At 65.8% G+C, this 55,245-nt stretch carries 52 protein-coding genes; 11 read left to right on the top strand and 41 right to left on the bottom strand.

Annotation, left to right across the window (positions count from 1 at the left end; genetic code table 11):
* Window positions 1-189: 189 nt before the first annotated feature.
* The 7 genes from AC1DR7_RS09015 to AC1DR7_RS09045 form a co-directional block, all read right to left on the bottom strand.
* On the bottom strand, window positions 190-405 hold the full coding sequence (locus AC1DR7_RS09015; protein WP_256777219.1) for a hypothetical protein: 216 nt from the start codon (window positions 403-405) through the stop codon (window positions 190-192).
* A gap of 145 nt (window positions 406-550) precedes the next feature.
* Window positions 551-1,003 carry a hypothetical protein gene (locus tag AC1DR7_RS09020; protein ID WP_256777220.1) on the bottom strand — a complete coding sequence of 151 codons (453 nt, stop codon included), beginning with the start codon at window positions 1,001-1,003 and terminating at the stop codon, window positions 551-553.
* Window positions 1,000-1,203, bottom strand: coding sequence for a PspC domain-containing protein (locus AC1DR7_RS09025; protein ID WP_256777221.1), 204 nt, complete (start codon window positions 1,201-1,203; stop codon window positions 1,000-1,002). Before AC1DR7_RS09025 ends, AC1DR7_RS09020 begins: the two co-directional genes overlap by 4 nt.
* Window positions 1,204-1,250: 47 nt before the next feature.
* On the bottom strand, window positions 1,251-1,622 hold the full coding sequence (locus AC1DR7_RS09030) for a YfeK family protein (RefSeq protein WP_256777222.1): 372 nt from the start codon (window positions 1,620-1,622) through the stop codon (window positions 1,251-1,253).
* Entirely contained in the window at window positions 1,619-2,686 is a 1,068-nt protein-coding gene (gene phaC, locus AC1DR7_RS09035) for a class III poly(R)-hydroxyalkanoic acid synthase subunit PhaC (RefSeq protein ID WP_457320113.1), read from the bottom strand. Before phaC ends, AC1DR7_RS09030 begins: the two co-directional genes overlap by 4 nt.
* Complete coding sequence (phaE, locus tag AC1DR7_RS09040; RefSeq protein ID WP_478051942.1) at window positions 2,683-3,822, bottom strand: class III poly(R)-hydroxyalkanoic acid synthase subunit PhaE; 1,140 nt, start codon at window positions 3,820-3,822, stop codon at window positions 2,683-2,685. The genes phaC and phaE overlap by 4 nt, the downstream gene beginning before the upstream one ends.
* Before the next feature lie 49 nt (window positions 3,823-3,871).
* Window positions 3,872-4,486 (bottom strand): CDP-alcohol phosphatidyltransferase family protein, encoded by a 615-nt coding sequence (locus AC1DR7_RS09045; protein WP_256777225.1) that lies wholly within the window; start codon window positions 4,484-4,486, stop codon window positions 3,872-3,874.
* A 392-nt stretch (window positions 4,487-4,878) separates the two neighbouring features.
* Between AC1DR7_RS09045 and AC1DR7_RS09050 the strand changes: the two genes are divergently transcribed.
* A complete protein-coding gene (locus tag AC1DR7_RS09050) occupies window positions 4,879-5,529 on the top strand; it encodes a class I SAM-dependent methyltransferase (RefSeq protein ID WP_478051944.1) in 651 nt (216 codons plus the stop codon).
* 67 nt (window positions 5,530-5,596) lie between these two features.
* On the opposite strand, the gene AC1DR7_RS09055 is transcribed toward AC1DR7_RS09050, so the two are convergent.
* From AC1DR7_RS09055 to ppsR, 3 genes are all read right to left on the bottom strand, one after another.
* Window positions 5,597-6,085, bottom strand: a complete 489-nt coding sequence (locus tag AC1DR7_RS09055) for an NUDIX hydrolase (protein WP_256777247.1) — start codon at window positions 6,083-6,085, stop codon at window positions 5,597-5,599.
* 59 nt (window positions 6,086-6,144) lie between these two features.
* Window positions 6,145-6,657, bottom strand: coding sequence for a DUF1249 domain-containing protein (locus AC1DR7_RS09060; RefSeq protein ID WP_256777227.1), 513 nt, complete (start codon window positions 6,655-6,657; stop codon window positions 6,145-6,147).
* A gap of 117 nt (window positions 6,658-6,774) precedes the next feature.
* Window positions 6,775-7,596: a posphoenolpyruvate synthetase regulatory kinase/phosphorylase PpsR gene (gene ppsR / locus AC1DR7_RS09065; protein WP_256777228.1), complete on the bottom strand. Its 822-nt coding sequence runs from the start codon at window positions 7,594-7,596 to the stop codon at window positions 6,775-6,777.
* Between the two features lie 143 nt (window positions 7,597-7,739).
* Here ppsR and ppsA point away from each other — a divergent pair, with 143 nt between their 5' ends.
* Both ppsA and AC1DR7_RS09075 read left to right on the top strand, forming a co-directional pair.
* Window positions 7,740-10,118, top strand: coding sequence for a phosphoenolpyruvate synthase (gene ppsA / locus AC1DR7_RS09070; RefSeq protein WP_457320507.1), 2,379 nt, complete (start codon window positions 7,740-7,742; stop codon window positions 10,116-10,118).
* A gap of 271 nt (window positions 10,119-10,389) precedes the next feature.
* The gene (locus AC1DR7_RS09075; protein ID WP_457322499.1) at window positions 10,390-10,872 is read left to right on the top strand and encodes an REP-associated tyrosine transposase; all 483 of its coding nucleotides are present in this window, start codon (window positions 10,390-10,392) and stop codon (window positions 10,870-10,872) included.
* A 796-nt stretch (window positions 10,873-11,668) separates the two neighbouring features.
* Here the strand turns inward: AC1DR7_RS09075 and AC1DR7_RS09080 are convergent.
* From AC1DR7_RS09080 to AC1DR7_RS09120, 9 genes are all read right to left on the bottom strand, one after another.
* The gene (locus tag AC1DR7_RS09080; protein ID WP_478051722.1) at window positions 11,669-12,790 is read right to left on the bottom strand and encodes an alkene reductase; all 1,122 of its coding nucleotides are present in this window, start codon (window positions 12,788-12,790) and stop codon (window positions 11,669-11,671) included.
* Window positions 12,791-12,922: 132 nt separating this feature from the next.
* Window positions 12,923-13,792 carry an EcsC family protein gene (locus AC1DR7_RS09085; RefSeq protein WP_478052606.1) on the bottom strand — a complete coding sequence of 290 codons (870 nt, stop codon included), beginning with the start codon at window positions 13,790-13,792 and terminating at the stop codon, window positions 12,923-12,925.
* A gap of 70 nt (window positions 13,793-13,862) precedes the next feature.
* The gene (orn, locus tag AC1DR7_RS09090) at window positions 13,863-14,432 is read right to left on the bottom strand and encodes an oligoribonuclease (RefSeq protein ID WP_457320300.1); all 570 of its coding nucleotides are present in this window, start codon (window positions 14,430-14,432) and stop codon (window positions 13,863-13,865) included.
* Window positions 14,433-14,532: 100 nt separating this feature from the next.
* Window positions 14,533-15,057, bottom strand: a complete 525-nt coding sequence (gene tadA, locus AC1DR7_RS09095; protein WP_457320302.1) for a tRNA adenosine(34) deaminase TadA — start codon at window positions 15,055-15,057, stop codon at window positions 14,533-14,535.
* Window positions 15,050-15,505 (bottom strand): manganese-binding transcriptional regulator MntR, encoded by a 456-nt coding sequence (gene mntR, locus AC1DR7_RS09100; RefSeq protein WP_256777235.1) that lies wholly within the window; start codon window positions 15,503-15,505, stop codon window positions 15,050-15,052. Before mntR ends, tadA begins: the two co-directional genes overlap by 8 nt.
* 156 nt (window positions 15,506-15,661) lie before the next feature.
* Entirely contained in the window at window positions 15,662-16,777 is a 1,116-nt protein-coding gene (locus AC1DR7_RS09105; RefSeq protein ID WP_256777236.1) for a hybrid sensor histidine kinase/response regulator, read from the bottom strand.
* Window positions 16,774-17,358: a chemotaxis protein CheB gene (locus tag AC1DR7_RS09110; protein WP_457320305.1), complete on the bottom strand. Its 585-nt coding sequence runs from the start codon at window positions 17,356-17,358 to the stop codon at window positions 16,774-16,776. Before AC1DR7_RS09110 ends, AC1DR7_RS09105 begins: the two co-directional genes overlap by 4 nt.
* Complete coding sequence (locus AC1DR7_RS09115) at window positions 17,358-18,206, bottom strand: CheR family methyltransferase (protein ID WP_478051725.1); 849 nt, start codon at window positions 18,204-18,206, stop codon at window positions 17,358-17,360. The genes AC1DR7_RS09110 and AC1DR7_RS09115 overlap by 1 nt, the downstream gene beginning before the upstream one ends.
* Window positions 18,179-21,286 (bottom strand): hybrid sensor histidine kinase/response regulator, encoded by a 3,108-nt coding sequence (locus AC1DR7_RS09120; protein WP_478076453.1) that lies wholly within the window; start codon window positions 21,284-21,286, stop codon window positions 18,179-18,181. Before AC1DR7_RS09120 ends, AC1DR7_RS09115 begins: the two co-directional genes overlap by 28 nt.
* A 152-nt stretch (window positions 21,287-21,438) precedes the next feature.
* Between AC1DR7_RS09120 and AC1DR7_RS09125 the strand changes: the two genes are divergently transcribed.
* From AC1DR7_RS09125 to AC1DR7_RS09135, 3 genes are read left to right on the top strand one after another with little or no spacing between them, the layout of a single operon-like run.
* Complete coding sequence (locus AC1DR7_RS09125; RefSeq protein ID WP_256777240.1) at window positions 21,439-22,596, top strand: PAS domain S-box protein; 1,158 nt, start codon at window positions 21,439-21,441, stop codon at window positions 22,594-22,596.
* Window positions 22,589-22,957, top strand: coding sequence for a response regulator (locus tag AC1DR7_RS09130; protein WP_256777241.1), 369 nt, complete (start codon window positions 22,589-22,591; stop codon window positions 22,955-22,957). Before AC1DR7_RS09125 ends, AC1DR7_RS09130 begins: the two co-directional genes overlap by 8 nt.
* Window position 22,958: 1 nt before the next feature.
* Window positions 22,959-23,192 carry a DUF1653 domain-containing protein gene (locus AC1DR7_RS09135; protein WP_256777242.1) on the top strand — a complete coding sequence of 78 codons (234 nt, stop codon included), beginning with the start codon at window positions 22,959-22,961 and terminating at the stop codon, window positions 23,190-23,192.
* 47 nt (window positions 23,193-23,239) lie between these two features.
* Here the strand turns inward: AC1DR7_RS09135 and AC1DR7_RS09140 are convergent, their stop codons facing one another.
* From AC1DR7_RS09140 to AC1DR7_RS09235, 20 genes are all read right to left on the bottom strand, one after another.
* Window positions 23,240-24,229: a GAF domain-containing protein gene (locus AC1DR7_RS09140; protein WP_478076454.1), complete on the bottom strand. Its 990-nt coding sequence runs from the start codon at window positions 24,227-24,229 to the stop codon at window positions 23,240-23,242.
* 189 nt (window positions 24,230-24,418) lie between these two features.
* Entirely contained in the window at window positions 24,419-26,227 is a 1,809-nt protein-coding gene (locus tag AC1DR7_RS09145) for a hypothetical protein (RefSeq protein ID WP_478051634.1), read from the bottom strand.
* Between the two features lie 208 nt (window positions 26,228-26,435).
* On the bottom strand, window positions 26,436-27,758 hold the full coding sequence (locus AC1DR7_RS09150; RefSeq protein WP_478052608.1) for an XVIPCD domain-containing protein: 1,323 nt from the start codon (window positions 27,756-27,758) through the stop codon (window positions 26,436-26,438).
* The gene (locus tag AC1DR7_RS09155) at window positions 27,755-28,411 is read right to left on the bottom strand and encodes a hypothetical protein (protein ID WP_478051632.1); all 657 of its coding nucleotides are present in this window, start codon (window positions 28,409-28,411) and stop codon (window positions 27,755-27,757) included. The genes AC1DR7_RS09150 and AC1DR7_RS09155 overlap by 4 nt, the downstream gene beginning before the upstream one ends.
* Before the next feature lie 153 nt (window positions 28,412-28,564).
* Window positions 28,565-29,155 carry a DUF4189 domain-containing protein gene (locus tag AC1DR7_RS09160; RefSeq protein ID WP_478052609.1) on the bottom strand — a complete coding sequence of 197 codons (591 nt, stop codon included), beginning with the start codon at window positions 29,153-29,155 and terminating at the stop codon, window positions 28,565-28,567.
* Complete coding sequence (locus AC1DR7_RS09165; protein WP_478076455.1) at window positions 29,136-30,278, bottom strand: TrbL/VirB6 family protein; 1,143 nt, start codon at window positions 30,276-30,278, stop codon at window positions 29,136-29,138. Before AC1DR7_RS09165 ends, AC1DR7_RS09160 begins: the two co-directional genes overlap by 20 nt.
* An 83-nt stretch (window positions 30,279-30,361) precedes the next feature.
* Window positions 30,362-31,138 (bottom strand): TrbJ/VirB5 family protein, encoded by a 777-nt coding sequence (locus AC1DR7_RS09170; protein ID WP_457321953.1) that lies wholly within the window; start codon window positions 31,136-31,138, stop codon window positions 30,362-30,364.
* Between the two features lie 49 nt (window positions 31,139-31,187).
* Window positions 31,188-33,632, bottom strand: coding sequence for a VirB4 family type IV secretion/conjugal transfer ATPase (locus AC1DR7_RS09175; protein ID WP_478052611.1), 2,445 nt, complete (start codon window positions 33,630-33,632; stop codon window positions 31,188-31,190).
* Window positions 33,633-33,724: 92 nt separating this feature from the next.
* Complete coding sequence (locus AC1DR7_RS09180) at window positions 33,725-34,033, bottom strand: VirB3 family type IV secretion system protein (RefSeq protein ID WP_457321726.1); 309 nt, start codon at window positions 34,031-34,033, stop codon at window positions 33,725-33,727.
* A complete protein-coding gene (locus AC1DR7_RS09185) occupies window positions 34,026-34,427 on the bottom strand; it encodes a TrbC/VirB2 family protein (RefSeq protein ID WP_478051028.1) in 402 nt (133 codons plus the stop codon). The genes AC1DR7_RS09180 and AC1DR7_RS09185 overlap by 8 nt, the downstream gene beginning before the upstream one ends.
* Before the next feature lie 73 nt (window positions 34,428-34,500).
* On the bottom strand, window positions 34,501-35,436 hold the full coding sequence (locus AC1DR7_RS09190; RefSeq protein WP_478051027.1) for a lytic transglycosylase domain-containing protein: 936 nt from the start codon (window positions 35,434-35,436) through the stop codon (window positions 34,501-34,503).
* Between the two features lie 114 nt (window positions 35,437-35,550).
* A complete protein-coding gene (gene virB11, locus AC1DR7_RS09195) occupies window positions 35,551-36,594 on the bottom strand; it encodes a P-type DNA transfer ATPase VirB11 (RefSeq protein ID WP_256774387.1) in 1,044 nt (347 codons plus the stop codon).
* 15 nt (window positions 36,595-36,609) lie between these two features.
* Window positions 36,610-37,872 (bottom strand): TrbI/VirB10 family protein, encoded by a 1,263-nt coding sequence (locus tag AC1DR7_RS09200; RefSeq protein WP_478051026.1) that lies wholly within the window; start codon window positions 37,870-37,872, stop codon window positions 36,610-36,612.
* On the bottom strand, window positions 37,869-38,645 hold the full coding sequence (locus AC1DR7_RS09205) for a TrbG/VirB9 family P-type conjugative transfer protein (RefSeq protein WP_478051025.1): 777 nt from the start codon (window positions 38,643-38,645) through the stop codon (window positions 37,869-37,871). The genes AC1DR7_RS09200 and AC1DR7_RS09205 overlap by 4 nt, the downstream gene beginning before the upstream one ends.
* Window positions 38,642-39,715 (bottom strand): VirB8 family type IV secretion system protein, encoded by a 1,074-nt coding sequence (locus AC1DR7_RS09210; RefSeq protein ID WP_457321415.1) that lies wholly within the window; start codon window positions 39,713-39,715, stop codon window positions 38,642-38,644. Before AC1DR7_RS09210 ends, AC1DR7_RS09205 begins: the two co-directional genes overlap by 4 nt.
* Window positions 39,716-39,804: 89 nt before the next feature.
* Window positions 39,805-40,245 (bottom strand): toxin co-regulated pilus biosynthesis Q family protein, encoded by a 441-nt coding sequence (locus AC1DR7_RS09215; RefSeq protein ID WP_256774391.1) that lies wholly within the window; start codon window positions 40,243-40,245, stop codon window positions 39,805-39,807.
* A gap of 455 nt (window positions 40,246-40,700) precedes the next feature.
* The gene (locus AC1DR7_RS09220; protein WP_478052613.1) at window positions 40,701-42,389 is read right to left on the bottom strand and encodes a type IV secretory system conjugative DNA transfer family protein; all 1,689 of its coding nucleotides are present in this window, start codon (window positions 42,387-42,389) and stop codon (window positions 40,701-40,703) included.
* Window positions 42,390-42,414: 25 nt separating this feature from the next.
* Window positions 42,415-42,705, bottom strand: a complete 291-nt coding sequence (locus tag AC1DR7_RS09225; RefSeq protein WP_256774393.1) for a hypothetical protein — start codon at window positions 42,703-42,705, stop codon at window positions 42,415-42,417.
* A 100-nt stretch (window positions 42,706-42,805) separates the two neighbouring features.
* Window positions 42,806-44,311 (bottom strand): phospholipase effector Tle1 domain-containing protein, encoded by a 1,506-nt coding sequence (locus AC1DR7_RS09230; protein ID WP_457321118.1) that lies wholly within the window; start codon window positions 44,309-44,311, stop codon window positions 42,806-42,808.
* A 16-nt stretch (window positions 44,312-44,327) separates the two neighbouring features.
* Window positions 44,328-44,855 carry a hypothetical protein gene (locus tag AC1DR7_RS09235; protein WP_457321116.1) on the bottom strand — a complete coding sequence of 176 codons (528 nt, stop codon included), beginning with the start codon at window positions 44,853-44,855 and terminating at the stop codon, window positions 44,328-44,330.
* Window positions 44,856-45,141: 286 nt separating this feature from the next.
* Here AC1DR7_RS09235 and AC1DR7_RS09240 point away from each other — a divergent pair, with 286 nt between their 5' ends.
* The 4 genes from AC1DR7_RS09240 to AC1DR7_RS09255 all read left to right on the top strand — a co-directional run bounded on the left by AC1DR7_RS09240 (window position 45,142) and on the right by AC1DR7_RS09255 (window position 50,626).
* Window positions 45,142-45,357: a hypothetical protein gene (locus tag AC1DR7_RS09240; protein ID WP_256774396.1), complete on the top strand. Its 216-nt coding sequence runs from the start codon at window positions 45,142-45,144 to the stop codon at window positions 45,355-45,357.
* Between the two features lie 167 nt (window positions 45,358-45,524).
* Window positions 45,525-46,745, top strand: coding sequence for an MFS transporter (locus tag AC1DR7_RS09245; protein WP_478051023.1), 1,221 nt, complete (start codon window positions 45,525-45,527; stop codon window positions 46,743-46,745).
* A 146-nt stretch (window positions 46,746-46,891) separates the two neighbouring features.
* Window positions 46,892-49,630, top strand: a complete 2,739-nt coding sequence (locus AC1DR7_RS09250) for a UvrD-helicase domain-containing protein (protein WP_478051022.1) — start codon at window positions 46,892-46,894, stop codon at window positions 49,628-49,630.
* Between the two features lie 81 nt (window positions 49,631-49,711).
* Window positions 49,712-50,626, top strand: coding sequence for a hypothetical protein (locus AC1DR7_RS09255; protein ID WP_478051021.1), 915 nt, complete (start codon window positions 49,712-49,714; stop codon window positions 50,624-50,626).
* Window positions 50,627-50,639: 13 nt separating this feature from the next.
* Here the strand turns inward: AC1DR7_RS09255 and AC1DR7_RS09260 are convergent, their stop codons facing one another.
* On the bottom strand, window positions 50,640-51,278 hold the full coding sequence (locus tag AC1DR7_RS09260) for a TetR/AcrR family transcriptional regulator (protein ID WP_457318209.1): 639 nt from the start codon (window positions 51,276-51,278) through the stop codon (window positions 50,640-50,642).
* A gap of 82 nt (window positions 51,279-51,360) precedes the next feature.
* Between AC1DR7_RS09260 and AC1DR7_RS09265 the strand changes: the two genes are divergently transcribed.
* Complete coding sequence (locus AC1DR7_RS09265; protein WP_457318208.1) at window positions 51,361-52,869, top strand: FAD-dependent monooxygenase; 1,509 nt, start codon at window positions 51,361-51,363, stop codon at window positions 52,867-52,869.
* A 33-nt stretch (window positions 52,870-52,902) separates the two neighbouring features.
* Here AC1DR7_RS09265 and AC1DR7_RS09270 read toward each other — a convergent pair.
* Window positions 52,903-55,245 (bottom strand): DNA glycosylase AlkZ-like family protein (locus tag AC1DR7_RS09270; RefSeq protein ID WP_478076456.1); only part of this gene is annotated, 2,343 nt, incomplete at its 5' end.

The following is a 55,245-nucleotide window of genomic DNA, read 5'->3' on the forward strand; positions in this document are numbered from 1 at the left end:
ACGCGTGGTCGGGTATTGCCTGGAGCCGGCCAGCGGCCGGCATTACGTATGGTCGGGTATTGCCTGGAGCCGGCCAGCGGCCGGCATTACGTATGGTCGGGTATTGCCTGGAGCCGGCCAGCGGCCGGCACTACGTATGGTCGCGTATCGCCTGGAGCCGGCCAGCGGCCGGCATCACCGATATCAGGTTCAGCGATACAGCTGCGACGTACGTTGATGGACGATGTCGTCGCGCATCGACTCCAGCGCCATCACCCGGATCCGGCCGATCCCCTGCAGTTCCATGAACCGTTCGGTATAGATCTCCGGGCCCTGGTCGGTCTCGGCCCGCGACTTGCTGAAACCGTGCGGTACCAAACCTTTGTCGCCATCCTTGCTACCACCGACATAAAGAACGATTGCCATGTGATGTGTTCCTCCAATAGAGCATCGTGCAGATACAACAACCATCAGCTTACCGCGCCGAACCTGACTGATTCGTCATTTAGCCTAATAACCATTGTTTGCATGCAGATGACGTCGCATTGCACGACGTTTTATTTACGCCGATTTAACGCGTGGATAACGGCCACCAGCCGCGTCCAGTGAGCGCATATACATCGGCCGCGCGTTCGAACGGATTGCGCGCGCTCACCCCGCCGCAGAGCAGGTACACCGGCAGATACAACGGGCCCAGCACCAGGTATTGGTAAACGTGGGCACGCTCATGGTCGTGCAGGCCGATCACCGGTTCGCTGCAGTGGCCGGCCTGGTGGGCGTAGGTGCGACAGGGCACGTCCAGCACCGGGCCGGTGTGCAGGATCACGTTGCCCAGGGTGATCGCCCCGCCCGGCCCCCACGGCCAGTCACGGAACACAACGGCAAGGTCCCTGCCGTTCCACGACGGGCGCGCGCCGGCCACCATCCCGGCCAGGCCGCCGATCAGTCCGATCAGGGTATTGGGCGCGGTCCACAGCGCGCCCAGCCCCTGCAGGACGCGCAGCGCCACTGGCGGCAGGCTCAATCGGCCTCGTTGGGAATCAACAGCCACAGGATCAGGTAGACCAGGATGCCGGGGAAGGCCGCCGACAGCACCGAGACCAGCACGAACAGCACCCGCACCAGGGTGGAGCTCCACCCGAAACGGTGTGCGATGCCGCCCATCACCCCGGCGATCATGCGGTCGTTGAGCGAGCGCGACAGCGGGCGTGGGGTGGCATTCATGGCAGCGGTCTCCGGCAGGCGATGGCGGACTGTAGCGCGGACGATGTCTACGGGGTGCGTTGACGCAGGGCCTTCAATTTTGCCCCGAACCACACCGCCGCGGTCTGCTCGGGCTGGCCCGGGCAGGCGATGCGGTAGGGGGTGCCACTCATGCTGCTCTGGCTGGCGGCCCGTTCGATGAACTGCTCGGCGGTGTCCACCTTGTCCTTCTTCAACAGGTAGTCGTACTTGCGCTGCAGGTGCGCGCGCGCCTCGGCGGCGTCGTGCCAGCTGCCGTTGCGCTGGAAGCGGCAACTGGAGCCATCCAGTGCGCCGATCAGCCCGGCGATCTCGCGGCGGGCGCTGTCACTGGGGGCGGCCTGGGCGATGCCCGGCGCGAGCAGCGCCAGTGCCAGCCACGGCAGGGAAGTCAACTTCATCGGGAACGTTCCTTCAACCAATCGGTGATGGTACCGGGCACTTCGCGCTGGGCGCGCCCGGACACATAAATGCCGATGTGGCCGCCCCGGAAACTGCTTTCGGTGTAGTCCGCACTGCCGATCCGCCCGCGCATCGCACGTGACGCATCCGGCGGCACCAGGTGGTCCTGTTCGGCGTAGATGTTCAGCACCGGCAGGGTCACCTGGGACAACTGGACGGTTTCCTCGCCGATGCGCACACCCTCGTGCATCAGCCCGTTGCCTTGGTAGAACTGCTTGATGAAGTCGCGGAAGGTCTCCCCGGCCAGGTCGGGCGAATCGAAGATCCACTTTTCCATGCGCAGGAAATCTTCCAGCGCAGCCTTGTCATCGAGGATGTCGAGCAGGCCCACGTACTTCTGCACGTTCAGCCGGAACGGCTTGAGCATCAGGTAACTGGCGTTCATCAGGTCGGCCGGGATGTTGCCCAGCGTGTCCACCAGCAGGTCCACATCCACCTGCCGGGCCCAGTGCGACAGCATGTTGTCCGGGGTCTGGAAATCGACCGGGGTGACCATGGTGATCAGGTTGGCCAGCTTGTGCTGGCGCAGCGCGGCATAGCACAGCGCAAATACCCCGCCCTGGCAGATGCCGAGCATGTTGATTGGCGCACCCGACTGCGCCTGCAGGTGATCCACCGCGCCATCGAGAAAGCGCAGCAGGTAGTCCTCCAGGGTCTGGTAGCGCTCGGAGCGGTCCGGGTAGCCCCAGTCCAGCACATACACGTCGTGGCCCAGCGCCAGCAGGCGCTGCACCAGCGAGCGGTCGGCCTGCAGGTCAACCATGTACGGGCGGTTGACCAGCGCGTAGACGATCAGCAACGGGGTGGCGTGCACCGGCGTGTCGGTGCCGACGAAGCGGTACAGCGCCACCTTGCCGTCGCGCCAGATTTCCTCGCGCGCGGTGGCCCCATAGTCCACGTCATCCACCGACGGCAGCAGGGTGAGCCCGTCCAGCAGCTTGCGCTGCATGGCCAGGGTCTCCTGCAGCAGGTCTTCGGCGTTGAATCCCAGCGGCCCTTTCATGGCGCGCGCGTCCTCTTCGACCTGGACGACGCGGATGTTGCGGCTGCGGGCTTGGCTGCGGGCTTGGTCGCGGACTTGCGGACAGCTTTCTTCGCAGGAGCCTTCGGCGCCTTGGCCGACGCTGCAGGTGCAGCCGCCGGCGAGGCGGCGGAAGCGGCGCGCCTGCGACCCGGTGGCGGCGTTGTCGGCGCGGGTGTTTTCGGGACTGGCGGGTCGCTGCGATGCGCGGATGACGCCTTCGGCGCACCACCTGCCGCCATGCGCCGGACCAGCCGCTCCAGCTCGGTGATGCGGCGATGCGCGGCGTCCATCTCGGTGCGGGTCGGCATGCCGATCGCCTCGCAGACCCGCTCGATCTCCTGCTGGGTGGCCGCGCGCAGACGCATCTGCGCATTGCCGAGCGAGGCGTAGACCTTCTGGAACGGTTCGGACAAAGCGACCTTGGCATAGGCCTCTTCAGCCGCCTCGATCCACAGGTCGAACATTGCCCGTGCGCTGGTCAGCTGGTTGCCCGGCTGCTCGTGTTCGGCCAGGCGCTGCTCGAACAGCTTGAACGCCTCATCGAGCGCCTGCTTGATCTGATCGACGTAGTCGCTGGAGTGCGCCTGGTACTCCTGCTGGGCGCGCAACAAGGCCTGCCAGCGCGCCTGATGCTCTCGGCCGGGGCCGAATGCCGGGCTCTGCAGCCACGGGCCCAGGTCGCGCTGCAGCGCTTCCAGCAGCTTCAGCAGATCCGGGCCACCGGCCTGCGTCTGCCCGCGCGCGCCCTGCAGCATCCACTGCAGCAGCCCGTCGCCCTGGCCTTCCACCGCCTGCTTCCAGGCCTGGGCTACATCAGCGCTGCTGGCATCGCGGCCGGCGAACTGCGCGGCCACCTGCTGCATCGTGCCGTACCAGCCGCCGGCCTGCTCGCGGAAGCGGTGCACCGCCGCATCGGCCGGGCTGCTGGTGGCAGTGGGCATCATCTGCGCCCACCAGTCGATTGCCTGCTGCCAGCTGCCCTGCCCCGACGCGCCGGGACCGGCTTGGCCAGGGGGCACCGCGGCATGTCGCAGAGCGTCACCCCAGGCGCTGAAGTACTGCCGCGCCAGGGCTTCGACGTCGCCCGCGTTGCTGCCGCTGCCGGCGGTGCTCATGACACGGTTCCCCGCAGGATCGAATCGAACGACATGGGCGTGTTCGGGCTCACGGCTTGGGGATGCGCAGGGTCTTGCTGATCATCAGCGACCCGGACAGTGCGAACAACAGCACCATCGGGTGCAGCTGCCACGGGCCCAGCTGCCAGCGGCCCAGCCACAGGTCATGCCCGATCGCGCCCATGCTGGCGGCCACCGCCAGCACCACCACCAGCGCCAGGCTGGTCGGAATCGGCGTGCCCTCGAAATACGGCACCTTGTCACCCTCCCCGGCCAGGGCCTCGGCGGTCACGTTGTAACGCGCCAGCCGGCTGACCCCGCAGCACACGAAATAGCTCAGCACCAGCCAGTCCCAGCCCCCCTGCATACCGCAGGCATAGGCCAGCGCGGCCGGGGCCACGCCGAAGGAAATCACGTCCGACAGCGAATCCAGCTCGCGGCCCAGGGTGGAACTGGACTTGCGCCAGCGCGCGATGCGCCCGTCCAGCGCATCGAAGATGAAGGCCAGCGGGATCAGCGCCATGCCGAACAGCAGGTAGCCACGCTGCCCGTCCTGCAGGAAGCGCATCGCGGCGAACACCGCGCCGGTGCCGCAAAAGGCGTTGGCCAGGGTGAACCAGTCGGCCAGGTGGAACTCGCGCAGCATCGAGAAGTGACGTTTCATGGAAGATCTGTAGACGGCAGTGGCAAGAGAGTACCGCGAGCGGCCCGAACCGTGACAGAGCGGCGCCCCGTTCGCGGGGTGCGGATCGGACTGATCGCGTTACCTCGGCCTTCACGTGGCCACGACCGGCGGTGAATTTTTGGCCACCCATCTTGACAGCGAGAACCGGCGGGGGCTGCCGGGGCTTATCCACAAAGTTGCGCACCAGTCATCCACACCCCCTGTGGACAACTCAATCTCAATAGACGCGACGGTGGTGATTTTTTGATCACCGCTGTCATCGCCACGCGGGTCCGGTGGCGAAAAAGACCGCCCCGGATCGCCACCGCTCGGCTAAGCTGGTCAGTGGACCCGCCGCCGCCACGTCCTGCCCGCCCACCGCGACAGGAGCCTTGTGCGTGCTTTCCGATGAATCCCTGGCGGCCCAGCTGCGCCGCCCACATGGCGACCACGCCCTGCCCGTGGCCGAATCGATGAACCGCAGCAACGGCGCCCTCAACCACGCGGCGATCGCCCTGCTGGCGGTGGCCGCCAATGAACAGGTGCTGGAAATCGGCCCGGGCAACGCCGCCTTCGCCGGTGAACTGCTGCGCGCGCCCGGCAGCCGCTATCTGGGCGTCGAGGTGTCGGCGGAGATGGTCATTGCGGCCCGCGACCGGCTTGGCGCGGCGGGCCTGGAAGGGCGCGCCAGCGTCGCCTTCGGCGATGTGCATGCACTGGAACTCGACGATGCCTGCATCGATGCCGCGCTCGCGGTGAACACGCTCTACTTCTGGGAGGATCCGGCCGTGCCGCTGGCCGAACTGGCGCGGGTGCTGCGCCCCGGCGGCCGGCTGTGCGTCGCCTTCGGCGATGCGGCCTTCATGCGCACCCTGCCCTTCACCGCCTACGGATTCCACCTGCATGCCCTGGCCGAGGTGGAACGTGCGCTGCGCAGCAGCGGGTTGCGCGTGTGCGGTTGGCGCAGCCACCGCGAACAGGGCGCCAGCAACGACGGGCGCGTGGTCGACAAGCACTTCCACCTGCTGCTCGCCCGTCGGTAGCGCCGGCCGCGGGCCGGCAATCCCGCACCACCMGCAACGTTCCCGGGTTGCCGGCCAGCGGCCGCCATTACAGGCGGGTGTAGCTCCAGGACTGCATGGCACCGTCGCGGTACGGCATCACCCCGTGGAACGCGCGCGGCTCGGCGTCGAACACCAGCGGCAGGAAGCTGCGATCGCCTTCCCACAGTGGCAGGGTCTCCAGCTTGTCCAGGTCCACCCACTCCAGCGTGCCCTCCGGGTTGGAGGTGAGCGGTGTGCCGGTGAAATCGTCGATGACGAACACGAACCCGAACCAGTCTTCGCCATTCTTGCCGAACCCCGGCCAGCTGATGGTGCCGCGCAGGCGCATGGTGCCGCATTCGATGCCGGCTTCCTCGCGGATTTCGCGGCGCATGCAGGCGGCGGCGTCTTCGTCGCGCTCCATCTTGCCGCCCAGCCCGTTGTACTTGCCCAGGTGCAGGTCGCCGGGTCGGGCATTACGGTGGATCATCAGCGCTTGCTTGCCATCGGGCGACAGCACGTAGCCGAGGGTGGCCACGATCGGGGTATAGGGCATGATGCGGGGGCTCACGGACACAAACCCCGATTATGCGCGATCCGCGCGCGGCGGTCGGCTCAGCCGGTCACGCGGGTGCGGCGGGCGTCGGCCGGGGCCGGCAAGGCGTCCCCATCGCGGTGCAGGGTGGCCACGCCGTGGCCGCGCTCGGCCAGGTATTCCAGCCACTTGCCGAGAAACGTGTTCATCCGCATGCGATGGCTGATCAGTTCGGCCGGCGGCGGGTACATGCCCACCACGTCCTGCCAGCGACGGCCGACATAGCAGTGCGTGGTCTCGGCCTGGCGCGCGTCACGGTACAGGCGCACGTAGGCCGACGGGTCCGGCTGCCCGGTCACCGGGTCGGCGAAATCATAGGTCAGCCGCAGTTCGACCGTGTAGCGGTGGCACTCGATGACATCCAGGCGCACGTCCAGCCCGTCGCCGACCGAGGACACGTAGCTGCCGGGCACCAGCTCGGCCGGCGCGAACAGCCGCACCAGATGCTGGTAGTTTTCCGCGTACAGCCCCATCAGCCAGCTCAGGCGGCTGAGCCTGGGGATGCGTTCGATACGGGGGGATGCCTGGGCCATACGTCGATCCTACACGTTGATCCTTCAACGTGGGGGCGGCGACGCCCCGGCCAAAGGGCCGCGCCCGAACAGGTTCATCCGGACCTTGCGGCCGCTGGCCGGCCCCCTCGCCCGGCCTCAGTAGAGCTCGCGCTGCAGTCCCAACGTGGTCAGCACCTTGCTGGAGATCTCCTCGATCGAGGTATGGGTGGTGCTCAGCGTCGCGATGCGCTCCATCCGGAACATGGTCTCGGCTGCGGCCACCTCGCGCTTGCAGGTGTCCAGGTTGGCGTAGCGCGAGTTGGGCCGGCGCTCCTGGCGGATCTGCTGCAGGCGGTCCGGGTCGATGGTCAGGCCGAACAGCTTCTTGCGGTAGGGCCGCAGCCGCGGCGGCAGGCGGTCGTGCTCCAGGTCCTCGTCGGTGAGCGGGTAATTGGCCGCGCGCACCCCGTAATGCAGGGCCAGGTAGATGCAGGTCGGGGTCTTGCCGGCGCGCGACACTGCCACCAGGATCACGTCGGCATCGTCGTAATTGATCGCGATGCCGTCGTCATGGGTCAGCGCGAAGTTCATCGCGTTGATGCGCCGATGGTAGGTCTCGAAGTCGACCATGCCGTGGGCCTGGCCCACCCGGGAATGGCGGTTGACCGCCAGTTCGCGCTCCAGCGGCTCGATGAAGGGAGCGAACACGTCCAGCATCAGCCCGCCGCTTTCGGCCAGGATCACACTCAGGCCGCTGTCCACGCAGGAACTGACCACGATCGGCCGCACCTGGTAGCGCTCGCCCGCTGCACGGATCCTTTCACAGGCTTCCCGCGCCTTTTCCGGATCATCGATGAACGACATCCGGTCGGTAATGAAGCTGAACCCGGAGAACTGGGTCAGGAGGCTATGCCCAATGGTTTCAGCGGTGATACCGGTTCCATCGGACACATAGAACACCGGACGGATCGTCGACATACGGCTTTTACCCCCTACGAAGCTTAAAAAGGCTATCGATACAAGCTTGTGCCGATAGCAGTCTGCCCGGCATCATATCGGCTTCTTCCTACGGACGTGGCCATCCAGCCCGCCTCGGGCGATGGCCAAACGGAGCATCGCGCTTGAACGAGAACATCCTGTGGTTGCACGAACTGCGCCTGGCCGACCTGGCCCGCGTAGGCGGCAAGAATTCGTCGCTTGGCGAAATGATCGGCAACCTCGCCGGTCTGGGGGTGTCTGTCCCCGGCGGTTACGCAACCACCTCTGAGGCCTTCAAGGACTTCATCGCGCACAACGATCTGTCCAAGCGCATCTTCGACAAGCTGGCCACGCTGGACGTGGAAGATGTCGGCGCGCTGACGATCGCCGGCAAGGAGATCCGCGGCTGGGTGATCGACGCCCCGCTGCATCCGGAACTGGACCAGGACATCCGCAGCGCCTACGCCAAGCTGTGCAGCGAGAACGGCGGCGGTGATGTCGCCGTCGCGGTGCGCTCCTCGGCCACCGCCGAAGACCTGCCCGATGCGTCCTTCGCCGGCCAGCAGGAGACCTTCCTCAACGTGACCGGTGCCGACGATGTCGTGCTCAAGGTCAAGGAAGTGTTCGCCTCGCTGTACAACGACCGCGCCATCGCCTACCGCGTCCACCACGGGTTCAAGCATGAGGACGTGTTCCTGTCGGCCGGCGTGCAGCTGATGGTGCGTTCGGGCGTGGGTTCTTCCGGCGTGCTGTTCACCCTGGACACCGAGTCCGGCTTCCGTGACGTGGTGTTTGTCACCTCGTCCTTCGGCCTGGGTGAAATGGTCGTGCAGGGTGCGGTCAACCCGGACGAGTTCTACGTCTACAAGCCCACCCTGAGCGCCGGCAAGCCGGCGATCCTGCGCCGTTCGCTGGGCAGCAAGGCGATCCGCATGGTGTATTCGGATGTCCCCGGTGAGCGCGTGCGCATCGAAGACACCCCGGCCGACCTGCGCAACACCTTCTCCATCAGCGACGAGGACGTGCAGGAACTGTCCAAGCAGGCGCTGGTGATCGAAAAGCACTACGGCCGCCCGATGGATATCGAGTGGGCCAAGGACGGTGTCAGCGGCAAGCTGTTCATCGTGCAGGCGCGCCCGGAGACGGTGAAGTCGCGTGGCCACGCCACCCAGATCGAGCGGTTCGCGCTGAACCAGAAGGACGGCAAGGTGCTGGCCGAAGGCCGCGCCGTCGGCGCCAAGATCGGTGCCGGTACCGCCCGCGTGGTACGTACCCTGGACGATATGGCCCGCGTGCAGCCCGGCGACGTGCTGATCGCCGACATGACCGATCCCGATTGGGAGCCGGTGATGAAGCGCGCCTCGGCCATCGTGACCAACCGCGGTGGACGTACCTGCCACGCGGCGATCATCGCCCGTGAGCTGGGCGTGCCGGCCGTGGTCGGCTCGGGCAACGCCACCCAGCTGATCCAGGACGGCCAGCAAGTGACCGTCAGCTGCGCCGAGGGCGACACCGGCTTCATCTACGACGGCATCCTTGAGTTCGAGCGCACCACCACGGACCTGGGCAAYATGCCGCCGGCGCCGCTGAAGATCATGATGAACGTGGCCAACCCGGAACGTGCCTTCGACTTCGGCCAGCTGCCGAACGCCGGCATCGGCCTGGCCCGGCTGGAAATGATCATCGCCAGCCACATCGGCATCCACCCCAACGCACTGCTGGAATACGACCGCCAGGATGCGGCGACCAAGAAGAAGATCGACGAGAAGATCGCCGGTTACGCCGATCCGGTCAGCTTCTACGTCGGCCGCCTGGCCGAAGGCATCGCCACCCTGACCGCCTCGGTGGCCCCGAACCCGGTGATCGTGCGCCTGTCGGACTTCAAGTCCAACGAGTACGCCAATCTGATCGGCGGCAGCAACTACGAGCCGCACGAAGAGAACCCGATGATCGGCTTCCGCGGCGCCAGCCGTTACGTCGACCCGAGCTTCTCGGACGCCTTCGCACTGGAGTGCAAGGCCGTGCTGCGCGTGCGCAACGAAATGGGCCTGGACAACCTGTGGGTCATGATCCCGTTCGTGCGCACCCTCGAAGAAGGCCGCAAGGTCGTCGAGGTGCTGGAACAGAACGGCCTCAAGCAGGGCGAAAACGGCCTGAAGATCATCATGATGTGCGAGGTGCCGTCCAACGCCCTGCTCGCCGATGAGTTCCTTGAAATCTTCGACGGCTTCTCGATCGGTTCCAACGACCTGACCCAGCTGACCCTGGGGCTGGACCGTGACTCCTCGATCGTGGCGCACCTGTTCGACGAGCGGAACCCGGCAGTGAAGAAGCTGCTGTCGATGGCGATCAAGTCTGCCCGCGCCAAGGGCAAGTACGTCGGCATCTGCGGCCAGGGCCCGTCCGATCACCCGGACCTGGCCGAATGGCTGATGCAGGAAGGCATCGAGTCGGTATCGCTGAACCCGGACACCGTGGTGGATACCTGGCTGCGTCTGGCCAAGTTGAAGGCCAACAGCTGATACGGCTGGCAGGTTGACGAACAAAACCCCGCGCAAGCGGGGTTTTGTTTTTGCCGTAGAGCCGACCGTTGGTCGGCTGCCGCACGCAACCCGGCGAAAACTTCCAATACCACGACGTCGGGCCGGAGGGCGGCCGACCAACGGTCAGCTCTACGAACGAATGCGGCACCCGTAGAGCCGACCGTTGGTCGGCTGCCTCAGCCCACATCCCCACACCCCGAATGGACATCGCCTGATTCTTTCCGCGCCAGGCCAGCCGCACTCTGATGGCATGCCCAGCCCACGCCTCCATCACGGCCGCCACTCCAGCGTAGGCAACATCTATGCACTGACGAGCGTCGTCCATTCCCGTGTCCCCCACTTTCGCCAGCCTTGTCTGGCACAGCACGTGGCGCAGGTAATGCAGGCGTTGGAGCAGGAACAGATGGTCCGCAACCTCGCCTGGGTGGTGATGCCGGACCATGTGCATTGGCTGATGCAGCTCCGACACGGGTCCCTCGGCGCCTGCATGCAGCGCTTCAAGTCACGCAGCAGCCTGCTCATCAATCGCCAATTGAACCGCAGCGGGCCTCTCTGGCAGGCGGGCTACTTCGACCACGCGCTGCGAAACGACGAAGACCTGCACCATCAGGCGGCCTATATCCTCGCCAACCCGGTCCGCGCTGGCCTGGCACATGTAATCGGCCAGTATCCCTTCTCGTGGTGTCGCTGGCCCATCGACGCCCTACCACCCGCAACGCCCCGCCCCCCGTAGAGCCGACCGTTGGTCGGCTGACGCACCTTGGGGCCGCTGATTGGTYGGCTACCCCACGCAACGCGGCGGATCCTTCCGATACCGCGACGTCGGGGCGGAGGGCACCTGACCAACGGTCAGCTCTACGTCGGACGCTGCCGATGTCAAGCACCCGTAGAGCCGACCGTTGGTCGGCTGCTCCACCTTGGGGCCGACCGTTGGTCGGCCGCCGCACGCAACGCGGCGGATCCTTCCAATACCGCGACGCCGGGGCGGAGGGCAGCTGACCAACGGTCAGCTCTACGTCGGACGCTGCCGATGTCAAGCACCCCGTAGAGCCGACCGTTGGTCGGCTGCTCCACCTTGGGGCCGCTCATTGGTAGGCTGCCCCACGCAACGCGGCGGATCCTTCCAATATCGCGACGCCGGGGCGAAGGGCAGCTGACCAACGGTCAGCTCTACGTCGGACGCTGCCGATGTCAAGCACCCGTAGAGCCGACCGTTGGTCGGCTGCTCCACCTTGGGGCCGCTCATTGGTCGGCTGCCCCCACGCAACGCGGCGGATACTTGCGATACCGCGACGTCGGAGCGGAGAGCAGCTGACCAACGGTCAGCTCTACGTCGGACGCTGCCGATGTCAAGAACCCGTAGAGCCGACCGTTGGTCGGCTGCTCCACCTTGGGGCCACTCATTGGTCGGCTGCCCCACGCAACGCGGCGGATCCTTCCGACACCGCGACGTCGGAGCAGAGGGCAGCTGACCAACGGTCAGCTCTACGAGCGCTGCGTTGCCCGATCGTCGGCCTTGCGCGTCACTGTCAGGCGTCGGCGGCGTCGGCGGTCTCGGCGACCGGGTAATCGGTGAATCCTTCCGCGCCGCCGCCGAAGAACCTGGCCTTGTCCGCGGGGTTCAACGCCATGCCCTGCTGCAGCCGTGCCGGCAGATCCGGGTTGGCGATGAAGGGGCGGCCGAAGGCGATCAGGTCGGCCCACCCCTTGGTCAGGGCTTCCTCGGCACGTTCGACCGTGTACTTGCCCGCGTAGATGAGCGTGCCGCGATAGAGCAGGCGCAGTGCCTCCTTGAACGCCTCCGGCATCACCGGGGCATCCTCCCAGTCGGCTTCCGCGATGTGCAGGTAGCCGACGCCGATGCTGTCGAGCACATGCGCGGCGGCCAGATAGGTGGCCTGCGGGGTGTCATCGACCGCGCCCTGCAGCGTGGTCAACGGCGCCAGACGCACGCCCACGCGCTCGGCACCGATCGCCTCTGCTACCGCTTCGACCACCTCGCGCAGGAAGCGCAGCCGGTTCGGCAGCGACCCGCCATAGCCATCGGTGCGCTGGTTGGCCTGCGAGTCGATGAACTGGTTGATCAGATAGCCGTTGGCGCCGTGCAGCTCGATGCCGTCGAAGCCCGCGGCAATCGCATTGCGGGCGGCCTGCGCATAGTCGCGCACGATGCCGGGGATTTCCTCGATGGCCAACGCGCGCAGCATCGAATGCTGGACCATCTCGCCGACGCCGCCCTGCGGCCCCCTGCCCTGCGGATCGACGAACACCTTCACGCCCGGCGCCAGCAGCGCCGACGCGGACACCGGTGCAGCACCGCCCGGTTGCAGGGCGGTGTGCGACACACGGCCCACATGCCACAGCTGGGCCACGATACGCCCGCCAGCGGCATGCACCGCGTCGGTGACGCCGCGCCAGCCGGCAATCTGCGCCTCGTCGTGGATGCCGGGGGTCCAGGCATACCCTTGGCCCTGCTGGCTGATCTGTGTGCCTTCGCTGACGATCAGGCCGGCCGAGGCGCGCTGCGCGTAGTACTGCGCCATCAGCGGGGTGGCGACATTGCCGTCGGCCGCACGCGAGCGGGTCATCGGCGGCATCACGATGCGGTTGGGCAGCGTCAGCGCGCCCATGCGGTAGGGGGTGAACAACATGGAAGACATCCGTCGGAACAGGTCTGCCCGAAGGATAGGGGCGCGCGCGGCGGCGCAACAGCGTCGGCGCGGCAAAACAGTTGTGCCGCCAGCGCAACGATCCCCTGTCTGGCCGCCTGCCGGCGACGGGCGTCAGGCGCGCTGGTCGGCCAGCATCGAATACGCCGCGCGCACCGTCTCGTAACCGTAGGTGCGCTCCAACCGGCGCACGATGAAGTGGCCGCGCGCCATGTCCTGGTAGTAGTCGGTGAACATGGTGTTGAGCGTGGCGCCGGTGACCGCGCCGATGATCGGCACCGCCTGCGCGGCGAACTTCTCGGTGACGACCACGCCGAAGCGCGCGGCCACCTTCTCCACGATCTTGGCCAGCCACTTGCCGGCTTCCTTCGGGGTCAGCCCGATCATCACCCCGCCGCCGCTGGCCACGCGCCCGGCCAGCTCGGCCGACAGGTGGCGCATCACTTCGGCGGTGAAGCCGCGGGTCACGTAATAGCCGGTCTCACTGGCATCGTCCTTGCCCGAGTTGCCGCCCAGGGCAAACACCTCCAGGCAGGCATGGCGGGTGCTGAGCTCACGCAGGTCGAAGCCTTCGCTGCGGGCCACGTCGGCCACCGAGCGCATCATGATCGTGGTCGACACCGGCAGCTCGATGAACAACGAGGTGAAACCGAACGCACCACCGACCGCGCCGCTGGTGGCCGCTGCCAGCTTGTGCCAGCGCGTGGAGGCGGTCTTGCCGGGCGTATTGTCCATGCTCCACAAGGCCGCCTGGGCGGACTTGAACAGCGCCGCCTCAACCGCGCCGTGGATGCGCCGGGACACCACGTTCGGCAGCTTCTTTACCGCAAACTCCAGCGGCGAGCCGATCAGGTTGGCCATCTTGGCGGTGAGCGTGGGCGATTCCAGCAGCGCGACGGCGCGCTGCAGGTCGGCCCAGTCCTGCGAGGTGGGCAGGATCTGCGTTTCCAGCGGGGGTGGCGTGCTGCGGGAGATGGCGTTCATGGCCCGGATCATAGCGCCGGTGGGTTGAACGGAATGTGCGTTTCCCTCTCCCGCCGCCATCACGGCTGGATCAGGCCGGCAGGCCTGCCAGGGTGCCCATGAACTGCCGGTAGTGGCGCAGTTCGTCGATCGAGTCGTGCACATCGCTCAGCGCGGTATGGCTGGCGGTTTTGCCGACGCCAGCGGCAACACTGGGCGCCCAGCGCTTGGCCAGTTCCTTGATCGTGGATACGTCCAGGTTGCGGTAATGGAAGTATCGCTCCAGCCGGGGCATTTCACGGTGCAGGAAGCGCCGATCCTGGCAGATCGAGTTGCCGCACATCGGCGATGCACCGGCCTTGATCCACTGCGACAGGAAGTTCACGGTCTGCGCTTCGGCCTGGCCCAGGCTCACCTGGCTGTCGACCACGCGCTGCCACAGACCGGAGCGACGGTGCTGGGTGCGGTTCCACTCGTCCATCGCCTCCAGGCGCTCCACCGGATGGTGGATGGCGAACTCGGGGCCTTCGGCCAGCACGTTCAACTGCGCATCGGTCACCACCGTGGCGATCTCGATGATCGAATCGTTGTCAGTATCCAGGCCGGTCATTTCCAGATCGATCCAGATCAGTCGCTCGCCTTCTGCGCCGTTGTCGGCCATGTTCACGCCTTGTGCAAGGGTCGGCGCCGCAGCACCGACCGGGGATGGAGGGGCGTCATGATACCGCCATCGCGTCGTCGTCCCGTCGCGACAGGCTGCGCTATTCCAGCAGCAGGGGCGGCTTGCCGCGCTTGGCGCGGAAGTAATTGGTCAGCCGCGTGCTGGCCTGCTTGGCCAGCACCCCGCCGTGGATCTCCACACGATGGTTGTGGCGGGCATCGCCGAGCAGGTCGAACACGCTGCCGCAGGCGCCGGTCTTGGGGTCACTGGCCGCGTACACCAACCGTGCCACGCGGGCGTGCACGATCGCCATCGCGCACATCGCGCACGGCTCCAGGGTCACATACAGCGTGCTGCCGATCAGGCGGTGGTTGGCGATCGCCCTGCCCGCCTGGCGCATCGCCACGATTTCGGCATGCGCGCTGGGATCGTGGTCGGCGATGTTGAGGTTCCAGCCCTCGCCCAGCACCTGGCCATCGGCGCCGACCAGCAGTGCGCCGACCGGGATTTCGTTGAATTCCTGCTCGGCGCGTTCGGCCAGCGCCAGCGCATGGCGCATCCAGTGTTCGTCCTGGTCGTGCACCGGCACGCCCAGCGGCGGCGGTGCCGGCAGGGACTCAACCATGGCCGTCGGCCTTGCGCACAAACGCCTCGAACGCGGCCAAGGTCGCTTCGCTGACATGGTGCTCGATACCCTCGGCATCGCGTCGGGCCGAGTCGGCATCCACGCCCAGCGCCAGCAGAAAGCGCTCCACGGTCTGGTGGCGGGCGCGCATTTCCACCGCCAACTGCTCGCCGGCCGGGGTGAGAAATACCCCGCGGTAGGGCCGCTGCACCGCCCAACCTTCCTTGACCAGGCGTTTGAGCGCCTTGGCCACGGTCGGCTGGGCCACGCCGAGCCGGGTGGCGATATCCACCTGGCGCGCCTCGCGACCGTCGGCGATCAGGTCGGCGATCAGCTCGACATAATCCTCGACCAGCTCCGAGCGACGCGCCTCGCGCACCTGCACGAAGCCCTCAACGTGGACCTGGGCATCGATCAAGGGCGAGATTTTGCGCGAGGAAGCGGGCATCGGAACTCCAGCGGGCGGCCAGCGGCGACTATGGCAGCAAGGCGCTCAGTTTACCGCACCCCGGCCCGCCGGCCGTGGCCGGGTCCGCTTGGGTCGCGCACGGGCCACCCGGTTGCCGGTTCGCGCGTGCGGTGCACGCGCCGTCCGGGCTACGGCTCAGCGAATCCGGCGCTGTAGCGCCGTCTCCAGCAGCACCTCGCCATCGAGGTTGCGCGCCACCAACGTGCCGCCGTGCGCGCGGGCGAACTCGCTGGCGATGAACAAGCCCAGGCCGAGGCCGCGGCTGTCGTGGAAACTGGCTTTGAACGGCTCGAACAAGCGCGGCAGCAGTTCGTCGGGAATCCGCCCGGCGTTGCGCACCTGCAGCCGCAGCGGCTCGTGCCCGGCGCCGTGCAGGCTCACTTGCACCGGCGCATCGCCGCCGTGCAGCACCGCGTTGCCGATCAGGTTGGACAACAGCTGCGCCAGCCGGTCCGGATCGCCCTGCAGGCGCGTGTCGCCGTCCAGCTGCAGCTCGATGCGTGCCTGCGGGTGGGCGCGTGCGATCTCGGCCACCACCACGGCAGCGACCTCGCCAACGTCGCACTCGTCGCAGTTCAGGCGCAGCCCCCCGGTCCGTATCTTGGAGAAATCCAGCAACTGCTCGACCATCCGCGCCATCCGCTGGGCACTGTTCTCCAGGTGGCCCAGCGTGCGCTGCACGCCGCTGTCGGCCGGCAGGTCCAGCGCGAGCTTGTCCGCACACAGCAGGATCGAGGCCAGCGGCGTGCGCAGGTCGTGGGTGAGTACGGCCATCATCGTTTCATTGAGTTTCAGCGCGTGTTCCAGGTCGTGGTTGCGCGCCTTCAACAGCTGCTTCTGCTGGTACAACTCGATGAAGACGTTGACCTTGCTCATGATCACCTGCGGCTCGATCGGCTTGTGCAGGAAATCCACCGCGCCGGTTTCGTAGCCCTTGAACGCGCGCACCGGATCGTTCGGCGAGGCGGTCAGGAAAATGATCGGCACATCGCGGCTGCGCTGCGAGCCGCGCATCAGTTCGGCCAGCGAGAACCCATCGATCTCGGGCATGTGCACATCCAGCAGCGCCAGCGCCACGTCGTGCTGCAGCAGCAGTTCCAACGCTTCGGCGCCGGAGGCGGCGCACAGGATATTCAGGCCCTCCCGGCGCAGCAGCGCTTCCATCGCCACCAGGTTCTGCGGCACGTCATCGACGATCAGCAGGTTCACGCGGTCATCGGCAGTCGCCCTGGCGGGGTCGATCAGGTTCATCGGATAAGGCCTTTCATGCGCAAGCACAGGGAAGTAAGCGGAAGCACTGCATCGGCGCCAGCGTGGGCCAGTGCCGAGGCAGGCATCAAGGAGGAATAGGCATCGTCGGGCGACTGGATCCAGGCCTGGCCGCCGGCGTGGCGCACCGCAGCCACGCCTTCGCTGCCGTCGGCGCTGGCGCCGGTGAGCAGGATCGCCAGCACGCCGCTGCCGAACACGTCGGCGGCACTTTCAAACAGCGGGTCGATCGCCGGGCGCGAGAACAGCACCGGCGCATCGACGGACAGGGCCAGGGTGTCGCGGTCTTCCACCAGCAGGTGGTAATCCGGCGGCGCGAAGGTCACCGTGCCGGGGCGCAGCGGCTGCTTGTCCTCGGCCTCGCGCACCGGCAACGGGCAGCGCAGGTCGAGCAGGTCGGCGATGCGGCTGGGGCGATCGCGCGGCAGGTGCAGCACCACCAGGATCGGCATCGCCAGGTCGGCCGGCACCGCTTCGAGAAGCGCCTGCAAGGCGCTGACGCCGCCGGCCGAGGCGCCGACCACGATCACGTCGAAATGTTGCCGATGCGGCACGGCGCTCATCAGGCCAGCTTCCGGTACAGGCGCTGCTCGCGCGCGCAGGCTTCGAAATCGTTGGCGTGCGCGCCGAACTGCAGCGATTCCTTGCCGCCCAGGCCGAGGAAGCCGCGGTGCACCAGCGCCTCATGGAACAGCCCGATAGCCCGGTCCTGCAACGCGCGCTGGAAATAGATCAGCACGTTGCGGCAGGACACCAGGTGCACCTCGGAGAACACCGTGTCGGTGGCCAGGCTGTGATCGGCGAAGACGATGTTGCGCTTCAGGCGGCGGTCGAACACGACGCTGCCGTAGCCGCTGGTGTAGTAGTCCGACAGCGAGCCGGTGCCGCCGGCGGCCAGGTAGTTGCGGCTGAACTGCGCGGTGCGCTCCAACGGGAACGCGCCGGATTCGGCGGCCTGCAGCGCATCGGGATTGATGTCGGTGGCATAGAGGATGGACCGGTCCAGCAGTCCCTCTTCCTGCAGCAGGATCGCCATCGACCACACTTCTTCGCCCGTGCTGCAGCCGGCAATCCACAGCTTGATGGACGGATAGGTGCGCAGCACCGGCATCGCGTGCTCGCGCAGCACCTTGAAATACGCCGGGTCGCGGAACATCTCCGAGACCTGCACGGTGAAGTACTGCATCGCCTGGGCGAAGGTCTCCGGCTCATGCAGCAGGCGGTGCTGCAGCTCGCCCATGGTGGCGCAGTCGAAACGTGCCATCGCATGCCGCATGCGCCGCCGCAGCGAGGACATCGCATAGTTGCGGAAGTCATAGTGGTAACGCTGGTATACCGCCTCCAGCAGCAGGCGCAGTTCCAGGTCGAACAACTCGGTGTCGTTCATCGACGCGAGCACCACACACGGCACAGCGAGACCAGCTTGTCCACGTCGATGGGCTTGGCGATGTAGTCGTTGGCACCGGCCTGCAGGCAGTGCTCACGGTCATCGGGCATGGCCTTGGCGGTCAGCGCGATGATCGGCAGGTCGCGCCAGCGGTGGTCGGCACGGATCTCGCGCATGGCAGTCAGCCCGTCCATCTCCGGCATCATGATGTCCATCAGTACCAGGTCGATCTCCGGACGCAGCTTGTCCAGTGCCTCGCGCCCGTTGCGCGCGATTTCCAGGGTCACCCCGAGCGGTTCGAGCACGCTGGACAGGGCGAAGATGTTGCGCACGTCGTCCTCGGCCAGCAGCACGATGCGCCCATCCAGCACCGCGTCGCGACGGCGCGCCTCACGCAACAACCGCTGCTGGTCGCTGGGCAGGGACGCCTCCACGCTGTGCAGGAACAGGGTCACTTCGTCGAGCAGGCGCTCGGGCGAGCGCGCGCCCTTGATGATGATGCTCTTGGAGTAACGACGCAGGCGCTGCTCCTCATCGCGGGTCAGCGCACGCCCGGTGTAGACGATCACCGGCGGGAAGGCGACCGCATCGTTGCCGGCCATGCGCTCGAGCAGGTCATAGCCGGTGCCGTCGGGCAAGGTCAGGTCGGTGACCATGCAGTCGAAGGTGGACGTGCCCAGTGCGGCCATCGCCTCGGCGATGGTACCCACGCCGGTGATTTCCAGCTGGTCGCGGCCCAACAGCAGCTGCAGGTTCGAGCGCAGCTCGCTGTCGTCCTCGACGATCAGCAGGCGACGTACGTCGCGCTGGCTGGTGGCCTCCAGCTGCTGGATCGCCCCCAGCAGGCGCTCGCGCGTGGCCGGCTTGATCACATACCCGATCGCGCCCAGCTCCATCGCCACCTGCGAGCGCTCCAGCCCGGACACCACGTGCACCGGAATGTGCCGGGTGGCGGGATCGCGCTTGAGCCGCTCCAGCACGCTCAGCCCGGACACGTCGGGCAGGCCGATGTCGAGCAGGATGCCGTTCGGGCGCAGCTCGGCGGCCAGGCCCAGCGCCTCTTCGGCAGTGCCGGCCACCACGCAGTCGAAGTCGAGTTCATGGGCCATCGACACCAGCGCACCGGCAAAGGTCGCATCGTCTTCGACCACCAGGATCATGCGCCCGGCGCGGCTGCGCCGGCCGCGGTCATCGGCCACCCGCTGCAGCGCGGCCGGCGGTGTTGCTTCACCATGCRCGCTGCCGCCGTGGAACGGCACTGCTGCACGCAGCGGCAGCGGTACCGGCGCGGCGCGCACATCCGGCGCCGCGCTGGCCACCGGCGCCCCGCCACTGGCCAGCACCGGCAGTTCCAGGGTGAAACAGCTGCCACGGCCCGGTTCGCTGGACACGCGGATGCTGCCACCCATGCGCGCGGCCAGGTCGCGCGAGATCGACAGGCCCAGGCCGGTGCCGCCATAACGGCGGCGGGTACTGCCATCGGCCTGGCGGAATGCCTCGAAGATCACCGCGGTCTGCGCTTCGGGGATGCCGATGCCGGTGTCGGACACGGCAAACTGCACCCGCCCTGCCCCGGCGCTGCGCACCTTCAACAACACGCTGCCGTGCTCGGTGAACTTCAGCGCGTTGGCCAGCAGGTTCTTCAGGATCTGCTGCAGGCGCTGGCTGTCGGCCACCAGCTGCGCGGGCGCGCCGGCCTCGCTGACGATTTCCAGCACCAGGCCCTTCTGCGCGGCCATCGGCTCGAAGGTGTCTTGCAGGCGCTGCAGCACGCTGGACACCGCCAGGTTTTCTTCGACCAGCTCGACGTGGCCAGCCTCGATCCGCGACAGGTCCAGGATGTCGTTGATCAGCGCCAGCAGGTCGTTGTTGGACGAGTGGATCGCCTGGGCGTACTTGACCTGCTCGGCGGTGAGCGTGCCGTCCTTGTTGTCGGCCAGCAGCTTGGCCAAGATCAGCGCGCTGTTGAGCGGCGTGCGCAGCTCATGGGACATGTTGGCCAGGAATTCGGACTTGTAGCGCGAGCTGGCTTCCAGCTCGTTGCTGTTCTGCACCAGTTGCGTCTGCGCCAGCAGCAGCGCCTGCTGGCGCGACTCCAGCTCGTGGGTGCGCTCTTCCAGCTGCACGTTGGTCTGCTCCAGCTCGGCCTGCTGCTGCTCCAGGCTGGCCTGGGAATGCAGCAGGCTTCGGCTCTGCTCTTCCAGCTCCTCATTGGCCACGCGCAGCTCTTCCTGCTGAGTCTGCAGCTCTTCGCTCTGGCGCTGGGTCTCCTCCAGCAACTCCACCAGCTGGGCGCGCAGCAGCGCCGCACGCAGCGCCACGCCGATCGGCTCGGCGCACTGCAGCAGCAGCTCCAATTCCAGTGCGCGTGCCGGCGATACCCCGGCCCGGCCGAGTTCGACCACGCCTACCACCGCGCCATCGGCGGTGATGGGACCCAGCAGGCGCTGGCGCACCACGCTGCGGCCCAGCGGCGTCTCGATATCCAGCGGCGATTCGTGGTCTTCCAGCCGACGCGGCACGCCCAGACGCAACACCTCGCCCCACTGGCCCGCCGCCGCCGACAGCGTTCCGGGCAGCTGCGCAGGCAAGGCCGCGCCCCCCACCAGCAGCAGGCGGTCGCCCTGAAGGCGATACATCGCGCCCACCTCGGCCCCCAGCTGCGCGCACAGCGCCCGCATCGCCGCATCGGCCAGCACGCGAGGCTCCGGGTCGCCGCGCAGGCTTACCGTGACCGCGTTCTCGCCCTCCTGCAACCACAGCGCATCGGCGGCGATCCGGCGCGACTGGATCGCCTTCATCACCGTCAGCGCCATCAGCAGGAAGGCCACCCCACCGATGGTCCGGTTGACGAACGAGAACGCCGAGTTGGTGCTCGACGGCGCCACGTTGTAGCCCACCATCAACAGCACGCAGGACCCCAACGCCACCAGCATCGGCACGTCCAGCCGCCGCTGGAACAGGGTCACCCCCACCGCCATGAAATAGGTCAACCACACCGCATAGCCGAGTGGGACCACCATCTCCAGGGCCAGGGTGAACGCCATCAGGGCGGCCGAGGCAGCCCAGATCCAGCGGTCACGTGCGGTCGGCGCAGCATTCATGCGGAATTCCAGCTCAAAAGGGGGCCGATGGTACCTGAACCCGTAAAGCGGCGTTATCCGTCATTGGTCAGGTGGTTACAGCCCGTTCTTTACATGTTCTTCACGCTCTCGCCCCTACGGTTCGGCCCCTTAGAGGGGAGTGCATTACCGTCGTGGCCGAGGTCGTATCCAGCGTGGCACCGCTTGTCGATGAACGCCGGCAACTCAAGCTGTTGATCGACCATGTGTCCGACCATGCGATCTACCTGCTCGACCCGGACGGGCGTATCTGCAGCTGGAACCGTGGCGGCGAACGCGTCAACGGTTACACCGCCGAGGAAGCCATCGGCCAGCACGTGTCGATCTTCTACATCCCCGAGGAGCAGCAGCAGGGGCTGCCCCAGCAGGCACTGGAGCATGTCCGTGAACACGGACGGCTGGCTGGCGAAGGCTGGCGGGTGCGCCGCAACGGCGAGCAGTTCCGCGCCAGTGTGGTGATTGAAGCGGTGCGCGAGGACGGTCACCTGCTCGGCTTCGTCAAGGTCACCCAGGACATCACCGAGCGCTACCAGGCCCAGTGCCTGCTGCAGGATGCCCAGCGGTCGCGCCAGCACCTGCAGCGGTTTGAAGGTGTTGGCCGCCTGACCCGCGGGCTGGCGCACGAGTTCAACAACCTGCTGACCACCATCGCCAACGCACTGGATCTGGTCGCGCTGCGCCCGGGCGCCGATGCGCGCACCCATGAACTGGTGGAACTGGCCCAGGCAGCCGCCGACCGCGGCTCGCTGCTGACCCGCCAGCTGCTGGCGTTCTCGGCCGACCAGACCCTGGTGCGCGAGCCGGTGAGCGTGCCGCAGCTGCTGGACGAGGCCCTGCCCTCGCTGCAGCGGGCGTGTCCGCAGGCCATCCAGATGCGCGTGGAATTGGCGCCGGCGCTACCGCCGATCGCCACCGATGGCGTACAGTTGCACAGCGCCATGCTCAACCTGGTGCTCAACAGCTGTGAGGCGATGCCGCAGGGCGGCACGGTAACCATCACCGCCCGCGTCGAACAACGCCTTGCCCCCGATCTGGCGCAGCCTACCCGCCGCCGCTACGTCGCCATTGCGGTGACCGACGAAGGCGCGGGCATGCCACCAGAGGTTGCAGAGCGCGCCAGCGAGCCCTTCTTCACCACCAAGGAAGTCGGCAAGGGCAGCGGACTGGGATTGAGCCAGGTGTTCGGCTTCGTCTCCCAGTGCGACGGCTTCGTCGATGTACAGACCGCCCCCGGACGCGGCACCACGGTCCGTTTGTTGTTACCTGCCATAGAGGATGTCGAGCATGCCTGAGCCCCTTCGCGTTTTGATGGTCGAAGACCAGCAGGACCTGCGCGATCTGATCGGCCAGGCGCTGCAGGATTTCGGTATCGAGATCCACACCGCCGACGATGGCCCGGCCGCCCTGCGGTTGCTGCAGGAAGTGGGCGCGTTCGACGTGGTGTTCAGCGACATCAGCATGCCCAACGGCATGAGCGGGGTGGAACTGAGCGCGCACGTGGCCGAGGCCCTGCCCAACGCGCGCATGATCCTGTCTTCCGGGTATGCGCGCTCGCAGTTGCCGCCGTTGCCGGCGCACGTGGAATTCCTGCCCAAGCCCTACCGGCTGCGCCAGTTGGTGGCGATGCTGCAGTCGCCCGCAGCCGCACACTGACATGCGCGACCTCGCCCCGCTGCCCGACATCGCGCCCGGACATTACCGCCACTTCAAGGGCGGCAACTACGAGGTGGTGGGCGTGGTCCGGCACAGCGAGACGCTGGAGCCGATGGTGCTGTATCGCCCGCTGGATTCCAACGTAGGCCTGTGGGTACGGCCGTATGCGATGTTCGTGGCCGAGGTGGAGGTCGACGGCCAGGTGCGACCGCGCTTCGCCCCCGTGCCAGCCTGAGCCGGCAGCCCGGTAGTGCCGGCCGCTGGCCGGCAACCACCAACCCCTCAGCGCGGCACCACGCTCAACGCCTGGATCCGCAGCGCGGTCTCGCTCAGCGCCGAAGAGGTCTTCGCATTGGCGGCAATCCGCCCCGCCTGCTCGGCCACGGCTTCCAGCGCCGCACGGATGGTCACCGGCGCCTCGCCCTCGATCACCGCCTGGGCGTCTTCCAGCTCCAGCTGCGCACCGATCCACGCGGCCAGCACCTCGAAACACTTCACGCTGACCGCGTCCAGCTGCGACGGTTTGGGATCCAGCGCGCACAGCGTGCCGAACAGACTGCCGTCGCGGCGCAGCATCGGCACCGAAATGTAGCTCTCAAAGCCGTACAGCGCCGGGGTGGGATGGGTGGAAAACACCGGGTGGATGCTGGCCTGATCGAACTGCACGGTCTGGTGGTGCTGGCGGATCTCTTCGCAGATCGTGGTTTCCAGCACCAGGTCCTGCCCCGGCGCCAGGCCAAAGCCGATGCCGTCGTGTACCGCGCACGCCGTCCAGCGCTCGGCGGTGACCCGGGCCACGGCAACGAAGCGCATCGCCGTCAGCTGGCTGGCCAGTTCCAGCAGGCCCGGCAAGGCCGGCAGCTTCAGCAGCGCGGYGACGTCGGCCAAGCGCGGATCGCGCGAGGCCAACAAGGGCGCTGACACCGGCGGCGTCCAGGACAGGTCTTCAACGGGGTTTTCCAACGCCGCCATGCGCGCCGCCAGCACCTGGGCGGTGAYCCGCTCGAACAGGTCGCGCACCGTCGCCGACAGGCCGCGCCCGTCACGGATATCGCCGACGAAGTGGATGCCCTGCCCCACCAGGCGCAGCTGCTCCACACCGTGGTCCAACCGCAGCGCCGGCCAGGCCAGCCGGTCGAGCATCCGCATCCACTCCTCGGAGGGAAGCGCGTCCAGCAACGCGGTGACGATCACCCGCGCAGGCGCAGGCTCGTCCTGCAGCCCCGGCAGATCGAATCCAATGACGCTGGGGAAGCCGGAACCGGTGTACATCGCAATCCTTGGCGGATAGCCGGCGATCGACCGGTCCGCGATACAGCGCCCACTCAAGTTGGGGACGTCAGCAGCGAATTATCGCACTTATCGGCGAGACGGAGCGTGATGCCGTTGGAGTCCACGCACGGGCCCAGGCGCCGGGCAAGGGGCCGACATCATCCTCGATGCCGGCACCGCCTCGGATGGTCAGGGGGTTGCGCCCTCGGTGCGCGCCATCGCCGCATCGCTCAGCACGAAGGGATCGCGCCCCGCATCGGCAAAGCCGCCGCATACCGCGTCGCCGGGGGCGACCGGATCGCACGGCCACTGGCTGCGCGGCACGCTGTCGACCTGCTCGAAACGCTGGCCATTCCAGACCACAAAGCCCAAGTGCGCGCGGCTCCACTCACCAAAACTGCGCGCGTCCGCAGGCGTACCCGCCTCATCAAAGCGCACGTACCAGCGCATCGCGGGGCCGTATTGCAGCTTGCTGCGGTCCAGCGTCACCTCGCCGCCCTTGGCCGCGTAGCGCTTCTTGTCCGCCTCGCCCAGCAGCGGGCGGGCCGGCATCACCTCGGCGGTGATGTCCACCGGCGCCGCGTTGCCACTCACCCGGTAGACGCGCTCCTGCACGAAGGCCTGGCGGCAATCGCCGGCCGGCACGCGCACCGGCTCGGCCGCATCGGCGTCCAGCACTCGCCCGTCGACGCACTCGAACGGCGCGGAGACCAGATACACCGTGGTGTTGGCATCGGCCCCTTCGAACGAGCGGATCCACAGCCCGCCCTGCACCACCAGGAAATCCGGCCGCTGGCCTGCGCCCGGCACCGCCTTGAACCAGGCGCGCTGGGCCACTTCACGCTGCCGCCAAATGCGCGGCAGGAGGATCTGTGCATCGGGGATGGCGACCAGCACCGCGGCCAAGTGGGCCGGCATGGTGCCTTGGCAGGCGCCGGTGAGCAGGTCGCCTTGGGTGGCCAGGCGCGCGGCCAGGTCGTTCGGGCAGCGTGCGCCGAGCTGGCGCTCGATGGCGTTGTTTTCGTTGACGAAGGGCGGTCGGGTGGCGACAGGGGCGGCAACCGCTGCGGGCGCGATGTTCGCCTGCGGCGCGGCGATGGCCTGCGGTGCAGGCACGGCCTTCGGCGCGGCCACGAGGGACGCTGCCGGAACGGCGGCCGCAGCCATCGTCGGCGCGGCTGGGACCGGGACTGGGGCCGAATCGACCACAGGTGAAGCCTCCGGATCGGGGGTCACAACGGGTTCGGTCGGTGTAGCAGGGGTAGGCGCGGGCGCAACCGCCGGTTCGGCCGCTGCAACGGCCTCGTTCGGCGCGGCGACCGCAGTCGGAGCGGCCTCAGCCACGGGACCCGCCACCTGCTCCGACATGGGCGCCGTTGCAGTCTCCATAGGTGCAGCCAGAGTGGGCGACGCAACCGCCGTCTCCGTCGACGCGGCGATGGCGTCGGTCACGCTGCCCGCGTCAACCGCAGCCGAGGTGGGTACGGCCGCATTGATGGCGGCGTGTGCCGCCGCCGGTTCGGCCGGGGTCTGCATTTCCTCGGGTGTCGCCACGGACGGCGGCGCTGCGGAGGCGGGTTCAGCGCCAACTGCCGCCTGATCTTTCGCCAACATCGCCGCCGGTGCGTCGAGCGCAACATCACCCTGTACCGCTGGATGCGCCTGATCGACAGCGGCCGGTGCAGGCGTGATGGCTCCGGCTGAATCCGCTACCGCCTCCCCCTGCGCCGTATCGCCTTGCAGTTCCACGGCCTCGCCAGGATCTTCCGGCAGCGACTGTGCCTGCGCGCCGAACGCGGCGAGCGCCACGGGCAACACCAGCAACAAGGCGGCCGTCGAAGCCAGGCGCACCGCACGGCGGCGCGGAGAAAGCAGCGTATTTCGCATTTTGTCGTCCTTGAACTTGAAGTGGAGTAACCGTGCAGACGGGTACAACAGCGACGCTTCGACGATGCGGCGCGCGCGGATATTCCCGTTGCAAGACTGGGTTACCACCACGCGATCCCAATTCCCCAGACCATCATCGTCCCGGCTGCCTGCCGGATTACTGACGCCGACACCCTACACCAAGCGTGAATTCCGCGTCATGACAATCCGCAAAATATTTGAAACTCATCACAGGTTCGGCGATTCACCCAAGCAACCCACAAGCGCTCTTCAGCGCGCCAAGGGGAATTTTGCTGCTGTGCAAGGTAAGAAAAGCGAGCTAAGCCTGCATCGACCGGGACGCCTGCAGCACCTGGTCCTGTTCCAACGCATGCTGCGTCGCCGGCCCTTGTTTGGCAGCCTGCTCGGCCACGCGCTGACTACTCTGCTGGAGTGGAATGTCCATGGTCGCAACGGTCTCCACCGACACCCGCAGATGCGCGGGATCATCCGCCCTCCCCTGGATGGCAAACGTGCGCGCCGCGTCGCTGCTCATCGACACCGCATCGATACGCGCTCCACCGGCGGCGTGCATCTCGGCAGCCAAGCCTCCGGCAAGCTGATCGCTACGCTGATCAGGAGCGCGGCCTACCTTCGCGTCCTGCGCATACACACCGCGCCGCGCATCCTCGAACAACGCATTACCGGGGTGGTCGGCATGCTCCAGACTGGTGGTGCGCCGATCGGACTGTCGCTCAGCGTCGCGCCGCGCTGGCTCGCCCGGCTTCAACGTCCCGCGAATCTCGTCCACTACATCGTGCACCCCGCCCGGGACGCCGCGGGAACCCACGGTGAGGGCGCGCCGGCGCTCGCCGATATCATCGCGATACTCCTCGATCATCCGCTTGTTGCCCTCGGCCAGGGTGCGCGATTGCGGCGACTGCAGTACCGACTTGGCACCCAGAAAGTTATCCAGGCTGTGCGAGCCAAGCGACAGGCCGGCCGCCACCACCGGCTGGTCGGGGATCAGAAAGTTCGCCTTGCTATTGCTGAACCCGCATGCGGCGAGCGAATTGATCTCTTTCTGGGTCGCATAGACCCGCACCTGCCCGAAGTGGGGCGACGCCGCACTGACAGGATCGGCCGCCATCACATGGTTGACCAGATTGTTGCCGCCCTGCGGAATACGATACCCGAGACTGGCCGCGCCGTAGGCGTTGAACGTTTCACCTTTCAGATCGAAATGGTGCGAGGTGATCTGCGCCAGTGTGCCGCCGAGGGAATGACCGGTGACCGATACCGTGGGCGTGCGACCATCCAGAAGGCCTTCAGTCCTGGCAAAATCAACCGCGCGCCGGGTCAGTTCAATTGCATCGCGGCCCTGCAGGTTGGCGCGGGTGGTCACCATGCCGCCGTCGGTCAGCACCCCATCGCGACCGATCTGCTCGGTGCCGCGGTGGCCAACGACGATCTCGTTGGTATCCATGCGCTGGTAAACCGTGCCCTGGTAGCCGGTGAGACGGTTGTTGACGTGTTCGAGAATCTTGTACTCGTGCCCATTGAGGGTCACATGTTCTTCTTTGCCCGGCGCTCGCCGGCCCACCGCGCGGTCCTTGTACGTGTCATCGGAGATGGCCGCGAAGTCCCTGCTGTCGATGGTCATCTGGCCACCTCACCGACGCTGATCGAGACGGAGAACAGTCTCTCCCGCAGCTCGGGCTTGTATTCGGCCGGGTCCTCCTTGCCGCTGGCTGGGTAATCGGACATCGTCTCCGCGCGCGGATAGGTCATATCGGCGTAGTAACGTGTCTGCGTTTGCCCCGACAGGAGCTGATCGACCTTGATGAACGACAGGAAGCGGGTCTCTCCTGCGGCCCCCGTCGCCTTCAGCATCGTGCTGGCGCCGGTCAGCTCCCAATGACAGACGCCGCGGCCGTAGTAGTCCTCATCCTGCATCAGGTCCAGATAAACCTTGCCCTGATACTCATCGTCGGACACCTTGCGCAGCACCACGTCTTCCTGGCTGGTGATGCGGCTGCCAGTGCCGGTGGCGGGCTCGATATGACCGCACTGGTCCTCATTAGTCACATCGTACTGCGCAACCGCCTCCACCACGGCAAAGGGGCCGGGCGCATTGTGCACCTTCAGGGTGAACTCGATGGCCTTGCGCGGCCCAGGATTGAGCTTGGCCAGGCCGCGGCCGCCGCTGGCGACGTCCTCCTCGGCCTGTGGCATAGAAGTACTCATCGCTGCCTCCATACGGCCACAGGCCGTCAGGGTGAGGGTCAAGAAGAGCGCGCTGAATGTTCGATTCATCCGCCATCCTTGTTTGATCAGCAGGAAAGGTTCAGTTGAAATGGAGAAGGGCACACAAACTACCAAGGCCTACCGTGGCTGCGGGAGACGTCCACAACCAGCCTCCGCCTATCATTCCGCATGCGCGGAGAATATCCGCAAACCTTCCAGATTCTAGAACGCCTCAAACTCCGGCTCAGTGCATGCAGAATAGATAACTTGGCAGCCCATGCCTCCGCCCGTCTGACACTGATTCAGTGCAATGCGCTTTGACTCGTCCTGCGTGGCGGAACGTGCAAACGAAGTGCCACCTTTACCCGAGGTTGGAACTGCTGCGACAGCACATTGATTCTTGTAGGAGAACGCTGCTTTACAGTTTTTACCGCCACTTTGTGAACAAAGCGCTACGGCGTCCTTCTCTGCCGCGCCCTTGCTTCGTCGCCCGTTGGCAGCACCTGACTCCCCATTCGGTGAAAGGGCGAAGGCACCCCATGTCTTGATCCAACGCCCCGTTGCACGAGGGCCGTCCGCTTGTGATCCAGAGGCTGGGATGGGCGCGCAACCCTGTACGCCTTGCCCACCGATTGGATACGAACCCGGCGGGCACGCCCCCTCGGCGCGAGCCGCCCCTGAAAACAGGGCGGCTCCGGCGAACATAGCGAGAGCAAGTAGTTTTGAACTGAACTGAGTTGTCATCATATGGCTATCTCCGCCCTGGAAATTACAGGACTCGATTCCGGCCTGCTTAGTTTTTTGCGGCACCATATGTGCCTGGGGTCACACTGGCATTGTCATTTGTATTAGAGACTAGCGGGACATGGGCACGAACGGCATTTGCATCTGCTGACGGCCCAGCTCCCTTGTCGGGAGCCGCCGGCGTATACGACCCCGGCGGCTGACCTTGCGGACCCGGCTGGCCGCCTGCGCCGCCTATCTGGGAATATGCCATGAAGCTGCCCAAGGTGCCCTGGAAGAACATCGCAGCCATTGGGGGCGCAGTCAGAATGAGGGTGGTCAAGATCAACCCCATGCCGCCCTGCTGCATTGCCTGGCTGGTCATGCCGTCACTGGACGCCCCGTCGAGCAAAAACTTGTTGACCAGCGCAGTGGTCCAGAACGCGGCAGAAACACGGATGACCATATCCAGTGCAATAGAAACCATTGCCGCCAGAACAGCCATCGAGAACATCGTGCCAATGCCGTAGAACAGCCATCTCTGGAAGAGCTGCTTGGTCTGCTCGAACAACAGACACAGGATGAACAACGGTCCAAGGCCGATGAACAATGCCAACGCCACCTCGTAAAGCAGCAGCATCGCACCTGCCGTCACTGCCGGGCCGCCAGTGCCCATGCCGATGAACCAGAGCGCTCGCGTTTTGTCGGCCTGCAGGCCGGGGTCATTCAGGATCTTGATTCCGTCGATACTGGACAGGGCAACCTGCATCCATGCCAGGCTCTTGTCGATCTGGTCTTCGGGCTTTTCATCCTTGCCCGTCACCACGTGGGTGATAAGACCCTTCACATCCTCGTTGAGGAATTCCTGCAGGTTGCTGCCGAACATGGCCATGCTGGTGGCCACACTGACGATCAAGGCCGCGCGCGCCATGTTGGTCACGAGCACCATCATCGAATCACGACTGYGACCGGTAACGATTCGATAGCCTTGGATCAACACCCAGAGCGTCATCAGAATCAGGGCGATCCCGCCTACCCAAGCCATCATGCGACCCATCAGCTCGATGCCGAAGTCGCTGATCCTGTCGCGCAGGTAATCCATGATCAGCTTGAAGAAGACGAAGTCACCGATCGACTGGACACGCACAGCGTAGCCCAGCAGATCCTGCAATCCGCCTGAGAAATCAAAGTTGGCCAGCCACCTGATCGTCATTTCCACAATCCCTTGGTAATTCCGTTACTGCATGAAACGCCGCATTGCTTTGCAGCGCCTGTCTACACATTCATGGCGCCAGCTCAGTGAACGCTGAGCGCCGTCTTCAACGCGGTGGTCTTCACAAGATCACTGATCAACTGCTTGCTTGGATCGCCCTTCAGCGCGGCCTGGGCGACCACCTTTTGATTGGCCTCCATTACCTCGATGTAGGCGTCATAGGACTGCATGCGTGCCTGCCAGGCCTGTGCCTGAACCGCCAGATCATTCGCGGTACGCATGGAGTCGCTATCAACCGCTGTCACGTTGCCCAGCAGCTTGCTGCCCTGGCGCAGTGCCTCGATCGCTTTCAAAGAGGAATCCATAAGCGGCACCGTCTCCTTGATGAAGAGGACCGAGTCGTTGTACTTGCGGTTCTGCATCATCCGGATGTTGACGCAAATCTGCCGCTGCTGAGCCTTCACGTCGCCCTTCGCATCAAATACGAAGTAAGCGAACATTCCGGTGACGCTCATGTCCGTGCGCGGACCGCAGGACTCGGTCACCATGTAGTCATTGGGGACAAGCGTAAGGGTCGCTGACGGCGACAGGCCGAAATTATTGATGATGCCCTGCACCGTAACCAGCGCGTTGGTGTATTCCTTCATCAGGTTGATCCAGCGGGTGTTTTCCTTGGCAAACTCCGCGATGTCCTGGAAGTTGCTCTTGATCGCCTGGATGATGGCGGTGTAATCGATCACCGGCATGCCCGCGTTCACCGACGTGGCGCTTACCGACATCGCCACGCCCATGACCAGTGCCGCAAGCCGGGTGCGGCGCGGGCTGCGGCCGTTCATTCGGTTATTCTTCGCGTTGTTCATCATCGTCTCCATTGTCAATTCGTTCCCGAGCCTTGGCCGTCAGACGCAATCAGGCCACAGCATCCGTGCTGGGTGAGGACTGGCGCGAGCCCTTCCGTTTCTTGTAAAAGTCGCCAAGCCACTGTTCCGGGGTGAGCTCTGCCTGCGAGACCTTCTCGCGCTGCGCAGCGTCATGCATCACGCGATGCATGACTTCGATGTTGTCGGTGGAGGCAGAGATCACCGACAGAATGTCGTCCATGCCGCGCAGGTTCAGCTGACAAACGCTTGCCGCGTGCCCCTGCTTGACAAGGAAGCAGCGCGAACGTTCGTCGAGCGCGGTAACCACTTTGAATTCGGCTTCGGTCAACTTGAGTCCATCGATGTAGTCCGAACGGCTTGCGTTCGGATTCGGCAGCAGGATCAGCGTCGCAGTCTGTTCGATAAGCGCCGCAGCGATATCGCTCTTCAGCGCGTCTTCCGGGCTCTGCGTGGCGAAAATGCCCAAGCCGTTCTGCTTACGAATGGTCTTCTGCTTGTTCTTGGCAAATTCCTTCAGCCCACCTTCGCCGTCAAGGATCTTCCAGAACTCATCCATGACATAGATCAGCGGGCGGCCGTCGATCAGTGACTCCAGACGGTGCAACAGGTAATTGATGACCGGCACGCGTACTTCAGGATTATCGATGATGTCGGTGTAATCAAAGCCGATGATGTTCGCCCGGCTCAGGTCGACGGTGTCAACCGGATTGTCGAACACCCAGCCCAGCGAGTTGCCGGAGGTCCAGCGGCGCAGGCGGGCATACAAACCGTCGTCACCCATGTTGGGCAGACTCTTCTGGAAATTGGTCATGCTGCGCAGATGCATCGGCGTATCAAGCATGTTCTCCACGGCGCGGAAGATGTCTTCCTCCTCCCGTGCGCTGTACTCGCGCTTTCCAGCCAGCACCTTGATCAAATCCGCAAGGAACTGAAGATTGGACTCGTTGTTCTCACACTGGAACGGGTTGAAGCCGGTGGCTTGACCGTTATCCAACGCCAGGTAATTCCCGCCACAGGCGCGCACGAAAATCTCCGCGCCACGGTCCTTGTCGAAGAAGAAGATGGTCGGCGACGGATCGTATTTCTGCACCTGGCTGAGCAGGAAGTTGATCAGCGCGGTCTTACCGGTGCCGGACTTACCGATCACCATCGTGTTGGCAATCGCCTTCTCACCCAGTGAGTTTTCCGAGGGGTGGGTCGCGTGGAAATTGAAGTAGTACGGCTGCCCGTTGGTGGTCTGCAACGTGGTAACGCAGTCGCCCCACGGGTTGTTGTGCTGCTTGCCGGTAGCGAAGTTATGCAGGGGTGACAGGCCGAGGAAATTCAGCGAACTCACACTGGCCAGGCGCGTACGGAAGCGCCAGTTGCCAGGCAGCTGGGAGTAGAACGCCGAGGTGACAGCGAGATCTTCCTTGGTCGACACGAAACCCGCGTTGGACAGCTCGGCGCGGGTGGCGGCGATGTTGCCCGAGAGTTTTTCCTGGTTGTCCGCATAGACCGCCATCAGAAAGTGATACTCACCCAGGACGAAATTACCCGACGACAACTGGTCCATGGCCTGGTCGAGCTCGATGATCTGGCTGACGGCCTTGTCGCCTGAAGAGATCATCATGCCCTTGGTACGGTCGAGCACCTTGAGGGCATCCTGTCGCCCCATCGGACTGAACGAATGGGTGATGACGTACTCGAAATCGAGATACTTCAACCCATTGAGCACGCCAGGATAGGTTCCCTCGGCGTACTCCTTGATGTTGAGGATGGCGCCGAAGTGGTTCACACCGTTGGGCGTACTGACGACGAAATCGCCGGTTTTGGCGGAGAACATGTGCCGGCTGACCGGCAGATAGTCCTTCACCGGGGCACTCAACACCGGCACCGGCTCATCGATCCGGTTGAGGAGATACCCGAAGAACTCCAGCGTTTCGGAGAAAACTTGACCGTTCTTGGCCTCGTACATGCCCATGCGATACGGGGCGTAGTCGCGAATGACCGCCTCGACGTTGCCCGCCATTTCCAGCAGGGTCGCAATGGCCTGGTCCTGTTCTGCCTGCAGCTTGGTCACGTTGGACGATTTGTCCATCATCCGCTTGCCCGCCACCACAGGGCGGTAGAGCATGGTCAGGTACAGCTCGTTCTGCATGATGCGCTGCGAAGACAGCATGCCCATGTACTGGTCGGACACATCCTGATTGAAACGCTGACCAAACTGGCTGCGCGCCTTGAGCTGGCGCCTGCGGCGAATATCGTGCACCCAGAAAGCCACGTTGACGAAGTCTGGCGCGCGTAGCGTCTGCAAGAGCCGGTTGAACGTGTTGTGTTTGTGCTCCAGCTCCCAATCCTCGCGCCCAACGAAAGGAAGCCCTTCCAAGTGCCAGGTCAACAGGAAATCGCCACCCGTGGTCTTGACGACCGTCGGCGCCACATGGGACGACAGGGGAATGAATTCGCTGATCGACGTATCGGGACTGAACATGCCTGCTTCCAATGAAGATGCTGCGGAGGTGGAGCTCTTGCCTGGACTGGGCAGGCGAGATGGATCGCCTGCCCAGCGTGCTGCCTGACGCCTCAGACCGACGGCGGCTGTTTGTCGCGGTAGTGATTGGGCGTGAACACCCACATCCCGTCATGGTCCTGTAGGTTCCGCGCCTTGAACTTGAACTGCAGACGCAGACCGATCAGCCGGAAGATCATTTCGTCGCGCTTGGCCATATGCCGCATGACGAAAATGGCGATCGGAATGGTGACCAGCAGCCGCATGTCGAAGTACATGCTGAGCAGCAACAGGCCACCTGCAACCAGGAAGAACGGGACGTAGGGCACGCCCAGAAACATGGCCGGGCGTGTGCAGCCCCGGAACAGCACGTTCTTATGCACTGTAGTACTGGACTGCGTTGTACAGAGCGGCAGCAGCGCTGCCACCGCAGTTGGAGCTCGAGGAATCGCCGAGCAGCATCTTGGCGATCTGGCCAGCGGCACCGATCAGGAGGCCGCCGATCAGGATCGGGGCGACGTCACCGATGCGCTTGTGCGCGAAGGCGATCTGATAGCCGGCAAAAATAACCGCAATGGTGACCACCGCGATCGAGGCGATGTTGAGCAGACCGTTGATGTTGGTGAAGAAGCCGCAGACTTTTTCATCCGTGCCGCCGAAGTTGGTGCCCTGGGCAAACACGTCCGGCACGACCGCCATGGCAACGAAGGCGACAGCCATCAGCATGGTCTTCAGCGTGCGCTGGGTCTGGGTCAGATCGAGATTGGTACGCTTCATTGGTGATTTCCTTGTTGATGGTCAAACACAACTGAATCGGCCGCGCCGGGTGGCTGGCCGTGCGACGACTTCGTCAGAACACGAAGGCTGCATCCCCAGCAGGGATGTTCTGTACAGGCGGCCGCGGAGCCGTAACGGCCGGCGCGGGAACTGCCTGGGGTGTATTTCTTTCGCTCCACGGGCGCACCACAACCGGCCCTCCGGACGGCGGCGCCTCCTGGCTTGGAAGCTCGGGGGCCGCAATGGGTGACGGCATGGCAGCCTGCGCTGGCAAGGCGTGATCGAGGGCCCCCATGACGACCCGCGACAGTGCCGCATCCGCCGTCCTGGTCAGGCCACCGCGCACCATGGCGCCGGTGGACGGATACACCTCATAGGCGCGCGCCGGGTCCAGCGCTGCCTGGGCATATGCACGCGCTGCCGGCACAATCTCCGGCGCAATGCGGGCACTCATCACCGCCTGGGCAGGCGAGCTGACTTGCGGATGGTGGGCGACGTCCACGACACGTCGCTGCGAACGACTGACGACATCGATCGGAGCCACTGCACCATTGGCGGCCACCTGGCTGCCGCGCTGGCGCGCTATCGAAGCGAACACCTTCTGCACATAGCCGTGGCGGAAACCCGTAGTGAAATTGCCGGAGTAGTAGCAACTGAACGACTTGCCCCAGTCCTGGCCTGAACGCCCGTAGCACTCAGCCAGGATCTTCGAGCCGGCCTGCAGGTTCGGGCACTGCTGGAACGCTTTCTCGTAGGAATCCAGACCGTACTTGGCAAGGTTGTAGCGGTTGACCTGGGCCAGCCCGATGGAGAAGTTGTAGCCCTTCTCTTCAAGCATGCGCACCGTCGCCAACGCCTCGTCAAGCTGCTTGGGCTGACGAACGAGCGCACCACCGACAACGCCGATCGCGTACGGGTTGCGCGAGGATTCAACATTGATCACGTGCTGCATGACATCCATGGACACGGCCATTTCAGGACACGCCAGCGCTTCCAGTCCGGGCAACATCAGTCCAACCTCCATGCGGACGACAGGTGACAAGCCACATGTCCAACGTAGGGATGCAAGGCTTCGGCCTGCGTGAAATCCATATTCAGATTTTTGAAAGTCATGATGACCATCTCATCCTGCCTGCGCCAAGGCGCGCTCGGGACTGAAATCGATGCCGGTGATGTAGCGACTGCCGGCGTGAGCCTTGATGTGCACCACGATGTCGATGGTCATCATCAACAGGCGCTTGATCACGGCAAACTCCAGACCGGAGCCTTCAGAAGACGCCTTGACCATCAAGGCAAGCTGGTCCCAGGTCTGCTCCGGGCTGCCGGCATGGCAGCTGGTGATCGATCCGGGGTGGCCGGACGCGCAGTTGCGGATGAAGTAGAACGCCTCATCGCCGCGCAGCTCGGCCAGGATGATGCGCTCGGGCTTCATGCGCAGGCACGCCTCCATGCAGCTCTTGGCGGTGACATTGCTGGCGCTCTGCCCACCCTTCGAGTACAGCAGGTGAACCACGTTGGGCTGGCTGATGAACAGCTCGCGCGCATCCTCGATGGTCACCAGGCGCTCGCTGGCCGGAATGTGGTTGACCAGCGATTTCATGAAGGTGGTCTTGCCACTGCCGGTCGCGCCGGACACCACGATGTTCTTGCGGTACATCACCGCACGCCGGAAGAACTCGGCATAGTTGCGTGACTGCCGCAGCTCGACCAACTCGCTGTCCTGCTCGCTCAGCCCGGCGCCCTGCTCCAGGATCTGGTTGAAGAACCCATCGCTCTGATACTGCTCAAGCGTCTTGGTGTGCTTGGACGGCAGGCGGATGGTGATCGACACCTTGCCGGCATCGCACGCCGGCGGGATCACGAACTGGGCACGCTGTCCGGTCGGGAACGTCAGTGACACCACCGGATCGGCATCGGTGATGCGCTGCCCGGTGTTGCTCTCGTTGACCACGGCCGTGCAGAACTGACGCGCACGCTCGAAGGTCAGCGTGGGAACTTCCACACGCTGCCAACCAGCATTGGTTTCCAGGTACACCTCGCCCGGACGGTTGATACAGATTTCCGTCACATCGGGCGAGGTCATGTACTGGTGAATGCCCAAGACCTCGTACTGGTATCTCAGGAATTCACTGGAAACATCGGCGACAGGGGCCACTTCGGCGTCCATGGTTGATCCAGAGGGTCAGCGGCGCTGCGGCAGCACGTCGCTGAAATCGACGTCCTTTGCCACATAGACACTGACCACGGTGCCTTGGTTGATGGTAACGGTGGGCGGGCGGCGCTGGCTCATTGCTTCGTTGGCCAGGCGTTCCATGCTGCGCGCAGTGGCGCTTTCGTACGGCGATTGCACGGCCAGACCGCTGCCAGTGACCGTGGTGGTTTCCGGTCCGTGCTCGGCGGCGGCGTACTTGAAGGCGTCGGCGATCAGGCTGATCATCAGCGCCGAGGCGATGCGACTGCCCCAGTGCGCACTGTATTGACCTGGATGGCCCGCACCGCCGAGCTGGTCGATGCCCGGGCTGGACATGGCTACATCGATGCCGTTCGGCGTGGTGATGCGATCCCAGATCACCTCGACGCGCTCACCGGTCGGGCCGCCACCATACGCACCGTAGATCTTCGAACCCTTGGGCAGCAGCAGGCTGCGGCCGTTGATCGAGTACACCGGTTCGGTCAGCAGGCACGAGGTGTAGCCCGCGACGTCAGTGATGATGCGGGTTTCGAGCACGCATCGCAGATACGTGCCGCGTACAAGCAGTGCGTCCGGGCTGCGGATGAAGGATGCGTTGGACACATCCTCCACATCCGGACCGCGACGCGTTTTCTGCTGCTGCGGCTGTTGCGGCTGGCTGTTTGCACTCATCTGCGCCAGCATCGCGCGGGTGTACTCGTCCATACCGCCAGCGCTGCCGCCCTCACCGGACTGACCATCGGACACACCGCCGCCACCGCTTATGCGGCGATCAAGCAGCGTAGGGCCGCGTTCCACCTGGGGAGCGGACATCGCCTGCCCGAGATCCGAATCAGGCCGAATGGGGCCGCGCGGCTCGGTTGGCAGCGGCGGAATCATCGGAATCGGCTCAGCCATCGTCGGCGGGGCCTGCGTGGGTGCTACGGTCGGCAGCTCCGGCGTGGAAACGCGTGCAGTCTCATTGAGCTTGGTCGGCGCGTCCGAATCGCTGCTGGACTTCCGCAGCAGGAGGAAACCCATGGCAATGATAAGCACCAGGATGCCGCCGAGGAACAGCAGTGCTTTGCGATTCAGGCGCTGCTCTTCGGACGACCGCAGCTGAGGTGCGCCCGCATCCAGGTTCGGTGCCTGCTCAGCCTGGCTCCTGCCGTAATACGGGTTGTTCGGAGTTTCATCCGGCCCATTGCCAGCGTTGTAGCGCTGGTCGTCATGTCCGTTGTTCGGCTCGTTGCCGGGAATGTTGTGCTGGCTCATTTCTTCACGTTCCTTCGCAGACCGACGACATCATCACCGTGGCGGATGACCAGGTAGGGGTAGGTTCCGTGCACGATGAGAGAGTTGCCCTCAACCGTGGTGTTGACCACGAAATCTTCGCCGTACTCGGTCTCACGGCCGAACACCGCCGGGAAAATGCCGGTCTTGTACTCCGGCGACGCCGGCAGCTTCAGATAGGTAAAACGTCCATCGTCGTAGGCGTTGACCGGAATCAACCAGCCCATCTTCTTCGCCCTGCGGGTCGAGTAGGAATAGTCGAAGTTGTACTGACGATCCTTGGCCAGTTCCGCACTCAACAGCGGCTTGACCTCCTCTTCGACGGCCTGTTGCGCCGTGCCGAATTCGGTATCGCTGGGATAGCTGAAAGCGATCTTGTACTGCACGCCTGCGCGACGCGCCTGTTCAAGCTGGCGCCAGTCGGTTGCAACCACCTTGAGTTCGAAGATGTACGAATGGGTCTCCGTGCGCACCATCATGTTGGTATCCACGTCAACATTCTTCGGCTTGAGGTAGAACACGTTCTCGCGACGGGTCAGCTCCCAGCCGTTGCTGAAGCCAGTGCTGTAGTCCAGGATCTTCTCGTTGGGGCTGAGCTCGATCTGAGTGGTCAGACCCAAGCCTGTACGGACCGGATAGATGCGGTCTTTCTCATACTCATACTGGTCAACCGCCTGCGCCGCTACCGGAGCAGAGAACGCCGACAGCATCGGCAACAGGGCCAACGCGGCCCACCAAACTTTGCTACTACTCATCGGTTGCTTGCTCCCTCAGCAGTTCCGGTGGAAACACGTTGGCCCGGCATTTGAGCCGGCTGCCGCGGCGCGACTTGTCCTGGTATCGCTTGTCCCGGCGCGAGCTGCCCCGGGACGCCTTGTTGCATCGGTTGGCCGGGCACAGCCTGCCCGGGCACCATCTGCCCAGGTGTCGGCGGGACCGGCACGGGTGCCGCAACCGGCTGACCGGTCACCGGGTCGATCACGGTGGCCGCAGCCGGATTGTTCGGATCGTATGCTGCGGCCTGCGCAGCCTGGTTGGCCAGCGCGGCCTGCGCCGATTGACTGGCCATCGCCGCGTCGTCCGGCACCGGAACTCCGCGTGCGTAATCGTTGTCGACGCGGTACTCGGTGACCTGGAACGCCAGAGGGTTCAGCACGCGATCCTGTTCAGACAGTGCAAGATTGGTGCGGTACTCAAAGCGCATGGTCACCAGCTGGTTGTCCAGGAACTGCGACACTGCCGTGCGTTTGTCCAGCAGACTGCGCTGGATGCGTACCGAAGCACCCTTGAAGCTGCCGTTCGGCTCGGCACCGAGCGGCGTGATGCTCAGGATCTTCACCCGGATCGCCTTGCTGGTCCCATAGACGAAGACCGGATTCTGCGGGTTGTTGTTCGCGTACCGCTGGCGCTGGCTGGCGGCAACCGGCTCGGAGGACATGGTGAACACCAGATCCCAGTCGCGCAGCCCCATCACCGCCGAATCGAACGATTCGCGCGCCAGAACGTATTGGGCAACATTGCTCCGGTTGATGGCCTCATTGGCGGTGATGCTCTGGGCACCAAAATTGCCACTGAGACGCGCCACCGTGGCATTGCCGGTATACGCATCGGCCATCACCAGGAACGGCACCTTCTCCTTCAACGGCAGCATGTAGTAATAGCCACCGGCCAGGGCAAGGGACATCACCAGCGAAGCACCCGCCACCCACCAGGCACGACGTTCGCTGCGGCGCGCCATGTCTGCGACAGTCAACTCGTAGCTCACCGCCTTCGCGACGGCCTGGTCGACTTTCGGGCTGTTGCCTGCGTCCTTCTTTCGGAACATGGAATTCATCCGTACTGCTGGAACATCAAAGGGCATGGCACCCCGGCGCATTGCGCCGGGCACCTCACATCAGCGTTGGAACGAGACCATCAACTGCCGTGCGACGCATCGGCGCCGACCTGGGACACGCTCGAGGCCACGCTCTGCACCACGATCTGGTTGCCGACGATGGACACCGACACACCCTGCGCCGAATAGGCGCTGCTCAGGTCGATCACGGCCTGCTGCGGATTGGTGGTGCTGATCGTGGAGACCACGCCGTACAGCGTGTAATCGGAGCTGATGCGGTAATCCAGGGTCATCCCCGAATCCTTGGCCCAGCGCTCGAGCATGGTCTTGAGGGTGCCGTCCATCGGCGTGGCCTGGTACACGTAGCTGGTGTACAGCGGAATTTCCATCGTGGTGCTGGCAAAACGGTTCACCGGCTTCCAGCGGCCACCGATATCCGGCGCCGGCTTGGTGGCACAGCCGGCCAGCATCACAACGGCGGCAACGGCGATGAAACCCTTTGAGATATGCGGATGCTTCATACGGACTTCCCTTTGACGTACGGAATAGCGGATCTACTGGAATTGGAGCAACGACAACCGACGCCGGCGGGTTACGCCGAGCGTGCAGGTATCGATTGCAGATGCAGCCGAGCATCATCGGTGGATGATGCGACCGGGCCCCCGCCCCGCCCCTGCAGCCCGTGGCTGCACGTCTCGATGTGAAGGCGTCCCGGACAACTTGCCCGGCCCCGTCGCCTCACTTCGGCACCAACATCACGTCCAATTCGAGAAAAGCCGTCCATGTTCCCCTTGGCAACTGCTTCAGCGCCRTGTCTACGACGCCGTACTAAAAAACGAATTTTTCACACCGCATAGAACGGCCATCACAAATACGATGCCACACCTACGCGTCAATCCAGTGTCAAAGAATAAACAAAAACTGTCTGAAATTGTCGAAACCTTGACGCACATCACACGTCTTCACGCGTACTTGGTCATATCTGAAGATTTGGTACGGTGGTCTTGGGGAGCAACCGCGAGGTGAAATAGCGGTCCTTGTAGTACTTGATCTTGTCGCACTTGACCGGGTGCGGGATGCCCTCGTACAGGAAGACCTCATGATCGTTGCCCATGGCCTTCAACTCCTGCGGCAGCATCAGCGCGCGCCGCTCTTCGGTGAAGTTGTGGGTCTTCTCACGGGCATGGGTGACGTTCTTCTTGCGGATCGTCGTGTACCCGAGCATCTCCGAGTAGTCGTTGGCATCCTGCTGCTCACGTGGCGCATAGAGGATCTGCAGCGCGTGGTTGGTGATGATGGTGCGCGAGACGTCGCGGCCGTAGGTGGCGTCCAGCTGGGCCATCGACTGGATGATCGGCAGCAGGCGCACGTTGTAGCCGGCCATGTAGGACACCGCCGAGGCGATGATGTCGACCTTGCCGATGGCGGTGAATTCGTCCATCAGCAGCAGCACCTGGTACTTCAGGTCCGGGTTGGACTTGGGCAGTTCCTTGGTGTTGAGGTTGATGATCTGGCTGAAGAACAGGTTGATGATCAGGCGGCTCTCGGCCAGCTTGTTGGGCTGGATGCCGATGTAGATGGTCATCTTCTTCTTGCGCAGGTCGGTGAGCAGGAAGTCGTTGTCGCTGGTGGCCTTGTCCAGCACCGGGTTGATCCAGGCGTTGAGCGGTTCCTTGAAGGTGCCCATGATCGAGGCGAAGGTCTCATCGGCCTGGGACAGCATGTTGGCGAACGCCGACTTGGCGTTGCTGCTCAGGAAACGCTGACCGGACAAGGCCTTGAGGTACTTTTTCAGGTCGCTGCCGTCGCCGGTGGACAGGCGGAACAGCGCCCCCAGCGTGGGCGTGCCCTGCCCGCCCGGGAAGCCCATGCGGCGCTCGTCGTCCCAGTTCTCGAACAGGTACAGGCTGAAGGCCATGAACGCATTGCGCGCCTGGCTGACCCAGAACTTCTGGTCGTCCGAGCCGTCCGGATACAGCATCGCGGCGATGCTCATCAGCTCCGACACGCGGAACGCGGGGTCATCGGACACGTAGCTGAGCGGGTTCCAGCGATGGGTGCGGCGGTCTTCGGCGAAGGGGTTGAACAGGAACACTTCCTGCCCCTGGCTGGCGCGCCAGCCGCTGGTGAGGTCGAAGTTCTCCTGCTTGATGTCCAGCACCACCACCGATTCGCCGTATTCCAGCAGGTTCGGGATGACCACGCCCACGCCCTTGCCCGAGCGGGTCGGCGCGGCGAGGATCACGAACTGCTGGCCACTGAGCCGCACCAGCTTGCCGCCGAAGCTGCCGACCACGATGCCGTTGTCGGTCTTCTTGAACAGGCCGTGCTTGGCCAGATCGGCGGCCGCCGCGAAGCGCGCATCGCCGTGCAGCGACTTCTTCTTCGGCTTGAACACCAGGAACATCACGACCAGGTACAGCAGCAACGGCAGGCCGAAGCCAAGCACGCCGCCGAGCTTGATCTTGGTCACATAGGGGGCCACCGCCGGCTGGTCCAGGGCCTGCACATACTGGTAGTACGTGTTCCACTTGAACAGCGCGGTATCCAGCCCGAGCAGCAGCAGGGTGAGATACCCGGCAAAGCAATAGCCGGCAAGCACGGTCACCAGGGTCAGCCCTGCGGCGACAACGATCTTCTGCGTGGACAATCCCCAATCCTCCATGATGCGTCCCCCAAGGACGCTACGACTAGCGCCGACGCTTTCGCGATGTCGTGCGCTTTTCTACGATTTCGTCTTCCACGCTTACCGCTTCATCCTTCGCCAGCAACCGCTCCCACTGACTGTGCGCATCGTCGAGCGACACGACCTCGGTGATCCTGGCCCCTTCAGAGGTGAGCACGGCGAAGCCGAACACATCCGCCGGACTGTACACCGGTGAATTTGTCAGGGCCACCAGTTGATAGCGCCCTCTGGACTGCAGTGGATGCGGATACTCGACCATCAGCGATGCTCCCCGGCCAAGGACCTTGGCGCGCATGCTAAGCGAAGCAGCACGTGATGCCAATCAGAAAAATCTGATGAAGGCCATGTGAAGATTGGCAGGGGCTGCCCCAATCTGTGAACTCCGTCGGCGCCGCTCATCGGGAGAACTCGCGGTGGGGCTGCGCGTCGGATGGGGGGAGCAAGGCAGCATCCAATGCGTGGGATCGCTGCAGTGATGTCGCCAGGTCTGGCACGGCTTCTGACAGATCCATGCTGATCCGGTAGCCCGGCGGAAAGGTCTGTGAGACGAATGCGTGGCCGTCATGGATCTGGGCCTGGAGGCGGTCGATGGCGGTGACGCCGCTCTCCTTGGCCAGGACCGTGGCATGCATGACTTGTTCGTCGGACACCGAGGACGGCAGCCTGTCGCGAATGGCAGCGTACAGCGCACGATCCGGATGTCCCGGACCCGGCGGCACCGCCGCAACCGGCTGGTCCTGCCCGGCCGCAATCGGTACGGCCCGCGATGGGAAGCGTGCACGCAGGTGCGGATCGACCGCTTCGGCGTTGTAGGGGTCTTCGACCTTGTCGACCTGCCCCTTGGGCACCAGCCGTTCGATGTAGCCATCCGGCGTGCTGCGGTCGACCTTGGACCCGAGCCGATAAAGCAGTGACCCCTCCTCCGAACGGTGCACCACAGTGAGACGTGGGTCATCCGGTTCCGCCTTACGTTGCAGCAGGGGCGTGTCACTGAGGCCGTTGAGATAGTCGACCATCAGGTTGCCACTACGGACCCCGAGGCCGTCGCGGTGGTAGCCGCCGCCGATGTCCACGTGTGCGCCGGCGACGCTGACGCCCAGGAAGCGACCGTCGGCGGACAGGCCGGGGTCGATGATGTGGGTGGAGCGGAACAGGCTGCGGCGTTCGTCGTCGGCAATGATCTGCAGGCCGGACAGCACCGACGGGGGCAGGCGCCGGTCGTGGTCGCGCGCCGGCTCGCCGGTCCCCACCGGGTCGAACAGGCCCACCGCCTGGGCGACCTGCCCGGGTGCCACCAGCGGCGGCCGGGTGTACTGCACGTCGGTGATCTGGCCGTGCGAATCGCGGGTGTAGCGCGCGCCGGAGGGGTCCTGGATGCCACGCTCGTGCACCAGCCGGGCGAAGCCGGCCGCCTGCTCGGCACCGCGGCTGAAGCCGATGTCGGCGACGCGGATCTGCACCTGCGGGTCGTCAGCACGCCACTGCTTGGCCTGCTCGATGAACTGCCGGTACATCTGCTCCAGGCGCTCGTCGTAGGTGTGGCCGCGGGCGCCATCCCAGGCACGGTCGATCAGGTTGTCCTGGGTGCCGGGGCCGGCGACGTAGCCGGCGCGCACCTGGGTCTGCCCCGATTCGTTGAGCGCCTGGACCTGGTCGCGGATACGGGCCACGTTGGTGGCATGCCCGGGATCCTTGTCGGCGTCGCTGCCGGTGCCGTCGAAGGCGGCGACATACAGGCGTTCATGGGGATCACCGACGTGCAGCAGGACAGGCACCTGCAGGGTGCCCAATGCCCGGCGGGCGTCGGTGTAGCTCTGCAGCCGGGCGGCGTCGGCCGGGTAATGCGATACCCCATCCTCGCGCAGGCCGTCGCGGCCGATTCCATGTTTGTCGTCTGGCATATCCCTGCCCCGTGCTTTAGTAGGTCCGGTGCCACGCTTCGATCAGATCGGCGCGGAAGTCACTGTCCGGGTTGCCCGCCACCTGCAAGCTGCGGGTGGGAATGAACATTTTCATGAACACCCGCACGGTGCGGTCGTCCACTTCAATGAAGATGCTGGGCTCGCCGGCCGGGCCGACGAAGGCACCGTCAGGGATCTCCTCCCCCGGCACGCGGTGCAGCACCTTCTGGTCGGCGAAGATCGCGCCGATGTCCACCTCTGCCTGATGCTGGCTGCCATCTTTGGACGTCCAGCGCAGCTGCGCCGGCGGCGGGAAGTTGCGCACGCCGATGTGGCTGGCAAACCCCCAGCGGTCGCGGTGGCCATCGGTGGCCGCTGGCGAGGGGGTGTCGAGGTGGCTGCGAGTGAGCTCATCGCCTGCGTAGACCACACTGCAGGTGAGCGTGTCATAGCAGTGCGCGTCGACGTTGTGCTGGACAAAGCGCAGCGGGACGCTGTTGCCTGCCGCCGGGGGCGATGTCGCGGCCTGGGCCGGGGAACTCATGGTGGATTGGCATCCTGCGGCAAGAAAAACGACCAGGGCGATCAGCAGCGACCGCCGGAAAGGACCTGCCTGGGGCAACGAACGCATGCAAGGACCCCAGCTGGAAGGAGCGTGCCTGGCCGCACCGGAGACACGGCGCGACCGGACCCAGCCTAGCGGCGGTGTCACGTCAAGTGCAACTCTGGCCGGGCGACACCCTGTGGTGCTGCAAACTGCCATCTCCACCGGCTAGGCTTGCAGGTTGCGCGGAGGGTTGCTCCGCATCGACGTCAGGGAAGGAGCACGTATGCAGACCGCGAGCCTGTTGTGGGGACTGTTGATGGGAGTGATGGCGGTCATCTGGCTGCTGGTGCCGTTCGCGGTGTTCGGGATCAAGGGGCTGTTGCGGGAGATCCTGGCCGAGCAGAAAAGGACCAACGAACTGCTTGCCTACGGGCCACGCGCCCAGATTCCGGAGGCGCCCGAGGCCACGCCGATCCCGCTGGCCCGGCGCTATCCCTGAGCCCCTCGGCCGCGGCGGCAGCCGGTGGACGCAGCGCTGCGCCCGCGCGCTCCTCGCGCTGGGGGCCGCTTCAGGGCGGGCGGACCACAGCATTCCATGGTGCACAGCGCTCATGCTGCGGCGCAGCAGTACAATAGCCGACCGAACCTGTCCCACATTCCGCCCGTATGAGCCCCTCCCCCGTTCCCTTGGCCGCGCGCCTGACCCCGCGTCAGCGCACTTTCATCCTGCTGGCCCTGTCGTTGGGCGGTTTTGCCATCGGGACGAGCGAGTTCGCCAGCATGGGCCTGATGCTGGAGATCAGCCGCGGGTTGTCGATCAGCGAGACGCAGGTCGGTCATTTGATCAGCGCCTATGCCATCGGCGTGGTGGTCGGCGCCCCGGTGCTGGCCTTCGCCGGCGCCGGCTATGCGCGGCGCAGCCTGCTGCTGGCCCTGATGGCCTTCTACGCGGTGGGCAACCTGGCCAGCGCGCTGGCCCCGAACTACAGCACGATGCTGCTGGCCCGCTTCGTGGCCGGTCTGCCGCACGGCGCCTACTTCGGCGTGGCGATGCTGGTGGCCGCAGCGATCAGCCCGCCGGCGCAGCGCGGCGCGGCAATGTCCAAGGTGCTGCTCGGCCTGTCGGTGGCGATCCTGGTCGGCAATCCGCTGACCACCTGGCTCGGACAGCAGTTGAGCTGGCGCACCGCCTTCGCCCTGGTGAGCGTGCTTGCCATCGCCACGGTGGTGATGATCGCGCGCTTCCTGCTGCCCGACCCGGATGAGGTACGGACCTCGCCGATGCGCGAGCTGCGCGCCTTCAACCGGCCCCAGGTGTGGCTGGCGCTGGCGATCGGCTCGGTCGGCTTCGCCGGCATGTTCTGTGTGTTCACCTATCTTGCCCCGACCCTGGTCCAGGTGACCGGCCTGGCCGAGTCGTGGATGCCGCTGGCAGTGGGCATCTTCGGCGTTGGCGCGATCATCGGCAATGTCGCGGGCGGCTGGCTGGTGGACAAATTCCATTTCCGGGCCGCGGCAGTGGTGCTGCTGTGGTCGATCGTGGTGCTGCTGGCCTACCCGATGGCCGCGCAGTCGGTGTGGAGCCTGTTCCCGATGATCATCGCGGTGGGCACGATGGGGGCGCTGGCCGCGGTGCTGCAGACCCGGTTGATGGATGTGGCCGGTGAGGCGCAGACGCTTGCAGCCGCCTCCAATCATGCGGCGTTCAATACCGCCAACGCACTGGGACCGTGGCTGGGTGGCATGGCGATCGGGGCCGGCTTCAGCCCGGCAACGACCGGTTACGTCGGTGCGGCCACCGCACTGGGCGGCCTGCTGCTGTGGGGCGTGGCGGTGCTGGTGGACCGGCAGTCGCGTGCGAATGCGGCGGCGGCCTGCCGGTCCTGAGCCGAAGGCAGCCGACCCTGGGTCGGCGCTACCGGTGGTTCAGGCGCTTGCCCATGAAATCTGAGCGCACGGTGCGGGATTTTCCTATCATTGGGGGCTGACCCACCGCCGCACCGCAGGGTGCCGGCCGCTTTCTGGAACCCTTGATGACCCAGCTCTGGACCCCTTCGCACTGGGGTCGTCGCTTCACGCGCGCGCCGCACTGGCAACTGCGCCTGGCTGGCGCGCAGATCGAGCTGCAGGTGGATGACCGGGTGCTGCCAGTGCCGATCACCGCACCGCCCTCGGTGCAGCTGCGTCGAGGCGTGCTGTGGACACGCGTGATCCTGTTCCCGGGGCAGCCCGATGCGCTGCCGCTGGATGGCCTGCCCAATGCGCAGGCGCGTTCGTTGCGCGCCGCGCTTGCCGCCCTTGAGCAGGCGCGCGCGCAGAATGAGCAACTGCTGGACGCCGATGCGTCGCTGCTGGCGATCCGTGCGTGGCTGGCGCAGGCCGACGCGGCGCTCGACCAGGCCGATGCGCAGGGTCGCTGGTTCACCCATGAGCAGCAACAGGCGTTGCTGCGGCAGCAGCCTGACCTGCCGCTGGACGACGACGCGCTGTGGGCGGTGTTCGACGATCCGCAGTTGCGCGCGCAGCTGCAGGGCGAGCCGTCACGGATCGAAGCGGAGCTGCTCCGCTACGGCGCCGACTGGCCGGCGCTCTGGGCAGCGCGCAACGAAGCCCACCTGCAACGCGAGCTGGACTACAGCGGCGACCTGCTCGACCGCGTGGAGCGGCAGCCGCTCACCGATGAGCAGCGCCGTGCGGTGGTGTGTTTCGACAACCGCGTGCAGGTGGTGGCCGCAGCCGGTTCGGGCAAGACCGCCACGATGGTGGCCAAGGCCGCCTACGCGATCGACCGTGGGCTGGTCGCGCCGGAACGGATCGTGATGCTCGCCTTCAACCAGGAAGCGGCCACCGAATTGCAGCAGCGTAGCGACGCAGCCCTGCAACGCCTGGGGATGGACGGGGTCCGCGTGGAGGCCCGGACCTTCCATGCGCTGGGCCGGCAGATCATCGGCAAGGCCAGCGGGCGCATGCCCGAGGTGCCGGCATGGGCGGTGGATGCGACCCAGGGTTTCCATAAACTGGCCGACCTGGTGGACGTACTGAAAGACCGGTCGCTGCCGTTCCGCACGCAATGGGACATGTTCCGGCTGGTGTTCGGGCGTGATCTGCCCGCGCAGGGCGAGCTCTCGCCCGCCGATGGCTGGGAAGCCGACGGCACGCCGTTCCTGCAGACGCTCAACGGTGAGCGCGTACGCGGCATCGAGGAATGCGTGATCGCCGACTGGCTGTTCTACAACGGCGTGCCGTATCGGTACGAGCGCCAGGGCGCGTTCGACCCGGTCGCCGATGCGTACCGCGCCCATCCGCCGGCGTTCCAGTACCCCACCATCGGCGTGTCGCATGCACATCTGGCGCTGGATGCCGATCGCCACGCCGGTGCGGCTGTCCAACGGTCCCATGCCGATCAGCTCCAGACCACCCCGCAGCAACTGCGCAGCGGTGCGTTGTTCACCGACCTGGCCGATGCGTTGTCGCAGCGGGGCATCGTGCTGGATCCCAATCCGGACCGGGAGCTGCCCGACGGTGGCGCCAGGCCGATGCCCGATGCGGAACTGATCGCGCTGGTGCGCACCTTCATCAGCCACGCCAAGAGCAACGGGCTGTCGATGGCCGACATGGCGCAGCGCCTGCGCGCGATGCCCGAAGACCAGTTCAAGCACCGGCACCGCCTGTTCCTGCAGCTGGCCACGCCGATCCTGCAGGCCTGGGACGCTGCGCTGGCCGCCGAGCACGCGATCGATTTCGAGGACATGCTCAACCAAGCTGCGGCGTACGTGGAACAGGGGCATTACCAGCCCCCGTACGAACTGGTGATGGCCGATGAGTTCCAGGACGCCTCGCGCGCACGGGCGCGGCTGTGCCGGGCGCTGGTGCAGGCACCGGGGCGGCACCTGTTCGCGGTGGGCGATGACTGGCAGTCGATCAACCGCTTCGCCGGCGCGGACGTGTCGATGATGACCGGCTTCGTGGCGTGGTTCGGGCAGGGCCAGGTGCTGCAGCTGCAACAGACCTTCCGCTGCCCGCAGGCGCTGTGCGATGTCTCCAGCCGGTTCATCTCCAGGAATCCGGCGCAGATCCGCAAGCAGGTGCGTTCGCACACCCCCGCGCAGGGTCCGGTGCTGCAGGCATTCCAGGTCACCCACCGCGACCAGCTCCAGGATGCGGTCGGCCAGTATCTGCAGCAGCTGCAGCGCCAGCTGCTCAGCGGCGAGCGCGCGCCGGGCCGGAACGGCAGGTTGTCGGTGTTCGTGCTGGGCCGTTACAACGCCGATCGCGCGTTCGTGCCGCCGGATTGGCAGGCGCGCTTCGGGCAGCACATGGACGTTCGCTTCCTGACCGCACATCGTGCCAAGGGCGCCGAGGCCGATATCGTGATCCTGCCGGCAATGCTGGAGCGCAGCTTCCCCAGTACCCGCGCCGATGATCCGGTGCTGACCCTGGCCATGCCGCAGGCCGACACCTGGCCGCTGGGCGAAGAACGCCGGCTGTTCTATGTGGCACTGACCCGGGCGCGACGTACGGTGGCGATGTTCACCGTGCGCGGAAAACGCTCGTCGTTCCTTGGCGAATTGATCGAGGACGGCGCGGTGACGGTGACCTCGCTCGCCGGACAGCCGATCCAGGAACAGCCCTGCCCGGCCTGCGACGGCGGAGTGATCGTGCAGCGCAGTGGGGCCTACGGGACGTTCCAATCGTGTTCGGGCTATCCGCGCTGCCAGTACAAGCCACGGCAAGCGACCACGTTGCGCCCCGGCCACGCGACGGCGCGCTGAGCCCGAACGCATGCGCCATACCGCTCAGGTTCGGTGGCGGAGGACTACCATGTAGCTCCTCCGGTGGTGCAGTGGTTACAGATGAGTGGCGGAATCAAAATGCGCAGTGCGGTCGGCAGCCAGGGCGCGGTACATGGGCTGGACGCGCTGCAGAAGCGGCACGAGACCGGTCAGACCCTGCCGACGCTATTGTGCGATGGCCAAGGCTGCGGGGTGCCGGTCCGGTTTGTCCCTGCGCACACGCAACGCGGTACGGACCGCCACGCCGTGGTCGAGATGCCGGCCTACATCACCCTGGACAAGGGCGCCGAACACGTGCCGGGCTGCCGCTACAACGCCCCCGGTCGGCTGGCGGCGCTGCTGGCGAGCGTGTCCGATCCGGATTTCGTACAGCCGCAGGACGATGGCAAGCACGAGCTGCGCCTGCTGGGCCTGCACCAGGGATTGAAACGCGGTGCCACCGATGCGCGACTGGATGGCCACCTGCATACCCTCGCCGATCTGCTCGCCGTGCGCGCGATGTGCGGGAGCGACGACCTGATCGCCTCGCAGGTCGTGCTGCGGCTGGGCAAGAAGAAAGTGGCCTGGGAGAACTTTTTCTACGACCAGGAGCGCTACGACGCGGCCTGGCACCGCCTGGACGCGGCGTCCAACGACGTGCCGCTGGCACTGGTTGGCACGGTCCGCTCGCATCGGGCGGCCCAGGGCGATGCCGCCCAAGGGGCCACCTTCCTGAACTGCGCGCCGAAGTACCAGCAGAGCGGCATCATGGATCGGCGGGAGTTCGTTGAAGTCAGCGTCGGCCACGACGATGCGGCGTGGCTGCAGACGTTCCCGGTGGGGGCGGAGATCATCATGGTCGGGTTGTGGCGACACGGCAGGACCAGCACCTCGACCCGGCCGCACCCGACCGACCCGCGCCGGACGATCACCAATGTGACCTACAAGCTGTCGCTGCGGCCCTCTTCCCGGTTCCAGCTGGCAACGGTTTACTGAACGGCCGCTGCGGTCAGACCAGAGGGGTGCCGGCCAGAGCCGCATCCACACCGCAGAAGCCGCGTTCGATCACGGCGGTGAGCGCGCTTTCGGGCGAGCGACCGTCCGACACGGCGGCCAAGGCATCGGTGTAGGCCACCACCAGCGTGCCCATCAGCATCGTGGCGGCAAGCCGCGCCTGTGGATCCTGCGGTGGCCTGCCAATGGCACCGGCCAGCAATGCGGCCAGTTCATCGGCGAGGGTTACCTGGAGTTCCCGGGCGCGCGCGGTCAGCGCCGGGCTGGCGGCCACCGCAGACCAGAACGCCACCGGCTGCCCGGAGATGCGCAGCAGCGGATGACGGCCCTGCTGCAAACGGCGCATCAGGTCCTGGAAGGCGTGCACGGGGGACTGCGGCCCGCGCGCAGCGATCGCATCGCGCACCAGGGCCCGCCCCTCCTCCTCGCGATCGAAGACGAGGTCTTCCTTGCGCGGGAAATAGTTGAACACGGTCTTGCGCGATACCCCGGCCGCGACGGCGACCTCCTCCACCGACACCGCCTCGAAACCCCGCGCAATGAACAACCGCGTGGCAACGTTTGAAATCATCAGGCGGGTGTCGGCCTTCTTGCGCTCACGCAGGCCGGGCGGCGTTGACAGGCTGTCGTTCATGGGCCTAATTTACACTCCGTGTACTTTTAACACCAGCACTGGAAGGATACCTGCCCGGGCGGCGCGTCTTCGAGGAATTCCCGTGATCCATGACGTCATCATCGCCGGCGCCGGCCCAGTCGGCTTGCTGCTGGCCTGCGAACTGCGACTGGGCGGTGTATCGGTGCTGGTGCTGGAACGTGCGCCGGACCCCCGCGCCGCCCTCAAGTGTCTGCCATTTGGCATGCGCGGGTTGTCGGTGCCGAGCATCGAGGCGCTGGACCGGCGTGGCCTGCTGGATGCGCTTGCCGCGCTGCAGCCACCGCGCGACCACCCTGCGGCGGCGCACTGGGCCGGGCAGCAACGCCGTCCCGCCGGTCATTTCGCGGGTATCCAGTACTACCAGGATCGGGTCGATACCAGCCGCTGGCCCTATCGGCTGCCTGGCGCCGTCGCCACCGCCATGATGGTGGACATGCAGTCGCTGGAAACCGTGCTGGCCGAACGCGCGGCCGTACTGGGCGTGACGATGCTGCGCGGCGCTGGCGTGGATGCCGTGCATGCATCGAGCGAGGGTGTCACCGTAAACGTCGGCAACCAGCGTTTCGACGGCCGCTGGCTGGTGGGCTGCGATGGCGGGCGCAGCACCGTGCGCAAGGCGACCGGCATCGCCTTTGTCGGCACCGAACCGGAGTTCACCGGCTACTCGCTGGACGTGGTGCTGACCGACCCGCCTCTCCTGCCGCCGGGCCGCCATTACACCGCCACCGGCATGTACACCTTTGCCGCACCGGGCACGATTGGCATGGTGGCGTTCGATGGCGGCGCCCACCACCGCCAGCCGCTGACGCGCGAGCATGTGCAGAACGTGCTGCGTCACGTGTCCTGCACCGATGTCAGCGTGAGCGAGCTGCGCCTGGCCACCACGTGGACCGACCGCGCCTGCCAGGCGGCCACCTACCGCAGCGGCCGCGTACTGCTGGCCGGCGACGCCGCGCACGTGCATTCGCCGCTCGGTGGACAGGGCCTCAACCTCGGGCTGGGCGATGCGATGAACCTGGGCTGGAAGTTGGCGGCGACGATTCGCGGCGATGCCGCCGACGGATTGCTCGACAGCTATACCCGCGAGCGCCATCCGATCGGCGCACAGGTGCTGGACTGGTCGCGTGCGCAGGTGGCGCTGATGCGGCCCAGCGCGAGTTCGCGCGCGCTGGAGGCGATCCTGCGCGACCTGATCGATACGCGCGATGGCGCGAGCTATTTTGCCGAGCGGGTGTCGGGTGCCGGGCTACGGCTGGCGCTCGGTGATACGCACCCCCTGGTGGGGCGGAGCGTGCCGGCGTTCGCGTTGCAGGATGGCAGCCGGGTGGACGAGCGGCTTCGGACCGGCAACGCCCTGCTGCTGGACTTCACGGCGCAGCGGACGCTGCAGGCCATCGGCGATGCCTGGTCGCAACGCATCGACTACCTGGGCACCGCGGCGGCGGAAACCTTCGGGCTGAGCGCAGTGCTGGTGCGACCCGATGGTGTGGTGGGCTGGGTAAGCGATGCGTCCACAGCCGGCACCGATGTGGAACAGGTGTTGCGCCACGTTTGGACGCAACAGGCGTAGCGGGGCCCGTTCCGCCTCCGCCGCGCTGGGGACTCACCCTTCCCAGCGCAGGCCCTTGGGGTCGCTGCGGAAACCAGCAGCGCGCAGCGCCTCGGTGAGCGGATCGCGTGCCACCGGTGCGTCGTTGATCAGGTCGAGGGTGAAACTGGTTCGACGAATGCGGCCGAGGGCCGTGGCAAGCGCGCTCGATGCCAACGCGAGCGACGCTGCATCTGTCGATGCGTCCGCGTCGAACCACGTCAGCAGCTGACGGCCGCCCTGCGCCAGGTACATCTGCAGGCGGCCGCCAACGATGACCACGAGCGCGCCACCCCGGCGCACCGGACGTAGCGCGGCCGCATGCGCCGGCCACGGCAGCACGGTGCCGAACGGGTTGGCCGGATCCACGACGGACAGCGCAACGGCAACGCTGGGGCGCCCCGCCTGCAGCGCGTCGGCGATGCCGCGCAGCCGGTCCACCGTAGTACGTTCGGCGAACTGCGCCCCGCCGAGTTTGTCCACGAAGCGGCCGCGCAGCACGCGGCCGGCATCCTCCATGCCTCGATAGACCTGCTGCAACGCGGGGAAACCGCCGACGATACCCTCGGCGACGGCAGCACCGCGGGTGACGATGCCGTGGCGGTCCAGCAGCCCTTCGGCCAGTGCCACCGCGCGCACGGTGTCGCTGGTGGCGTCGCGGTGCAGCAGTGACCAGCGGCCAGCCAGCGTCGGTGCGGTGAAGGCCGCTGCGGTAGGAAGCAGTCCGCTGGCGGTGATGGCCGGATCGCCCATCGGGATGCCGCGGACGCGCGTGCTTCGGCGCGAGGTCCGGACCGCCCGCGGCCGTGGCGGGCGTATCCCGGCCAGGCCGCGCAACGGGGTCCAGATATCGGTGGTGAGATACCCCATCCAGACCAGCTCCCACAGCGTGGTGTGCAGCGCATCGGGACTCACCGCGCCGACCGCAGGCAGTGCGTTGTCGTCGGCGATCGACCGCGCCTGCACGGCGGCGGCGAGCTGGCGCGCGAAGTACGCCCCACCTTCGGCGAGCACCTGCAGGATCGTCTGCTGCAACGGCGAACGCTCGGCAGGTGCAGGCACGGCGGGCAACGTCTCGAAGGCGTATTCCTGCAGGTGCAGCGATACCAGCCCGTCGTCCTCGCCCAACCGGCCGTGGCCGGACCAGACCACCGTGCCGGTGGCGAGCAGTTCGTCCAGCAGGGCGGGCGTGTAGTCGCGGACACGCGCGGGCAGGATCTGGCTTTCCCAGACCGAGGCGGGTGCAGGAACGCCGGCCAGCAGTTCGATCACCCGCGCCACGCCATCGATGCCTTCCAGTGCACCGCCGGTAGACGCGGGCGCGACACGTGCGAGCGGTGCCGCATCGCTTACCAGGCCATGCCGTTCCAGCAGCAGCAACGCATAGGCGTCACCTGGCACCGGCCGGGTGGCCTCGCGTGCGGCCTGCAACGAGCGCATGCGCAGCCGCCGCAGCACGTCTTCGCCCACCCACTCGTGGCGGGCCAGCGGCAGCAGGTCGGCCGGCGCATCGGCCGCGGCGTGCCATCGCCGGGCCACGCCGAAGGTGCCTTTCAATACGTCGCCCTGCGCCTCCAATCGGTCCAGCGCCGCGTCCGCGACGACCACGCCGAGCCCGAACGCCGCGGCCGCCTCGGCGGTGGTGAAGGGAGCATGGCGGCGCGCGTAGCGGGCGAGCAGCTCGCCCAGCGGATCCGGCGATGGCGGCAGGAACACCTCCGGCAGCGCGTCGGGTAGCCTCACCCCGAGCGCGTCGCGCAGGCGCGTGGCGTCTTCGATGGCGGCCCAGTGTTCGACGCCGGCCAGCGCGATGCGGATGGCACGCCGTTCGCGTTCAAGCGCCTGCAGGTAGGCGTCGGCATCGGGGGTGTCATCGTTGAGGCGCGCAGCCACGTCGGCGGCCGACAACGGTCCCAGCTCGCGCAGCAGGTCCGCAACGCCCTCCTTGCCCTTCGCCCGCCGCCCCGGCGCGCGGCGTTGCAGTTCTTCGCCCACCTGTTGAACCACCGTCGCATCCAGCAGCTCGCCCAGGTCCACCTGCCCCAGCAGATCGGCCAGCAGACCGCTGTCCAGCGACAGCACCGACGCGCGGCGTTCGGCCAGCGGCACATCGGTGCCGTACATGAACTCGGCGACGTAGCCGAACAGCAGGTTCGCCGCGAATGGCGACGGGACCTCGGTAGTGACCTCGGCCATCTCGATGCCGCCTTCGGCCAGGCGCTGCATCAGCGCGGCCAGGGCATCCAGATCGTAGACGTCCTGCAGGCACTCGCGCGCGGCCTCGATCAGGATCGGGAAATCCGGATAGCGCTGCGCGATGGCCAGCAGCTCGCCGGCCCGCAGGCGCTGCTGCCACAG

The organism is Stenotrophomonas sp. P5_A9 (assembly GCF_056400525.1).

What these genes read in the sequence shown, in the direction of transcription:
- AC1DR7_RS09015 (WP_256777219.1), bottom strand. Translation starts at nt 405, where the DNA reads ATGGCAATCGTTCTTTATGTCGGTGGTAGCAAGGATGGCGACAAAGGT.
- AC1DR7_RS09025 (WP_256777221.1), bottom strand. Translation starts at nt 1,203, where the DNA reads ATGAATGCCACCCCACGCCCGCTGTCGCGCTCGCTCAACGACCGCATG.
- AC1DR7_RS09030 (WP_256777222.1), bottom strand. Translation starts at nt 1,622, where the DNA reads ATGAAGTTGACTTCCCTGCCGTGGCTGGCACTGGCGCTGCTCGCGCCG.
- phaC (WP_457320113.1), bottom strand. Translation starts at nt 2,686, where the DNA reads ATGAAAGGGCCGCTGGGATTCAACGCCGAAGACCTGCTGCAGGAGACC.
- phaE (WP_478051942.1), bottom strand. Translation starts at nt 3,822, where the DNA reads ATGAGCACCGCCGGCAGCGGCAGCAACGCGGGCGACGTCGAAGCCCTG.
- AC1DR7_RS09045 (WP_256777225.1), bottom strand. Translation starts at nt 4,486, where the DNA reads ATGAAACGTCACTTCTCGATGCTGCGCGAGTTCCACCTGGCCGACTGG.
- AC1DR7_RS09055 (WP_256777247.1), bottom strand. Translation starts at nt 6,085, where the DNA reads ATGCCCTATACCCCGATCGTGGCCACCCTCGGCTACGTGCTGTCGCCC.
- AC1DR7_RS09060 (WP_256777227.1), bottom strand. Translation starts at nt 6,657, where the DNA reads ATGGCCCAGGCATCCCCCCGTATCGAACGCATCCCCAGGCTCAGCCGC.
- ppsR (WP_256777228.1), bottom strand. Translation starts at nt 7,596, where the DNA reads ATGTCGACGATCCGTCCGGTGTTCTATGTGTCCGATGGAACCGGTATC.
- AC1DR7_RS09075 (WP_457322499.1), top strand. Translation starts at nt 10,390, where the DNA reads ATGCCCAGCCCACGCCTCCATCACGGCCGCCACTCCAGCGTAGGCAAC.
- AC1DR7_RS09080 (WP_478051722.1), bottom strand. Translation starts at nt 12,790, where the DNA reads ATGTTGTTCACCCCCTACCGCATGGGCGCGCTGACGCTGCCCAACCGC.
- AC1DR7_RS09085 (WP_478052606.1), bottom strand. Translation starts at nt 13,792, where the DNA reads ATGAACGCCATCTCCCGCAGCACGCCACCCCCGCTGGAAACGCAGATC.
- orn (WP_457320300.1), bottom strand. Translation starts at nt 14,432, where the DNA reads ATGGCCGACAACGGCGCAGAAGGCGAGCGACTGATCTGGATCGATCTG.
- tadA (WP_457320302.1), bottom strand. Translation starts at nt 15,057, where the DNA reads ATGGTTGAGTCCCTGCCGGCACCGCCGCCGCTGGGCGTGCCGGTGCAC.
- mntR (WP_256777235.1), bottom strand. Translation starts at nt 15,505, where the DNA reads ATGCCCGCTTCCTCGCGCAAAATCTCGCCCTTGATCGATGCCCAGGTC.
- AC1DR7_RS09105 (WP_256777236.1), bottom strand. Translation starts at nt 16,777, where the DNA reads ATGAACCTGATCGACCCCGCCAGGGCGACTGCCGATGACCGCGTGAAC.
- AC1DR7_RS09110 (WP_457320305.1), bottom strand. Translation starts at nt 17,358, where the DNA reads ATGAGCGCCGTGCCGCATCGGCAACATTTCGACGTGATCGTGGTCGGC.
- AC1DR7_RS09130 (WP_256777241.1), top strand. Translation starts at nt 22,589, where the DNA reads ATGCCTGAGCCCCTTCGCGTTTTGATGGTCGAAGACCAGCAGGACCTG.
- AC1DR7_RS09135 (WP_256777242.1), top strand. Translation starts at nt 22,959, where the DNA reads ATGCGCGACCTCGCCCCGCTGCCCGACATCGCGCCCGGACATTACCGC.
- AC1DR7_RS09150 (WP_478052608.1), bottom strand. Translation starts at nt 27,758, where the DNA reads ATGACCATCGACAGCAGGGACTTCGCGGCCATCTCCGATGACACGTAC.
- AC1DR7_RS09155 (WP_478051632.1), bottom strand. Translation starts at nt 28,411, where the DNA reads ATGAATCGAACATTCAGCGCGCTCTTCTTGACCCTCACCCTGACGGCC.
- AC1DR7_RS09160 (WP_478052609.1), bottom strand. Translation starts at nt 29,155, where the DNA reads ATGGTGCCGCAAAAAACTAAGCAGGCCGGAATCGAGTCCTGTAATTTC.
- AC1DR7_RS09170 (WP_457321953.1), bottom strand. Translation starts at nt 31,138, where the DNA reads ATGAACAACGCGAAGAATAACCGAATGAACGGCCGCAGCCCGCGCCGC.
- AC1DR7_RS09175 (WP_478052611.1), bottom strand. Translation starts at nt 33,632, where the DNA reads ATGTTCAGTCCCGATACGTCGATCAGCGAATTCATTCCCCTGTCGTCC.
- AC1DR7_RS09185 (WP_478051028.1), bottom strand. Translation starts at nt 34,427, where the DNA reads ATGAAGCGTACCAATCTCGATCTGACCCAGACCCAGCGCACGCTGAAG.
- AC1DR7_RS09190 (WP_478051027.1), bottom strand. Translation starts at nt 35,436, where the DNA reads ATGTTGCCCGGACTGGAAGCGCTGGCGTGTCCTGAAATGGCCGTGTCC.
- virB11 (WP_256774387.1), bottom strand. Translation starts at nt 36,594, where the DNA reads ATGGACGCCGAAGTGGCCCCTGTCGCCGATGTTTCCAGTGAATTCCTG.
- AC1DR7_RS09200 (WP_478051026.1), bottom strand. Translation starts at nt 37,872, where the DNA reads ATGAGCCAGCACAACATTCCCGGCAACGAGCCGAACAACGGACATGAC.
- AC1DR7_RS09205 (WP_478051025.1), bottom strand. Translation starts at nt 38,645, where the DNA reads ATGAGTAGTAGCAAAGTTTGGTGGGCCGCGTTGGCCCTGTTGCCGATG.
- AC1DR7_RS09210 (WP_457321415.1), bottom strand. Translation starts at nt 39,715, where the DNA reads ATGTTCCGAAAGAAGGACGCAGGCAACAGCCCGAAAGTCGACCAGGCC.
- AC1DR7_RS09215 (WP_256774391.1), bottom strand. Translation starts at nt 40,245, where the DNA reads ATGAAGCATCCGCATATCTCAAAGGGTTTCATCGCCGTTGCCGCCGTT.
- AC1DR7_RS09220 (WP_478052613.1), bottom strand. Translation starts at nt 42,389, where the DNA reads ATGGAGGATTGGGGATTGTCCACGCAGAAGATCGTTGTCGCCGCAGGG.
- AC1DR7_RS09225 (WP_256774393.1), bottom strand. Translation starts at nt 42,705, where the DNA reads ATGCGCGCCAAGGTCCTTGGCCGGGGAGCATCGCTGATGGTCGAGTAT.
- AC1DR7_RS09230 (WP_457321118.1), bottom strand. Translation starts at nt 44,311, where the DNA reads ATGCCAGACGACAAACATGGAATCGGCCGCGACGGCCTGCGCGAGGAT.
- AC1DR7_RS09235 (WP_457321116.1), bottom strand. Translation starts at nt 44,855, where the DNA reads ATGAGTTCCCCGGCCCAGGCCGCGACATCGCCCCCGGCGGCAGGCAAC.
- AC1DR7_RS09240 (WP_256774396.1), top strand. Translation starts at nt 45,142, where the DNA reads ATGCAGACCGCGAGCCTGTTGTGGGGACTGTTGATGGGAGTGATGGCG.
- AC1DR7_RS09245 (WP_478051023.1), top strand. Translation starts at nt 45,525, where the DNA reads ATGAGCCCCTCCCCCGTTCCCTTGGCCGCGCGCCTGACCCCGCGTCAG.
- AC1DR7_RS09250 (WP_478051022.1), top strand. Translation starts at nt 46,892, where the DNA reads ATGACCCAGCTCTGGACCCCTTCGCACTGGGGTCGTCGCTTCACGCGC.
- AC1DR7_RS09255 (WP_478051021.1), top strand. Translation starts at nt 49,712, where the DNA reads ATGAGTGGCGGAATCAAAATGCGCAGTGCGGTCGGCAGCCAGGGCGCG.
- AC1DR7_RS09260 (WP_457318209.1), bottom strand. Translation starts at nt 51,278, where the DNA reads ATGAACGACAGCCTGTCAACGCCGCCCGGCCTGCGTGAGCGCAAGAAG.